The 49,694-nt window shown below is 48.9% G+C and carries 42 protein-coding genes, 2 pseudogenes and 1 riboswitch; of the genes and pseudogenes, 11 read left to right on the top strand and 33 right to left on the bottom strand.

The genetic code is table 11. From position 1 onward, the window contains the following. The first annotated feature begins 133 nt into the window (after window positions 1-133). Window positions 134-1,063: a VOC family protein gene (locus LQ229_RS20890; protein WP_230192805.1), complete on the top strand. Its 930-nt coding sequence runs from the start codon at window positions 134-136 to the stop codon at window positions 1,061-1,063. 249 nt (window positions 1,064-1,312) lie between these two features. Here the strand turns inward: LQ229_RS20890 and LQ229_RS20885 are convergent, their stop codons facing one another. Further along, window positions 1,313-1,747, bottom strand: coding sequence for an SRPBCC family protein (locus tag LQ229_RS20885; RefSeq protein WP_230192804.1), 435 nt, complete (start codon window positions 1,745-1,747; stop codon window positions 1,313-1,315). 359 nt (window positions 1,748-2,106) lie between these two features. Here LQ229_RS20885 and LQ229_RS20880 point away from each other — a divergent pair, with 359 nt between their 5' ends. Continuing rightward, window positions 2,107-2,682, top strand: coding sequence for a methyltransferase domain-containing protein (locus LQ229_RS20880; RefSeq protein WP_230192803.1), 576 nt, complete (start codon window positions 2,107-2,109; stop codon window positions 2,680-2,682). 89 nt (window positions 2,683-2,771) lie between these two features. On the opposite strand, the gene cydC is transcribed toward LQ229_RS20880, so the two are convergent. The 4 genes from cydC to LQ229_RS20860 form a co-directional block, all read right to left on the bottom strand. Continuing rightward, the gene (cydC, locus tag LQ229_RS20875; protein WP_230192802.1) at window positions 2,772-4,499 is read right to left on the bottom strand and encodes a thiol reductant ABC exporter subunit CydC; all 1,728 of its coding nucleotides are present in this window, start codon (window positions 4,497-4,499) and stop codon (window positions 2,772-2,774) included. After that, window positions 4,496-6,229 (bottom strand): thiol reductant ABC exporter subunit CydD, encoded by a 1,734-nt coding sequence (gene cydD / locus LQ229_RS20870; RefSeq protein ID WP_230192801.1) that lies wholly within the window; start codon window positions 6,227-6,229, stop codon window positions 4,496-4,498. Before cydD ends, cydC begins: the two co-directional genes overlap by 4 nt. A gap of 72 nt (window positions 6,230-6,301) precedes the next feature. Then, on the bottom strand, window positions 6,302-7,318 hold the full coding sequence (locus tag LQ229_RS20865; RefSeq protein ID WP_230192800.1) for a cytochrome d ubiquinol oxidase subunit II: 1,017 nt from the start codon (window positions 7,316-7,318) through the stop codon (window positions 6,302-6,304). Next, entirely contained in the window at window positions 7,315-8,679 is a 1,365-nt protein-coding gene (locus LQ229_RS20860; protein ID WP_230192799.1) for a cytochrome ubiquinol oxidase subunit I, read from the bottom strand. The genes LQ229_RS20865 and LQ229_RS20860 overlap by 4 nt, the downstream gene beginning before the upstream one ends. 240 nt (window positions 8,680-8,919) lie before the next feature. On the opposite strand from LQ229_RS20860, the pseudogene LQ229_RS20855 reads away from it, so the two are divergent. Next, a pseudogene (locus LQ229_RS20855) lies at window positions 8,920-9,081 on the top strand (kanamycin nucleotidyltransferase C-terminal domain-containing protein); the annotation flags it as partial. 20 nt (window positions 9,082-9,101) lie between these two features. Here the strand turns inward: LQ229_RS20855 and LQ229_RS20850 are convergent. From LQ229_RS20850 to LQ229_RS20825, 6 genes are all read right to left on the bottom strand, one after another. Then, a complete protein-coding gene (locus LQ229_RS20850; protein ID WP_230192798.1) occupies window positions 9,102-10,061 on the bottom strand; it encodes a nitric oxide reductase activation protein NorD in 960 nt (319 codons plus the stop codon). A gap of 146 nt (window positions 10,062-10,207) precedes the next feature. After that, window positions 10,208-11,317: an AAA family ATPase gene (locus LQ229_RS20845; RefSeq protein ID WP_230192797.1), complete on the bottom strand. Its 1,110-nt coding sequence runs from the start codon at window positions 11,315-11,317 to the stop codon at window positions 10,208-10,210. Window positions 11,318-11,494: 177 nt separating this feature from the next. Continuing rightward, complete coding sequence (locus LQ229_RS20840; protein ID WP_230192796.1) at window positions 11,495-12,007, bottom strand: class I SAM-dependent methyltransferase; 513 nt, start codon at window positions 12,005-12,007, stop codon at window positions 11,495-11,497. A gap of 12 nt (window positions 12,008-12,019) precedes the next feature. After that, window positions 12,020-12,499 carry a DUF6530 family protein gene (locus tag LQ229_RS20835; RefSeq protein ID WP_216540771.1) on the bottom strand — a complete coding sequence of 160 codons (480 nt, stop codon included), beginning with the start codon at window positions 12,497-12,499 and terminating at the stop codon, window positions 12,020-12,022. Window positions 12,500-13,064: 565 nt separating this feature from the next. Further along, a complete protein-coding gene (locus LQ229_RS20830) occupies window positions 13,065-13,556 on the bottom strand; it encodes a MarR family transcriptional regulator (RefSeq protein ID WP_216540784.1) in 492 nt (163 codons plus the stop codon). Window positions 13,557-13,664: 108 nt separating this feature from the next. Further along, window positions 13,665-15,155: an MDR family MFS transporter gene (locus LQ229_RS20825; protein ID WP_216540772.1), complete on the bottom strand. Its 1,491-nt coding sequence runs from the start codon at window positions 15,153-15,155 to the stop codon at window positions 13,665-13,667. A 401-nt stretch (window positions 15,156-15,556) separates the two neighbouring features. Beyond that, window positions 15,557-15,723, top strand: a riboswitch (M-box (ykoK) riboswitch). A gap of 274 nt (window positions 15,724-15,997) precedes the next feature. Here LQ229_RS20825 and LQ229_RS20820 point away from each other — a divergent pair. Beyond that, complete coding sequence (locus tag LQ229_RS20820) at window positions 15,998-16,885, top strand: fructose bisphosphate aldolase (RefSeq protein ID WP_230192795.1); 888 nt, start codon at window positions 15,998-16,000, stop codon at window positions 16,883-16,885. 80 nt (window positions 16,886-16,965) lie between these two features. On the opposite strand, the gene gpmA is transcribed toward LQ229_RS20820, so the two are convergent. Genes gpmA through sufC form a run of 4 tightly spaced genes read right to left on the bottom strand, consistent with a single transcriptional unit; the run spans window position 16,966 to window position 21,345 of the window. Next, a complete protein-coding gene (gene gpmA / locus LQ229_RS20815) occupies window positions 16,966-17,715 on the bottom strand; it encodes a 2,3-diphosphoglycerate-dependent phosphoglycerate mutase (RefSeq protein ID WP_216540774.1) in 750 nt (249 codons plus the stop codon). A gap of 55 nt (window positions 17,716-17,770) precedes the next feature. Next, window positions 17,771-19,168, bottom strand: a complete 1,398-nt coding sequence (gene sufB, locus LQ229_RS20810; RefSeq protein ID WP_230192794.1) for a Fe-S cluster assembly protein SufB — start codon at window positions 19,166-19,168, stop codon at window positions 17,771-17,773. 15 nt (window positions 19,169-19,183) lie between these two features. Further along, on the bottom strand, window positions 19,184-20,500 hold the full coding sequence (gene sufD / locus LQ229_RS20805; protein WP_230192793.1) for a Fe-S cluster assembly protein SufD: 1,317 nt from the start codon (window positions 20,498-20,500) through the stop codon (window positions 19,184-19,186). 17 nt (window positions 20,501-20,517) lie between these two features. Beyond that, window positions 20,518-21,345 carry a Fe-S cluster assembly ATPase SufC gene (sufC, locus tag LQ229_RS20800; protein ID WP_230192792.1) on the bottom strand — a complete coding sequence of 276 codons (828 nt, stop codon included), beginning with the start codon at window positions 21,343-21,345 and terminating at the stop codon, window positions 20,518-20,520. A gap of 234 nt (window positions 21,346-21,579) precedes the next feature. On the opposite strand from sufC, the gene LQ229_RS20795 reads away from it, so the two are divergent. Further along, window positions 21,580-21,972: a metalloregulator ArsR/SmtB family transcription factor gene (locus LQ229_RS20795; protein WP_216540778.1), complete on the top strand. Its 393-nt coding sequence runs from the start codon at window positions 21,580-21,582 to the stop codon at window positions 21,970-21,972. A gap of 162 nt (window positions 21,973-22,134) precedes the next feature. On the opposite strand, the gene LQ229_RS20790 is transcribed toward LQ229_RS20795, so the two are convergent. The 4 genes and pseudogenes from LQ229_RS20790 to LQ229_RS20775 all read right to left on the bottom strand — a co-directional run bounded on the left by LQ229_RS20790 (window position 22,135) and on the right by LQ229_RS20775 (window position 27,941). Continuing rightward, on the bottom strand, window positions 22,135-23,613 hold the full coding sequence (locus LQ229_RS20790; RefSeq protein ID WP_216540779.1) for a pyridoxal-dependent decarboxylase: 1,479 nt from the start codon (window positions 23,611-23,613) through the stop codon (window positions 22,135-22,137). A 332-nt stretch (window positions 23,614-23,945) separates the two neighbouring features. Continuing rightward, complete coding sequence (locus LQ229_RS20785; protein WP_216540780.1) at window positions 23,946-25,529, bottom strand: hypothetical protein; 1,584 nt, start codon at window positions 25,527-25,529, stop codon at window positions 23,946-23,948. Between the two features lie 216 nt (window positions 25,530-25,745). Continuing rightward, window positions 25,746-27,587 (bottom strand): annotated as a pseudogene (locus LQ229_RS20780) (heavy metal translocating P-type ATPase); the annotation flags it as partial. 135 nt (window positions 27,588-27,722) lie between these two features. Beyond that, window positions 27,723-27,941, bottom strand: coding sequence for a cation transporter (locus tag LQ229_RS20775; RefSeq protein WP_216537900.1), 219 nt, complete (start codon window positions 27,939-27,941; stop codon window positions 27,723-27,725). Window positions 27,942-28,187: 246 nt separating this feature from the next. Here LQ229_RS20775 and LQ229_RS20770 point away from each other — a divergent pair, with 246 nt between their 5' ends. The 4 genes from LQ229_RS20770 to rplD all read left to right on the top strand — a co-directional run bounded on the left by LQ229_RS20770 (window position 28,188) and on the right by rplD (window position 32,233). Continuing rightward, the gene (locus tag LQ229_RS20770; RefSeq protein ID WP_230192791.1) at window positions 28,188-29,141 is read left to right on the top strand and encodes an AraC family transcriptional regulator; all 954 of its coding nucleotides are present in this window, start codon (window positions 28,188-28,190) and stop codon (window positions 29,139-29,141) included. Between the two features lie 736 nt (window positions 29,142-29,877). Continuing rightward, the gene (locus LQ229_RS20765) at window positions 29,878-30,918 is read left to right on the top strand and encodes a Cfr family 23S rRNA (adenine(2503)-C(8))-methyltransferase (protein WP_230192790.1); all 1,041 of its coding nucleotides are present in this window, start codon (window positions 29,878-29,880) and stop codon (window positions 30,916-30,918) included. A 181-nt stretch (window positions 30,919-31,099) separates the two neighbouring features. After that, the gene (locus tag LQ229_RS20760) at window positions 31,100-31,363 is read left to right on the top strand and encodes a CD3324 family protein (protein ID WP_230192789.1); all 264 of its coding nucleotides are present in this window, start codon (window positions 31,100-31,102) and stop codon (window positions 31,361-31,363) included. A gap of 246 nt (window positions 31,364-31,609) precedes the next feature. After that, window positions 31,610-32,233 carry a 50S ribosomal protein L4 gene (gene rplD, locus LQ229_RS20755; protein ID WP_230192788.1) on the top strand — a complete coding sequence of 208 codons (624 nt, stop codon included), beginning with the start codon at window positions 31,610-31,612 and terminating at the stop codon, window positions 32,231-32,233. 603 nt (window positions 32,234-32,836) lie between these two features. On the opposite strand, the gene LQ229_RS20750 is transcribed toward rplD, so the two are convergent. The 9 genes from LQ229_RS20750 to LQ229_RS20710 form a co-directional block, all read right to left on the bottom strand. Further along, window positions 32,837-33,781 carry an alpha/beta hydrolase gene (locus LQ229_RS20750; protein WP_230192787.1) on the bottom strand — a complete coding sequence of 315 codons (945 nt, stop codon included), beginning with the start codon at window positions 33,779-33,781 and terminating at the stop codon, window positions 32,837-32,839. A 57-nt stretch (window positions 33,782-33,838) separates the two neighbouring features. Further along, entirely contained in the window at window positions 33,839-34,981 is a 1,143-nt protein-coding gene (locus LQ229_RS20745) for a hypothetical protein (protein ID WP_230192786.1), read from the bottom strand. Window positions 34,982-34,998: 17 nt separating this feature from the next. Then, window positions 34,999-35,877 carry a carbohydrate ABC transporter permease gene (locus LQ229_RS20740; RefSeq protein ID WP_230192785.1) on the bottom strand — a complete coding sequence of 293 codons (879 nt, stop codon included), beginning with the start codon at window positions 35,875-35,877 and terminating at the stop codon, window positions 34,999-35,001. Between the two features lie 15 nt (window positions 35,878-35,892). Then, window positions 35,893-36,762, bottom strand: coding sequence for a sugar ABC transporter permease (locus LQ229_RS20735; protein WP_230192784.1), 870 nt, complete (start codon window positions 36,760-36,762; stop codon window positions 35,893-35,895). Next, complete coding sequence (locus LQ229_RS20730; protein WP_230192783.1) at window positions 36,755-38,164, bottom strand: extracellular solute-binding protein; 1,410 nt, start codon at window positions 38,162-38,164, stop codon at window positions 36,755-36,757. Before LQ229_RS20730 ends, LQ229_RS20735 begins: the two co-directional genes overlap by 8 nt. Window positions 38,165-38,403: 239 nt before the next feature. Beyond that, a complete protein-coding gene (locus tag LQ229_RS20725) occupies window positions 38,404-39,558 on the bottom strand; it encodes a hypothetical protein (RefSeq protein WP_230192782.1) in 1,155 nt (384 codons plus the stop codon). Next, window positions 39,555-41,012, bottom strand: coding sequence for a HAMP domain-containing sensor histidine kinase (locus tag LQ229_RS20720; RefSeq protein ID WP_230192781.1), 1,458 nt, complete (start codon window positions 41,010-41,012; stop codon window positions 39,555-39,557). The genes LQ229_RS20725 and LQ229_RS20720 overlap by 4 nt, the downstream gene beginning before the upstream one ends. 2 nt (window positions 41,013-41,014) lie before the next feature. Beyond that, window positions 41,015-41,710, bottom strand: a complete 696-nt coding sequence (locus LQ229_RS20715) for a response regulator transcription factor (RefSeq protein ID WP_230192780.1) — start codon at window positions 41,708-41,710, stop codon at window positions 41,015-41,017. 372 nt (window positions 41,711-42,082) lie between these two features. Beyond that, window positions 42,083-42,421: a hypothetical protein gene (locus LQ229_RS20710; RefSeq protein ID WP_230192779.1), complete on the bottom strand. Its 339-nt coding sequence runs from the start codon at window positions 42,419-42,421 to the stop codon at window positions 42,083-42,085. Window positions 42,422-42,710: 289 nt separating this feature from the next. Between LQ229_RS20710 and LQ229_RS20705 the strand changes: the two genes are divergently transcribed. Further along, a complete protein-coding gene (locus LQ229_RS20705; protein ID WP_230192778.1) occupies window positions 42,711-42,905 on the top strand; it encodes a DUF6133 family protein in 195 nt (64 codons plus the stop codon). 229 nt (window positions 42,906-43,134) lie between these two features. Here LQ229_RS20705 and LQ229_RS20700 read toward each other — a convergent pair whose 3' ends face one another. The 3 genes from LQ229_RS20700 to LQ229_RS20690 all read right to left on the bottom strand — a co-directional run bounded on the left by LQ229_RS20700 (window position 43,135) and on the right by LQ229_RS20690 (window position 45,438). Continuing rightward, on the bottom strand, window positions 43,135-44,400 hold the full coding sequence (locus LQ229_RS20700) for a HipA domain-containing protein (RefSeq protein WP_230192777.1): 1,266 nt from the start codon (window positions 44,398-44,400) through the stop codon (window positions 43,135-43,137). A 13-nt stretch (window positions 44,401-44,413) separates the two neighbouring features. Further along, window positions 44,414-44,614: a hypothetical protein gene (locus LQ229_RS20695; protein WP_230192776.1), complete on the bottom strand. Its 201-nt coding sequence runs from the start codon at window positions 44,612-44,614 to the stop codon at window positions 44,414-44,416. A 194-nt stretch (window positions 44,615-44,808) separates the two neighbouring features. Beyond that, the gene (locus LQ229_RS20690; protein WP_230192775.1) at window positions 44,809-45,438 is read right to left on the bottom strand and encodes a TetR/AcrR family transcriptional regulator; all 630 of its coding nucleotides are present in this window, start codon (window positions 45,436-45,438) and stop codon (window positions 44,809-44,811) included. 163 nt (window positions 45,439-45,601) lie between these two features. Here LQ229_RS20690 and LQ229_RS20685 point away from each other — a divergent pair, with 163 nt between their 5' ends. After that, window positions 45,602-45,964, top strand: a complete 363-nt coding sequence (locus tag LQ229_RS20685) for a helix-turn-helix domain-containing protein (RefSeq protein WP_230192774.1) — start codon at window positions 45,602-45,604, stop codon at window positions 45,962-45,964. A gap of 70 nt (window positions 45,965-46,034) precedes the next feature. Here LQ229_RS20685 and LQ229_RS20680 read toward each other — a convergent pair whose 3' ends face one another. After that, window positions 46,035-47,255: an MFS transporter gene (locus LQ229_RS20680; RefSeq protein ID WP_230192773.1), complete on the bottom strand. Its 1,221-nt coding sequence runs from the start codon at window positions 47,253-47,255 to the stop codon at window positions 46,035-46,037. A gap of 58 nt (window positions 47,256-47,313) precedes the next feature. Next, the gene (locus tag LQ229_RS20675; protein WP_230192772.1) at window positions 47,314-48,717 is read right to left on the bottom strand and encodes a hypothetical protein; all 1,404 of its coding nucleotides are present in this window, start codon (window positions 48,715-48,717) and stop codon (window positions 47,314-47,316) included. Window positions 48,718-49,694: the final 977 nt, after the last annotated feature.

The raw sequence follows: 49,694 nt of genomic DNA, 5'->3' as shown, positions 1-49,694 counted from the left end.
TCCGGAAAGTCCAGTCCCAAATTTATTTTTCAAAGATCAACTGGAAATTTTGAAGGCGGCCGCCAGTCCCCTAGGGGACTGGAAGTAAACTCAAAACTGCCTTCAAGAAATACTATATGAGGAGGATCATGTTATGAGTCATGCCAAGAGCGGTTCGTTTACCGGCTCCATCATCCCGCACCTGTGGTTCGACAAAGAGGCGAAGGAAGCTGCGGAGTTCTATTGCTCCGTCTTCCCGGATTCCAAAATCACGAGCGCGACGACGTTGCGCGATACGCCCTCCGGCGATTCCGATCTCGTTACGTTCACCGTCTGGGGCCATTCCTTTATGGCCATCTCTGCGGGGCCTTACTTTAAGATCAATCCTTCCATTTCGTTTTTTGTGAATATCGACCCTTCCCGAGAGAAGAACGCAAGAGCCATGATCGACGAGATGTGGAGCAAGTTGTCCGAAGGCGGAAATACTCTTATGCCGCTCGGTACGTACCCGTTCAGCGAACGGTATGGCTGGATCCAGGACAAGTACGGCGTCACATGGCAGCTCATGTTGACGCAGGCGGCTGGGGAGCCGCATCCGACGATTGTCCCCTCCATGCTGTTCGCGGGCGAAAACTGCGGCAAGGCGGAAGAAGCGCGCGAGTTCTATCTTTCGGTCTTCCGCCATGCTGAGCCGGGCGCCCTCTTTCGGTATGGCCCCGGCCATGAGCCGAACCGGGAAGGAACGGTGATGTTCTCCGATTTTATGCTGGAGAACACCTGGTTAGCGGCCATGGACAGCGCTTTGGAACATCGGTTCAACTTCAACGAGGCGATTTCCCTTATGGTCTGTTGCGAAACGCAGGAGGAAATTGACTACTACTGGGAGAAACTTTCCGCCGTCCCCGAGGCCGAACAGTGCGGCTGGCTCAAAGACAAGTATGGCGTCTCGTGGCAAATCTCTCCCAACGCACTGGACGAAATGATGACCAAAGGCACGCCGGAACAACGCGACCGCGTCACACAGGCATTCTTAAAGATGAAAAAGTTTGACCTTGCGGAATTGCAAAAAGCATTTCAAGGGTAATGAACGATGGAAATTCGTTGCGCTTGAACTCACTCGCCAGAATGTGAGGAATGCCGGCCAATGCCCGGCATTCCTCACGTTCTCTTAAGTATGGATCAAATTTTAATCGTTGTATTGTTCATTTGAGTTTCAAGAACACTTATTAAAGCGACATTCCGGAGTAAGACTCGAATATAAAAACAGCGGCAACAAGAGAATTAAGTCCCAGATTGCCGCTGTTTTTATTGAACTAACGCCTATGAACGTTTCTTACTCTTCCTTCGCCGTTTCCGCATATTTTTTGAAGTTGTCCAAAATTGCTTGCCATCCGGCTTGCTGCATCTCGATAGAATGGGTTTCTTCCGCTTCAAAAGACTCAATAATTTTCGTATCGTTGTCTTGGGGAATAAAATCGATCTTTACTTTTCTGCCGTCGGCGATCGTGTAAGAGATGCTCTTATTCAGACTCACTTCATCGTAAACTCCGCCAAAATCAAATCCAAAGCTGCCATCTTTGGCTTCCATTCTCGAGACGAATTTGCCGCCGACCCTCAGATCATTCTCGGCGTATGGCGTATGCCAGTCGTCGGAAGCCTGATTCCATTGCGTGATATGCTTCGGTTCCGTCCAATATTTCCACACGTTTTCAACAGTAGAATGTACGAGTGTTTCTACTGTTATCGTTACCGGGCCGTTTGTTCCCATAACAAAACCTCCTTGAAATGAAATTAGAGGGAGCGGGAAGCTTGAACACTTCCGCTCGTACAATGGCGTCCTTGGATAGAGAAATTACCGCGGCATCATTGTAATGACTAATTGCATTATAGCAAAAGATCATCTTATAAATTTCTTTTCGATTGCTATTGTTCATCGAGGGCGGTGCGACCACATGCCTGTTTTCCCGAATCCGGCTGCTAACGGCTATGCGACGCCCCATTTAAGAGGGTCTTTTTTTCCTTTCCGCCTTTCTTCAGATTTTCTTGAGAAATATCATACGAAATTCTTCAACATTTTCCGGTATGATTCAAATAATTAAGAAAATAAGGGAAACGGGGGAGAATCATTTGTCTACGAATGAATATGCACTATTTTTACATCGATTTCTTCAAAATCCAAAGCAAGTCGGAAGTATGATGCCCAGTTCGCGATTTCTTGCGGGTACAATGGTTCAATCTGTGCCTTGGAATGAGGTAACCGCAATCGCCGAACTCGGTTCCGGCACAGGCGCTATCACACGTTTTATCAAACCGCGAGTAACCGGATCTGCGAAAGTGTTATTGTTTGAAATGGACGACATGATGAAAACCGATTTGCAAACAAACTATCCCGCCTTCACATGCCATTCAAACGCCTGCCATTTAACGAAAATAATGCAGCAGCAAGGCATCAGCCAGTTGGACTGCATTATAAGCGGATTGCCTTTTTTCAATTTTAAGAGCGCCCTGCGGGAAACGATACTCAATGAAATTACAGAAGCATTAAAACCGGGAGGATATTTTGTCGCCTTTCAATACTCCCTCCAGATGAAAAAACATTTGTCCGAGAAGTTTGTTATAGAAAAGATCGATTTCGTCCCCCTCAATTTCCCTCCGGCTTTTGTTTATACCTGTCGCAAAAGGGAGTTGCCAAACCGCTATTGAACAACCGCTGCCCACAGGAAATGGGTTCTCACCGTGGAGCAGCGGCTCTCTATATCCCCGCACGTTCCGTATCGTACACCATTTCCCCGTCATGATCCGGCTTCGCCGATCATTTGCAACTCGATTTGCTTCATTTCGTAAAAATATCCCTTTTGCTCCATCAGCTCCGAATACGAGCCCGCTTCAACGATTCTGCCTTGGTCCATCACCAAAATCCGGTCCATCTCTTCCAAGCCGGTCAGCCGATGGCAAATCAGAAGAAGCGTATCGCCCTCCGCCTGTGCCAACAGATGCCGGAAAACGCGCTGCTCCGTAACGTAATCCAGGGAAGACGTCGGTTCGTCCAGAAGCCATAACCGCCCTTTCCGGAGCATCGCCCGGGCCAAGGCCAGACGCTGCTTCTCTCCGTCCGACAAGTTCTCCCCTTTCTCATACACCGTATCGTGCAGCGTCTTATTCGGCAGTTGCACTTTATCCAGCACAGCCGACAACTCGTCGTCGGAATGATGTTCCTCATTCAAGAGCAGGTTGTCCCGAATGGTCCCCCGAAAGAAATGGCTGTGCTGCAGCACCACATTCGACGCTTGCCAAATGCTCGCTTCATTCAGTTCCATCATCGAGACATCGTTGAAACGAATCTGGCCTTCTGTCGGTGTACGCAGCTTGAGCAGCAATTCGACAACGGTTGTTTTGCCTGATCCGCTCGGCCCGACAATGGCGGTTTTCGACCCAGCCGGAAGTTTGAGAGAAATGTCCCTGAGCGCCGGCCGCCATTCATCTTCATATTGAAACGAAAGCCCGCATAGCTCAATCGAAACGCCCTGCTTGACGGATAGGTCGCCGCTTGGCTGCGGCGGCTGACGATCTGCGGCATGAACCGTTTCCGCAAGCCGCTTGGCCGCATGTTCGCTCTCCTGCTTATAGGCGGGCAGCACGGCCATTGCCGCGGCTTCTTCAAACACCGTAAGCGAAGCCATGACCAGCATCGCGAGAAACACGCCGGCAAGCGAGCCTTCCATCAGCAAATAAGCGCCGAGAACAAGCACGCCCCAGGAAATGAGAAACGTCACAAAAGCATGCAGCGATTGCCCGCGCAGCAAATGCCGCGCTGCCGCTTGCTGTTCGGCCGCCAATGCGGCGGAGGCATGCTGCAACTGCTGCTCGCGCTTGTTCAACTGCCCATATACTTTCAAATCGCGGAAACCGTAAAGCATTTCGGTTACCTCCGTGGAAAGCGCCGCCCGCTGCCTGCGAACGCGGCCCTGTATCCTTCTCTGCCCAAGCAGAACAAGCCCCGGAACGACAAAAGCCGTCGCCAGCATCCCCAGCACAAACAAACAGGCCATCCAGAACGAAAAGGCGGAAGTAAACAAAACCGTAGCCAAAAAGACCATGACGACAATGACAGGGGGATAGGCGACGCGTAAAAAATAATGCTGCAAGCTCTCTACATCCCCGACGATCCGTGCGAGCAGCTCTCCGCTCCGCTTTTTGCCAAATATCCCTGGAGTCAAAGGAACGAGCTTGGCAAAAAAGGAGGTGCGCAAACGGCTGAGCAGCGAGAACGTCGCCCGATGGGAATACAATCGTTCCGCGTAGCGGCTTGCCGCCCGCAGCAGGCCAAGTATTTTCACCAGGGACGTCAGCACAATCAAGGTATAAAGCGGCGGGGCAAATACCGTCTGCGAGATCATATACCCGCTTGCGGCAAAGAGGATTACACCTGCTATGCCGGCAATGAATCCGCCGATGATGGCCAGAGCGATATCCTTCCGTTCCTGAATCATCGCCTTTGTGAAAATAGCCAGCTCATTCATGCGAGTCCCCCTTTTCGCCCTGCATCCACCATCTCGGCATATTGAGGCAGACGAGCAAGCAGTTCATCATGGCGCCCGCTGTCCAGCAGCGCTCCGTTGTCCATAAACAAGATGCGGTCGGCTTGCCGGATCGTGTATAAGCGGTGAGCCACCGTAATCATGGTCGCCTTGCTCGCCAGTTCGGCAATGGAACGCTGCAGGACGCGTTCGGTATGCAAATCCAATCCCACCGTAGGCTCATCAAATAAAATGACGGCAGGCCGCTTCAAAAAAGCGCGCGCCAGCGCAAGCCTTTGCTTCTCGCCGCCCGACAATCCCCTGCCCCCTTCGCCGACGAAGGTGTCATAGCCTTGCTCGAGTTCGGCGGCAACCCCAGCAAGCCCGGCGGCCTCCGCCGCCTGCGCGATCTCGGCCCTGGAGACGTCCCGGCCCGCGCCAATCGCAATATTGTCGGCAAACGTGCCGGCAAAAATATACGGATGCTGGGTAATATAGCTGACGCGATCAAACCACGAAGCCTCATCGTACCCCGCAAGCGGACGTCCGTTCACCAGCACTTCGCCCGACGCCGGTTTCAGCAACCCGGCAATGAGATGCAGCAAGGTGGTTTTGCCGGAGCCGCTTTTTCCGACGATGGCGATTTGCTCCCCCGGTCCAAACGACATGGAACCGGCGACAAGTTCGAACGAATCCGGCGCATACCGAAACCGGACATCCCTGAGCTCAATGGATGGCGGCATCCGGATCGGCTGCAAAGCGGCTGTCTCCGGCTTGTCCGCTTTACCCATCCCATCGTCCTCCGCAAGCAATTCTTCCACTTTACGGACTGCCCCCATGCCGGTGCGTCCGCTATGAAAAGCGGTTCCCGTGTTTTTTAACAGGCTGTAAAACTCGGGCACCAGCAGCAGGATCAAAAAGGCGGTGTGGAAGGACAGCGATTTGAAAACGAGCAGTTGAAGCGCGAGCTCAAGCGCAACAATGCCAATGCCGAGCATCACGATGGATTCCAGCATGAATGTATTGGTAAACGCAATTCGCAAAATACCCATCGTTGCATCCCGATAAGCGAGGCTGCTGCGTTCAATTTCCTGCTGTTGGCGATAAGCACGACCGAATATTTTGAGCGAAACGAGCCCTTGAAGAGAGTCGAGAAACGTCCCGGAAAATTCGGCCAACTGCGCAAATTTCTCCTCGGATTTTTTCTTCGTTCTGAGCCCTACAAGCACCATAAATATCGGGATAAAAGGGGCGGTAACCAGCATAATCAATCCGGAATTCATATGCTCGGCAAAAACGACGATCAATATCAGGATCGGAATGACGGCGGCTTCCGCCATACGCGGCATATACTGGCTAAAATAACTATCCGCCTCATCCACAGCGTCCAGCGCCACACTCACCTTCCCGCCCGTTTGTCCGCTAAGCGCCGCCGGTACGGAAGCATTGGACAGCTTGCGCAGCACCGCCGCACGCATCTCCGTCTTGGCCCGGGCAGCCATGCGCAAGCCGATTCGCCCGTTGCCGTACGACAGCAGCGTACGCGCAGCCATAACGCCCAGCAATGCGCCCAGGATGGCAACAACCGACGAAAAGGAAGCGCTCTGCACAAAAATCCGCTCGACCGCTTCGGCAAGCAGCGCCGCCTGGCCTGCAATGGCTGCGCCGAGCGCAAGCGACATGCCCCCCAAGAGAACCAAATGTTTCCTTTGTGCGGACACGAGTTCAGACATAAGACTTTTTTTCCCCTTCACCCAAACTTCCCTCCCTTATACGACTGCGAGGTACCGAATGCATACGCCCGTTTATTGTTTGCCTTTTACATAATCCGCGTCAAAGAGGAATAGCCTGAAGACCAGAATAAGGGACGGAATCAGCAGGCACAGGCCGCCGATAAAGGCGACTACAAGCGCAACGCCCATCGACTCATGGGTGGCGCCGCTTTGAATAGTAATGTACGGATCGAGAATATAAGGATATTGGCCAATACCGTACGCAAAAAAGGCACAGAAAAATTGCAGCATGACACAAATGAAGGCCAGTCCATAGCGGCGCCCTTTGTACAGCAGCCACATGGCGATCATGAAAAAAGCAACGGATAGCGCCAGCAGCCACCATAAATCCATCATGTTTTGAAAATGCCGCTCATTATGTTGGCTAAGATAAATAAATGCCGTTAAAGCGGCAATAATCGTTGGCGTACCCCAGAACAGGGCATAGGTCCGCATCAGCTTGAGCACCGGCTGATCGTCCGCCCGCGAAGCGTAGAAGGCCAGGAACGACCCGCTAATAAACAGCACCGATACGATAGCCAATGCGACGATGCACCACGACAACGGGCTTGTCATGAGTGTCAAATAGTCCAGGGTAACACCCCCGCCTTCCTTCACAATAAAACCGCCTTCGGACAGCGTCAGCGCCACCGACAAAGAAGCCGGAATCAGCAAACCCGTTGCTCCATACAAAAACAGATACACGATATTTTCTTTGGAGCCGTAATTTTCAAACGCGTAGAAGGAGCCGCGAATGGCCAGCAGAATCACGGCGATGCTTCCGGGTACAAGCAGCGCAGAGCCGTAATAATAGGCCGTATCCGGGAAAAAGCCGACGATGCCGACGAAGAAAAAGACGAAAAACACATTGGTAATCTCCCATACCGGCGATAAATAACGGGATATTAAACGATTGATCAGGTGATCCTGTTTCGTCAGACGGGCATAGAAGGCAAAAAAGCCGGCGCCGTAATCAATGGAGGCCACAATTAAATAGCCGTACAAAAAGAGCCAAAGCACCGTGATGCCTGTCAACTCGTAACTGATCATACCCGCTCACCCTTTTCCATGGATTGAACATGCTTCTCTTTCTCAAACGTTTCCAGCTCGGCTTCTGCCGGATTGTTGCGGAACAAGCGCCTCAGGACATAGATACACATGACCCCCAGTACAATGTACAACAGCAGGAAGAGGAAAAAAAGAATCCTCACATTCGGCGATGTAGTGGCCGCTTCCTCTACGCGCATATATCCGCGGATTATCCACGGCTGCCGCCCGACTTCCGCATAAAACCAGCCCAGTTCAACGCCCAAAAACGCCAGCGGCGTACTCAATACGATCGCCCGAAGCAGCCATTTGTTGAGCTCGTTGCGTTTCTTCCGGAACAAGAACAGGAAATATAAGAGCGCAACGGCCAAAATAACAAAACCGATCCCGGCCATCAAATCAAACAAATAGTGTACGAGAAGCGGCGGGCGTTCATCGAGGGGAAACTCCTCCAGCCCCTTTACCTCGGCATTAAAGTCTCCAAAAGCCAGAAAGCTGAGCGCTTTCGGAATGTGAAGGGCTCCCATGACCTTCTGCTCCGCAGTAAGCCAGCCCAATAAAATCAAATCCGCGCCGCTTTCCGTTTGAAAATGCCATTCTGCCGCCGCCAGCTTCTCCGGTTGATGCTCCGCCAAGAACTTGGCCGACATATCCCCGGCTACCGTTGTCAGCAAGCTGAACGCCAGAACGGCCGCCATCATGAGCTCCAAAGCTTTCTTGTAATAAGCCGAGGCCCCTTTTCTTAGAATCGCGAAGGCGGCGATTCCCGCCAGCAGAGCCGCTCCCGTCAAATAGGCCGAGGTTAAGACATGGAATACTTTGGAGGCGGTCGCCGTATTAAACATCGCTTGCAGCGGATTAACCGCCGTAAAGTGGCCTGCTTCCATGACAAATCCCCCGGGCTGATTCATAAATCCGTTCACCGACGTAATAAAAAAAGCGGACATGCTTGCCCCGGCGACAATCGGAATCGTCAGCAGCCAGTGGATATACGGGTTGCGGAACCGATCCCATGTGTACAAATAAATCCCCAGGAATATGGCTTCAAAAAAGAACGCAAAAACCTCCATAAATAACGGGAGTGCGACCACATTTCCCGCCAATTGCATAAAGTTCGGCCAAACAAGCGCAAGCTGCAAGGCAATCGCCGTTCCCGTCACGACGCCAACGGCCACAGAAATGACAAATCCTCGCGTCCATCTTTTGGCCATGAGAATGTAATGAGAATCCTTCTTGCGTATACCGACGAATTCGGCAATGGCAATCATGAGCGGAACGCCGACGCCAATCGTCGCAAAAATGGCGTGAAACGCCAAGGTCAGCCCTGTCAGCCATTTGCTCCATAGTACCGTATCTATCACCACGTCAGACTGTCTCCTTTCAATCGCTGTTACGTTTGTTAACGGGATGGTTGCTAGCAACCACATGCCCGATATGTAAAAGCTATTATAACGAAGCATTGTCTCAAATGAATCACGAAAGCTTCTCCGTTCAAAAAAGAATCAAATCTTTCCGACAACTCGGTGAAAAACAAAAAAACCACTCCATCGAGCCATTGATCCGTTAGTCGATGTGTGGTAATTGCAGTCTAGTTTTGGTTATAATGGTCTCTGACGCATGGCCCATTCTTTTCCCCGCTGGGCTTGTTTGATTCCAAGGGCTTTTTTGCAACGTTAAAAAAAGCGGCCGAATCCCCAACCAGGGAAGATTTCACGCAGGCAATCAACGGGATTCTTGTAGGTGAAATGTACGAATTTATTGGGAAGCCGTTCAAACAGTTTAAAGCTCACAAATACCGCGCGATCATTCGAACCAGCTTGGCCGGGAACTCCCTCAGATTCGTAATATCCAAAAATCTCTCGTTCCCATAAATTTGCTGAATGACATCTTTGTCCTGACCGATCGCGGCAGCCAAAAACGTAATTCCTTTCCGTTCATATTCCGCTATCGTTTGCTGCATGTCTTGGGCAGCGTAACTTCCGGTATAATCGTCCATCGCCTTCGGTTGCCCGTCGCTTAAGCTGATCAGCAGTTTGGTCTCTTGTGGAGCGGCCGCCAACTTCTCGGCAATGATTCGCAGTGCCAAGCCATCCCGGTTATTGCTTCTTGCTCGAATGCCCATTAGCCTGAACCGGTCATAGGAATCCGTCTTATGAAAATCCGCATACGCAAATAGCGACATGTGCTCCATCTTGGACACATCGGCTGTATCGCCGTATATCAAAATAGGAATATGACATATTTGACAAAATTCATATACCGCGATCGCCGCGCGCTTTGCTGCCTCCAATCTCCCGAATGCCGCCATTGATGCGGATTCATCGATTCTCAGGCCGACCGCCAGGGAGGGAGATTCCGTCGGAGGGCGTTTCTTGGCAAAATGCCTGTAATTCCGGTAAGCGACGCTTTCCGCTTGAAACTTGGCGCCATAATAATGATTTCTCGCGAATTCAGCGGAAACCTCATGCTCCAGCAGGGGAAGCGTTTTTCTGGCAATTTCCCGTACGACAGGCATAAGCTCGTTGCTTAAGGCGATATATTCCTGTTTATGGTCGGGAGCATAGTCCGGACGATGGACAATAAGCTTTACACCCTTATGAATCGATGCGGATACGATCTCCCGCGCATCTCGATTCAGTTTTTTCCGGAAATCGCGTTCTTTTCGCTTCGCATCCTCCGACATCGGTTCAGGATCCGCCTGATGAACTCTCGGCGAACCATTCTCCCCCAAATCCGAGCTTTCCATTAAGCTGGAATCATCGAAAGCACGGTCAGATGAGCTTTCATCGCTATCCGCGGACTTTTTAAATGCGATCCCTGTTTCATCTTCATTCTGATCGGGTTCGTAACTCAAATCATCAATATTTCCCCAAGTTCGCATTTCCGCCGTATCTAAAATTCGTTTTTTTTTACCTCGATCTCGATTTCATCGATCTTTTCGAACAAACCATGAACTTTAAGCGCATCTTCCAGTATTTTAATTTCCTCTGAATCGGTCGTAATTTTGTAAATGACCTTATGATATATAGATTCAATTCCGGAAGAAGCCCCTTCGGCAAACGCGTCTACCCAATAGAAGTAAGAACGCATGCCTGCCACGCCTTTCATTGCATTGGCCCGGGCTGTTTTGTCCAGGATCATGATCGTTTCTGCAAATACGTCCAGTACCTGCTCATTTGCATAGCCGGTTTTCGCCCGTGCGCGTTCGATCATCACTTCTTTGGTCGGCAGATCCATCTTTTCCGAATGCTGGACCCTGTCGCGCAACGCCTCGTTGAGCGGCCTGGCACCTGCATAACTGCGGTTTGTTGTAATGACCGCGATAAAATCCGGATGTCTGCGTACGACTTCCGTAGGGAGGTTGATACTGCCGTCCGGCTCCAAAGCCGAATTTAGCGCCATTAACACCGCGGCGTCGCGAATCACGTTCGGCTCCTGGATTTCCAGAAGATAGCCGTTCTGAAATGCTCTGACGATTTCAGACGGGTAGAAGCGATATTCCACGGCTTCACCCTCGGTATGTTCCGCGGCCTTCTTCAGCAATTGCTTCATCTTTTGCGCAGCGGCCTCCTGAGTCACTCCCAGCACATCCATCATAACTTCAACTGCGCTTTGAAAACCGTCGCTATCATACAAGGCTTGCAAAACGCTTTGGTCGTCGGCGTCCATCTTCTCTAATCTTTCGGAGGAAACAACCGGCAAAATCGCGCCAATAATATCCGATTTATCCATATCGGCAAAACAGGTCACCTTCGTATACGGAAGCCCGAAATTGGCGGACAATGCCTTGGCAAGCTGCGTTTTCCCGGAACCGGCGTCACCCTCCAGCAAAATATTGGCGATTTTCATTTCCCCGCGATTCCAGTTTCGCTTTATTTCTTTACAAATACGCCGTTCTTCTTCGCTAACCTTGTGAGAAGAAGGCTTTTTCCAAATCAATTCTTTTTCCGCATCGCTCAGTTGCCTGTCTGGCGATAAAAGATATTCATCGTATTCCGTCATCATTTCTCCTCCTCTCGGCCTTAATTCATCTATTTAGTAAATTACTAAGTTACTAAATTACTGGTTCATGATACCTTATATTTTTTCATTCGTCAAATGAAAAAACCAGTCAACACACAACAGTTCGTGTTTGACTGGTTTTCCGCGTTTGATCCATACCTCATCTAGGGATCGGGGCTATCCTTCCTTATGAGTCTGCACGATCAAGAAATGGGGGTTCAGCTTTAAGCGCTCATAAAATAATCGTTTCGCCTCCGGCAATCGCTCCATAAATTCGGGAATCGGTTGCGGTTCGATGATTTGATCCAGGGCAAAATAAGCCGTAGTCACATTCATGATTTCCTGAAGCGGCCTGCGGTAAAAGACGACTTCCACCCTGCCGGCTTCTTTTTTGTTCCACTCGTCAATCAAGAGTTCGCGGGCGAAATAGTCTTTCAGTTGGGACAAGGCAAAATCCATAAACGGATGATGCACTGAGTAAAGCAGCTTCCCGCCGGGCTTCAGCACACGCCGGAACTGTTCAAAAACGGGCTCCCAATTTTCGATATAATGCAGGGTCAGCGAACTAACAATCCAATCAAAAGATTCATCGTCAGGGAAAGTGCTGTTAGCACTATCTTTGCTGAAATAAAGAAAAAAGCCGCGATGTAAGCGGCTTACAATCAAGTTCCAGTCCTTCTGCCCCGGCATGCATAAGCGCCGTTAATATCCCATTTCTTTTAAAATACTTGATAACGTACGCAGCCGTTCGCCGATCATCTCTCCGTCATCGCTTAGCGCCTGATTGAATAGTTTGATATCATCGTTGATTCTGTCATTGTCCGTACATATCGCCACGGTCATTGCATCCCCTTGCAGCCCAATTCGGTCGATGACCGGATGCTGCGGATCGTATAAATGCTCATATCGGTATGCTTCTCGAAAATGTTCCAAGGTCCTGCAGATCAGGATGGATAAATCTAGAACGCGATGAAGAGGCAGTTCCTCCGACTGTCTGGACCATTTTTCCCCTGTATATCTCCATACTTTGGCGGAGATGTCAACCTTTCCTCTATCGTTCCACTGTGCCAATCCTAGAGAAAGACCTTTCGCATCCGTATTGTTAGAAAACCTGCCGTCTACTTGCTCATAGTTTTCCGATACAACGACAGGTTTATGTTTCAATGTAGTAGGTATTTTCAATTTTCATTCCCTCTTCTCTTTTACTAAATTACTGATTTACTAAATTAATTGATCATTTTACCTTATATCTTTTCATTAGTCAAACGAATTGACTTGGATCCAACTTACGAATTGAGCAAAAAGCTTCTCGACTGTGATCCGAACCCGATACGAATGCGGTGCTGTGGATACTACGCTTACCGAAGTAAACGCAGGACAGAAGATTCTGACGCTAACGAAACTAACAATCCTTATTGGGCTCAAAATGAAGACGTTCCGATTATAACGAAAGTAGGTATCGTTATTCATTGGAAATCGGCCGTTTTATCGCCTTTTTCCTCTCATTAGCGTGTTTGAGTTTCGTTAGACATTGCAACATGGCGATTTACAGGCAATTAGCGTGTATACGTTTCGTTAGCGCACCCGACGGGGTCAGCCGCCAGCGGTATGATGAAATTGACTTCAATCGGAGGTTTTTGAGTGAAAGCTCCTTCATTACCGGGCTTTTCTCTCCCGCTAGGGCGAATGCAAAAAGCTCCCGAATCTCCGCAAGGGAAATTCAAGAGCTCAATGCCGGACCGCTCGCCTACTCCGGCTCTTTCTCAGCCCAATGCGCGGATACGTTCTGCAGAAATCGCAGAATAGCGTGTAACTCCGCTTCCGTAAACGACTCGAGCGACTCCATAAACCGCTCCTCCTCCAGTTTGTGAAGCTGTTGATGCAGTTCAAAAACCTGTTCGCCCTTCGCCGTCAAACTGAAGTAGACTTCCTTCTTATTGTCATTCAGTTGCCTTCGCTTTATATATCCTTCCTCCAACAGCTTCGCGCTGATTTTCGTAATGCTTGCCTTGGACAAGTCCATCTTTTCTGCAAGTGCCGTGTTATTGATCGGCTCGTTGTTGCCGATGCAGTCGATTACGTGTACGCTGGTCAAATGACGCGGGACCGACTCCAATTGCTGCTCCTGCGCATAACGAACAATCTTGTCTTGCTCCGATTCTATCAGTTGCTCGCTCAGATGCGCAAAGTGAACGACCTGCGCATAGACCAGCCGTTTGATCGTCTCCGATGTATTCATCATCTCGCACCTCAGTCACATTAATTATGGTTAATCGCGAAACAATCGTACCACATCCTGACGCCGGGGAGCAACGTTCCTCTGCCGAAGATACGCGGTGGTTGATGGTTAACGCACGGGATCGCTTTTTAAGGCGCCGTCCGTTTCCCATTCCTTCTTCCGCTTTGAGCGAATTGCAAAAACAAATGGTAGAGCTAACACCACAATTATCGTTGATAAAATGTTTAAATCGTTGATGCCCATCGTTGTGGGCAACTGAGCCAGATGCGGTCCGACGTCGCCATCCGCCAGCCTAGCGGCGTGATCGGCAGTACGTGTTGCCAACAGCGTGGTGAAAAGAGCCACACCAAACGATACGAACACATTCCGCAGCCAGTTCTGAATGGAGGAGGCGTGGCCGGTGTACTCGCGGGAAATCTCCTCCATCCCGGCCGTCGTCGCCGGCATCAGCACCATGGCAAGTCCTATACTGCGGACCGTCATCCATAGGAGCGTATAAGCGGATGGGCTGTCGATCTGCAACCACACAAAAGGCAGATTTCCTCCGGCCATCAACAGTACGCCAACAAGCAGCAGCGGCATGGGGCCAACCACTTTGTACAGCCGACCGGCAACCAAGGACATAATCGCCATAGCAAGTGTAGACGGTAGTAGAATCATCCCCGTCTCAAGCGGCGAATGTCCCTGAACATTTTGCAAAAAGACAGGAACGAGGAACATGCCCGAAAAAAAGTTGATCATCACGATGCATAGCAATATTGCCGTCGACGCGAAGCGCCGGTTCAGCAACACTTTGAGCTGTAGAAGCGGAGACTCGATTGACAGCTCGCGCCAAAGGAACAGCGCCAGCGCCAGTAGCCCGCCTCCCAAACAAAGCAGCGTACCGGCCGACCCCCATCCCCAGCCGGACCCTTGCGACAACGTGATCAACAGCAGCGAGCTTGCGGCAATGACCGTCAGAAGCCCCCATAAATCGAATCCCTTCGGCACTTTCAGACGATAGTAAGGAATGAAGAAAAAGGCAACGACGATCGCAAGCAGTCCGAGCGGCACATTGGTCCAGAAGAGCCACTTCCAGGAGCCGTTCTGGATAAGCCAGCCCGCGTAAGTCGGTCCAATGGCCGGCGCCACGATCGAAGCGGCGATCCAGATGCTCATGGCGACAGACTGCTGGTGTCGCGGTATGATCTGGAATATCATGGTCATCGACGCCGGCACGATAATACCGCAGAACGCGCCCTGAATAATGCGAAAGGCGATCAACATCGGCGCGTTCCAAGACAATGCGCATAGCACGGAAGCAACCGTCATGCCGAGCAAGGCGAAAATATACAATCGCTTGTAACTGAAGCGTTCGCCGAAATAGCCGGCTGTAGGCGCGAAGGTTCCGAGCGCCAGCATGAAGCCGGTCAGTGTCCATTGCACGACGCTCAAGTCGGAAGCAAATTCTTTCTGCAAGACCGGCAAAGCGATATTAATCGTATTGCTGTTCAGCAGCGACAGGAAGTTTCCCATGAAAATCGCTACAATGATTGGCACCAACTTCATGGGCTTTTGTGTTTTTTGCTCTTCCGTACCGGTTAAAATCGTATGTTTCATAGCAGGTTACACCTCACTTGCTCCTTTTGTTTCTCTGTTAACAAAGTATCGATTAAGACGTATCTGATAAAAGCGAAATTAATTTTAAATTCGGCCCCACACCATTCACTTCTATATGAAAATAAGTATAAGCCGTCTAACAATGATCGCCTTCAACAAATTAATGTTCACCGGTAAACATTAATCATTATATCTTTTGCGATAATGAAAATCAATATCAATTATAATTTTGATAATTGCGTAAAGTTAATCATTATGCTTCGTTATATAGAGCCACATCTCCAATGAAATTCCGTTTATACAAGGGTAAAATCAGCTTGATAATGATTCAACTATATTGTTTATCGCTTAACAATTTTCTTGACAAATATGTCTAATCTCATTATACTAACTCATGAATAGATACGAATCGTTAGGTGAGGCTCCTGTGGTGGAGATATGCTACTGCCCAGAAATGTCCAAAGACGCCAATGGGTTAACAAAAATCATCGAATTAAGGTGTTTTTTAATGTAGCTGGAACGAATTCCTATGCCCCACAGTGCTAAAGCTCTACGAATGAGGGATGTTTTTGATTTTTATTATACTTTTAAGTATTACACCTTCATTCCATGAGGGTGTTTTTTTCTTCCAAGGAGATGGTGGAAATGGATGATGATTCTCATAAGTTTTATTCAATCCGGTTGAAATTGGCAGACCATTTCAACCGCCTTATTTCGATGAGAGTTAATGGGTAGAAACGATTAATGATATTTTATCATTGCTCATTTACTTCGGAATTGCTACAGCATAATTCTCTAAAATAACATAGGCTGTAATCAAACAGTCAGGAGGAGGAACAACGATGAACACGAGACAACTGGAACAAATTCATATGGGCAAGGGCTTTATCGCCGCTCTCGACCAAAGCGGAGGGAGTACCCCGAAGGCTCTAGCGCAATACGGCATTGAAGAGTCCCGCTATTCGAGCGAAGACGAGATGTTCGCCTTGATACATGAGATGAGAACTCGCATTATGAAAAGCCCCGCTTTTCATTCCGATTCCATTTTAGGCGCGATACTGTTCGAGAATACGATGGATCGTACCATTGACGGACTCTTTACCGCCGACTATTTGTGGGAAAAGAAAGGCATCGTTTCGTTCCTTAAGGTGGACCAAGGACTCGCTCCCGAAGCCGATGGGGTTCAGCTCTTGAAGTCCATTCCCGGATTAGACGATCTTCTTAAGCGGGCGGTGGACAAACATATCTTCGGAACCAAGATGCGTTCGCTCATCAAAGAAGCGAACCCGGAAGGTATCCGAAAAGTTGTAGAGCAGCAGTTTGAACTCGGCAAGCAGATTTTTGCAGCGGGTCTTGTGCCGATCATCGAGCCGGAAGTCGATATCCACTCGAGCGAAAAAGCCCGGGCCGAAGAGCTCTTGAAACAAGAGATCAAGAAACAACTCGTCACTCTCGATTCCGATATAAAGGTGATGCTCAAACTATCGATCCCGACCGAGAACAACTTCTATTCCGAGATAATGGAAGATGCCCACATTGTGCGGATCGTGGCTCTATCCGGCGGATACAGCCAGGAAGAGGCCAACAAGAAGCTGGCCTTGAACCGCGGGCTGATCGCAAGCTTCTCGCGTGCTCTCGTGGAAGGTTTGAGCGATGGACAAAGCGACGAGGAGTTTAACCGCACGCTCGGAAAATCAGTGAAAGCGATCTACGAAGCGTCTGTTACGTAACGGTATTGATTCAAAGGACCTGCCATCGGCTATGAGATGATTCAGGTCCTTTTTCGTTATGGAGTGCCGTTAAGCACAACTTATTCCATCATCTTGTCCGGCTCGGCAACCTGCCGGATCTTACTCTCTATATGCTGCTCGCTTCCAAGGTAATATCGCCCTACGGGATGCAATCGGTCATCAAGCGTATAGACGAGCGGAGTACCCGTTGGCACGTTCAAATCAAGAATCTCTTCCGAACTAAGATTGTCCAGAAACTTGATTAATGCCCGCAAACTATTGCCATGCGCAGCAATAATTACATTTTTACCCGCTTTGATCTGCGGTGCAATTTCCTTATCCCAATAATCCTTAACCCGAACAACCGTTTCCTTGAGGCTTTCCGTTAACGGGATGAGCTCGTCATCCATGTCGCGATATTTAAGATCGTATTTCGGATAACGGTCATCGTCCTTTGTCAAAGCGGGAGGCAACACGTCATAGCTTCTACGCCATAATTGAACCTGCTCTTCTCCATATTTCTCAGCGGTGGTTGTTTTACTTAAACCTTGCAGCGCACCGTAATGACGCTCATTAAGCTGCCAAGTCTTGTATACGGGGATCCACAGCAAATCCATTTCTTCAAGCACATAATCTAGTGTTTTAATCGCTCGCTTCAAATATGAGGTGTAAGCTACATCAAATACGAACTGTTCTTCCTTGAGTAATCTGCCGGCATGCAAAGCCTCTTGAATGCCTTTATCCGACAAGTCCACATCCATCCAGCCTGTAAATAAATTCGCTTTGTTCCACTCGCTCTCTCCATGTCTAATCAAAACCAACTTATACATCGCTCTCCCGTCCCTTCCTGATGATTTTCTTCCATTTATCTACAAACTGCGGCAACTACCCTATACTGCCTTCCATCTCGAGCTTGATGAGTCTGTTCATCTCAACCGCATATTCCATGGGCAGTTCTTTCGTGAACGGCTCGATGAAGCCCATCACGATCATCTGGGTCGCTTCGTCTTCGGACAGGCCGCGGCTCATCAAGTAGAAGAGCTGGTCCTCGGATACCTTGGAGACAGTCGCTTCGTGCTCGAGCGTGACATTGTCGTTCATGATCTCGTTATAAGGGATCGTATCCGACGTGGACTCATTATCGAGAATGAGCGTGTCGCATTTGATGTTCGACTTGGCTTCGGAAGCTTTGCGTCCGAAGGAAGCCAGACCGCGGTACGTGACTTTGCCGCCGTGCTTGCTGATCGATTTCGATATGATGGTCGAAGTCGTATCCGGAGCCAGGTGAATCATTTTGGCCCCGGCATCCTGATGCTGCCCTTTGCCGGCGACCGCAATCGAGAGCACCGAACCTTTGGCTCCACGGCCTTTTAACAAAACGGAAGGGTATTTCATCGTCAGTTTGGAGCCAATATTGCCGTCCACCCATTCCATCGTTGCGTTTTCTTCGGCTACCGCCCGCTTTGTCACCATGTTGTAAATATTGGGAGCCCAGTTTTGAATGGTTGTATATCGCGCACGGGAATTTCTCTTACAAATGATTTCCACAACGGCGCTATGAAGCGAGTTCGTGCTGTATATCGGTGCCGTGCAGCCTTCTACATAATGCACAAAGCTGTCTTCTTCCGTAATGATGAGCGTCCTTTCGAATTGCCCCATGTTCTCCGAATTGATGCGGAAGTAAGCTTGCAACGGCACTTCGCATTTTATCCCTTTCGGAACATAGACAAAGCTTCCTCCGGACCATACCGCGCTGTTAAGTGCGGCAAATTTGTTATCGCTCGGCGGAACAATGGTACCAAAATATTGGCGCAGCAAATCCGGATGCTCTCGCAGCGCCGTATCCGTGTCCGTGAATATGACCCCTTGTTCCTCTAGCTCTTTCTGGATGCTGTGATAGACGACTTCGGATTCATACTGGGCCGACACACCGGCAAGAAACTTCTGTTCCGCTTCCGGTATGCCAAGCTTGTCAAAGGTTTGCTTAATCTCAATCGGCACTTCCTCCCAGGTTTTCCCCTGCTTCTCGGAAGGCTTGACATAATATTGGATATCATTGAAATCCAGTGCTCGCAGATCGCCGCCCCATGCAGGCATCGGCATGCTTTGGAACAGTTCCAGCGACTTCAGGCGAAAGTCGAGCATCCAGCCGGGTTCGCCCTTCATCTCCGATATGGTGGCAACAATCTCACGAGTCAGTCCCTTGCCGGATTGAAACACCGCTTGATGCGCATCTCTGAAGCCATACTGATACTCTCCCAGCTCCACCAATTCCTTAGCCATATGTTGTCATCCTCCTTATTCAACTATGCTTGCTTGATCTATTTCCTTGACTTGCCCTAGCTTTTGTTCCACAAGCGCTTGCATCTGAGCGGCTACACCTTCCAGCGGTACTTCGGCCACGACGGGAGCAAGGAAACCGTACACGATCAGCCGCTCGGCCTCTACGCGGCTAATGCCTCTGGACATCATATAGTACAGCTGTTCCGGATTGACTTGTCCGACGCTGGCGGCGTGTCCTGCTTTCACATCGTCTTCATCGATCAGCAGGATCGGATTCGCGTCGCCGCGCGCCTCGGGATGCAACATTAGTATTTTCTCCGTCTGCTGTCCGTTCGCCCCGCTTGCTCCCTTCTCAATTCTGGTGATCCCGTTCAATATGGCGGTTGACTGCTCTCTCATCACCGCTCTGATCACCATATCGCTTGTCGAATTCTTGCCAAAATGCATCGTCCGGGCTGTGATATTCATCGTCTGACTGCCGGATCCCACCAAGATTGTCTTAAGATCCGAACCGGCCCCTTCCCCTTTGAGAAGGGATGCCGTATCGCTCATCGTCTTGCCCCCATTCATTTCGCCAATCAACCAGTTCACCGTTCCGCCCTGTTCAACGATTGCGCGCCGATAGGTCAGGTCGATCAAGTCTCTTTCCAGTTGGTGCAATGACACAACATTGACTTGTGCACCTTTGCCTACGAATACTTCCATAACGGCTTGATTCACCCCCACACTATTCTCTAATGAGGACATGGTATTCTCCACCAGCGTTACGGAACTACGCTCCTCGGCTACCACTAAAACATGCGGCATAAAGAGCGTATCGGATTCGTCTACAAAGAATATCGTCTGCAGCGGGGTCTCCACATGAACCCCCTCAGGGATGTAAATAAAGGCTCCGCCGCTCCAGCGCGCGGCATGCTGCGCGGTAAGCAGATTCTCTTCTGTATGCAAAGCTTGCATGAAAAAAGGCTTTACAAGTTCCGGATACAGCCGTGTTGCTGTTTCCAAGTCGGTCAGAATAATCCCTTGCTTCTGCAGCGCTTCAGTCAGATGCTTGATGATTGGACCCGAATTCCGCTGTACCAGCACATCGTCAGCGTACACCCATCTCCTGATCGAATCCGGCAATTCATCGAGAGAAGACGCCGGCTCAGGCTTGCGGCAAACGCCTTGCTGCCCTAAAGGCCAGCGCTGCAGATTCGTCTTGTCCAACTTGGGCAGTTGCAGGGTGCGAGCGGCATCCAAGCCTCTCTTCCTCAATTCGGTCAGCCAATCCGGTTCCGCTTCATATCTAAGCTGCTCCGGTCCCCGGTTCTCTGCACTGTTCATTGTCATGTTACGGCTCTCCCCCTTCAGCTGCGCGGTGCCTTGGTTTGCATCGGAATTTGAAACGACTCTTCTTCGTCCGGCGCCGCAGCTTCCTCTGCAATACCCAGCTCTTCCCTGATCCACTCATATCCGTCTGCTTCTAACCGCTGCGCTAATTCCGGCCCTCCAGACTTTACGATGGTTCCTTGCATCATCACATGTACAAAGTCCGGCTTGATATAATTAAGCAGCCGCTGATAGTGCGTGATAATTAAGAATCCTCGGTCTGCACTGCGCAAAGCGTTGACCCCTTCAGCAACGATGCGCAGCGCATCAATGTCCAGACCGGAGTCGATTTCATCCAGAATGACCATTGAAGGCTCGAGCATCATCATTTGCAAAATTTCATTCCGCTTTTTCTCCCCTCCGGAAAAACCCTCGTTCAAGTAACGATGCATAAATTCCGGGTTCATCTCCAGCGTCTGCATGCTTGCTTCCATCATCCGCACCAATTTGATCAACGAGATTTCCTGGCCTTCTTCACGTCTGGCATTGATCGCACTACGCATGAAATCGGAATTCGTGACCCCCGTGATCTCACTCGGATATTGCATGGCCAGAAACAAGCCTGCCCGCGCCCTTTCATCCACTTCCATCTCCAGCAGATCTTCTCCGTTCAGCGTAACGGCCCCCTCTGTCACTTCGTACTTGGGGTGCCCCATCAAAGCGGAGGCCAACGTACTCTTCCCTGTTCCGTTCGGTCCCATGACGACATGAATTTCTCCGCCATTTACCGCAAGGCTTAGACCTTTCAAGATTTCTTTCCCTTCTACGGCCGCCCTCAATTGTTCAATTCGTAGGCTCACTGCCATCTCATCGCCACTCCTTTTCCTATGTATTGTTCATTTTTTGTTAATCAGTAAACATTATAAGTGATAATGATTATCATTGTCAATAATATATTGAAGAAAATGCCATCAATACTCCGGTAACGGAAAGCAAATGTCCGACAATGCGCTTGACAAGATATTAGGTAAAGCATAGGCTAGAATAGAATGAATATAATGATTGTTTAATCAAATGATTACTTTCTCAAAGGAGTGGCCATGATAAAAGACAAGAAAATACTTCACGACCACGGTCAAGATTTAAGCTATGCTTTGAAGCAAATGCCTGATGTGGAATATTTTCTGGACGGAGCTACCGTCTTCCAACAGCTATGCGACGGTTCGCGTCTGCGAATCCTATGGTTGCTCTGTCATTGCGAGGAGTGCGGGAACAATATTTCGGCCGCTCTTGGCATGAGTGCCGCGTCTGTTTCTCATCACTTGAAATTGCTAAAGCTTCACGGTCTAATCAAAAGCAGGCGTGCAGGGAAAGAAGTTTATTATACACTCGCAGACAATGAAAGGGCTCGACTGGTTCATCAAATGATAGATGATTTTTTTCAAATGAGTTGTCCGAAAAAAGGACTTGCAGACCACAACCCCAATCGATAAAACTATAGATACTTTCTTAAGTTGTGCATTGTAATTTTGAACAATACTTGATTTTTCCCTCAGCCGAATAAAGTCCGGTTCGTAGTCAGAAACTTTAGCCTTATTTCGTGCTGACCTATCCACACATAGCCAGTCAGCTTCGCCTTTAGGGATGAAAAAAGTTTATGGGCGCTCTTTTTCAAATGACCTTTCGGATGTCTCCTCCAAATATTTCGCTCTTGCTCTATTCAGCAGTTCCATCAATACCATAATATCTTCCTCTGTTGTATCGTAGTTCGTAATGCAAGCCCGCAGCACGGGAGTCTTGTTTATTTCGTATACTGAAATCCATGCCTGCCCCGAACGCAATATCTCTTGACATATAAATGATGCGAAATTCGATTGGCTCTTTGATTGAATATTGGTATCTGTAAAGCAAACGACAGGCAATACAGTTTCATTGATAACCTTCCAGTTAGAGCAAGCAAGCTCCCGGCGCAACCGATTGCCCATCTCAGTCTGGTGCCGCACCATGCTTCGATAGCCTTCCCAACCAGCCGTCACAAGCGATAAATACACTTTCAAACCGATAAACCTTCGCGACCATTGAATCGAATGGGTGAACGGATCAACGGTATCCAGATCAGCCCCTTCTTTAGGCATATAATCTGCCGTTATGCTGAATGTTCTATGCAAGATGTCCTTATGGCGTGTAATATAAATTCCCGCCCCCATCGGGACAGACATCCACTTGTGCGCATCGAAGGTAATGGAGTCAGCTCGGTCAATACCGCGAAGCAGATCCAACAGTTCCGGTGCAAACACGGAGGCTCCACCATACGCAGCATCGACATGCAACCATAATTGCTCGCGTTCAGCCAAGTTTGCCATTTCGTTAATGGGATCAATCGCTCCGGCGCCGGTCGTTCCACCCGTCGCAATGATGAGAAATGGAGCGTATCCAGCAGCGCGATCCACTTGAATTTGATGATGAAGCGCATCAACATCTATTTGCATTTCAGAGCCCGTCATAATCATACGAAGGGAATCCGTACCCAGTCCGCAGGAACGCGCTGCCTTTACCAGGGAATGGTGGCTCTCAGCAGAGGCGTACATGACGGGATGCTTGGGGAGCGACCTCAGCCCCTCTTTGGCATAGGATGGAAAATGATGTACTAATGCGGTCAGTACGGCCGTCAGATTTGCTTCCGCTCCCCCCGTTGTAAATGTCCCATCCGCTGCATCTGCCGAATAACCGAATTTGGAAGCTATCTCTTTCAATACATAGTTCTCTATTTCGACCGCTACAGGCGCATGGCTCCATGCTGCAAGCTGCGGATTGAAAGCTGCAGTAATCGTGTCCGCCATAATTCCCATGAAGTTGGGCCGCGGATTATACAGGCCGAAATATCGCGGGTGTGGCGTATGCACCTGGTATTGTGTTAATCCCTCCAGGAGATGATAAATCGCCTCGCGCGCGCTGACGGGATGCTCAAAGGATAATCTGCGTGCGTGTTCTACAACTGCGTCCACGTTGAGTTCAGGTGAGACACGGACCCCGCGTATGTGCGTCAGGTAATCATTGATTTGTTCCAACAGATAGGTTCCAATGTCCATTCGTTCATCCGTATCAAGATTAAGAACTGGATTTTGCTTCATCATATGAAAATACATCCTCCCTTATCTTCTAAAATTCCATTGCTGATTCACAGTATAAGCTCGCAGAACTCGGTTTTGCATCATCTTCGAATGAAACCGCAAGATTTCGAAACAATTTCTTCCTCTCGGCGGCAGCCGACTCTGGTAAGAAGTAGCTCTTGCGTTGCCAGACGATTCGAAGTATTGAAGACCGTTCTTATATCGTTAAAACAAAAAAGCCGCATCTATGCGACTTTTAAGCATATATGTTCTTGTCACCCGATACTAATGAGTCGATTCGTAATGGCAAGACGGATTCTCTTTGATTCCGTGAAGGTTAACATCTACGGGAAAGGCTAGGTGGTGCTGTTGATATATGACACGTCAAAATTGTTATAGCCTTGTGCAAAGGGCAAAGTCCACAGGGTACCAAAGATATGTGTAAAATAGAGCTCGTCGTCGATAGGGTTGCGGCTAAAGGCTCTGGAAGCGCTGTTGTTCGAGAAAATCGCAGCGGGCCCTACAACAAGATTAGCCAGATCTTCATGAACGATCCAAACTCCCCCGCCGTCGATGATGGCCGTATTGCCAGAAATAGTTCCGCTTTCGATAGTGACAAAGGAATCGGAGCCTGTACTGTTTATACCGCCACCTAAGCTGGCCGTTGTATGGCCGGTGATTGTGCCGCCGCGCATGGTAAAGGTGGCGGGACCAAAGTTGAATACGCCGCCGCCCCTGCCCTCGGGGGCTGTAGTTATATTGGCGGAGATTATGCCGCCCTCCATAATAAAGCTGCCGTTACTCCAGTTCAATACGCCGCCGCCGCTGGAGGCTGTATTGCCGGAAATCTCACCGCCTGTCATCACAAAGGTAGATGCCTGGTTGTTAACACCGCCGCCACTAAATGATCCTGTTATATTTCCTGAAATTTTACCATCATATAGGTTGAAAGTCGCGCCGTTAATATTTGTCACACCACCGCTGGTGTCGCCGACGGATGTGTTACCGGAGATTTCACCTCCGCGCATATCGAAGACAGCATTCGCTCCGTTGTTGCGAAAACCGCCGCCGATTCTAGCGGTCGAATTGCCGCTAATCGCTCCGTCGTTCATGGTAAAATGGCCGCCACTGTTGAATACACCACCGCCGTTGCCTGCATTGCCGGCGCTGTTTGCGGCCGTATTATCAATGATTGCGGCATTGCCCGACATAGTAAAGGTTCCGCTTAAGTTGAACACTCCTCCGCCGTTTGTAGCCGTATTGTTAGAAATTGTGCCATTGTTCATAGTGAAAGAATTGGTAGCGCCGAACACATACACGCCACCGCCATTTGAGTTGTCTGCGCTGGCTGTATTGCCGGAGATTTCACCATTGTTCATTATACAAACAGCGTTGCCGTTCATGTATATGCCGCCGCCGTTATTAGCCATACAGTGCGCAATCAGAAAATCCCGCATGCTTAGCGTACATATGGCTGTATCGCCGCCAACCGAAAGGGCTCCGCCGTTGCCCGCGGCGCCAGATCCGCTTCTCACGCAATTAATAATTGAGCAGCCATCCAGAATCAATTGTCCGCCCGAGCTTAAAAAGCCGATACCACCCGAGGTATTATTTCCGTTAAGGACAACGCCTTTGTTTATAGTCATGCTTATATTAGGAACGTCCGCAAGAGTGGTCCCACCGCTTGGGTTGGTCGAAAAATGACGGAAATTATCGCCCGTTGTCGAAAGTATGACCTCATTTCCGCCGCTGCCATTTGTAATATTGATGGTCAGGCTTCTTCTGATCACCACAGAGCTGGTGAACACAAGGTCGTTTTTTATATTAAGGTTTAAAACGTCGCCTTCATTTGCGTTCTCTATGGCGTTCATTAATTCCGCAAAGGTAGTAATATCAATATCTTCTGACCTGGGTACGGGCGTATCGTTTAAAGAAATCATAAAAATAACCTCCTTATATGTGGTAAATCTAAACATATATTAATGTCCGTGTGACATTATATACGTTTGTTTCCGCGTGGGTGCCTTTGACAAGATATCAGGTGAATCGATAAAAAGGAGGCGTGTTACCATACACGCCCCCTCGACTTATGCCATGGCTCTTTGCCGACTTCCTTCCCCTTGTTTTCGGGCCGGTTGTATCGGCGTATTGAATTTCTTAACGTTGAGTGCCCGGATTGCGTTGATAATGGCAATGACGGATACTCCAACATCAGCGAATACAGCTCCCCACATCGTTGTGAAGCCAAGCGCTCCCAGAACCAGTACAATTCCTTTGACACCCAGAGCAAAAATAATGTTTTGTTTGACGATACGGAGCGTCTTTTTGCTTATCTTCATCACTGCGGCGATTTTGGACGGTTCATCGGTCATGATCACAACATCCGCTGCTTCAATCGCCGCATCGGATCCCAAGCCGCCCATAGCAATGCCGATATCTGCGCGGGCAAGAACGGGCGCGTCATTAATGCCGTCACCGACAAAAGCCAGTTTCCCGTTGGCGCTTTTCTGCTTCATTAATTCTTCCATGCGTTCAACTTTATCCGCAGGCAATAGCTCAGTATAGGCTTTGTCTAGCTTGAGCGCAGCGGCAACCTTTTTGCCCACCGCATCGGCATCGCCGGTCAGCATGACGGTCTGCTTGATTCCTGCCGATCTCAAGGCCGCGATAGCGTGTGGGGCGTCCTCCTTCATTTCATCCTCAATGAGGATATATCCCATGTACTCATTGTTTACGGCCAGATGAACCACCGTCCCTACAAGCTTCCTATCTTTGTAGGATATGCGTTCACGTTTCATGAGTTTGGCGTTGCCGGCCAACACGACTTTGCCGTCGATCACAGATTTGACGCCATAGCCGGCGATTTCTTCGATCTCTTTGATACGGGAGGAATCAATCGTTCTTCCAAACGCCTTCTTGATACTCTGCGCGATGGGATGGTTGGAGTAATCCTCCGCATATGCTGCCAATTCCAATAACTCTTGATCGGTTAATTTGTCGGAATATATCTCACTGACCGCGAAGCTGCCTTTTGTCAGCGTACCTGTTTTATCAAACACGACCATCTCCGTTCTGGCCAAAGCCTCAAGATAGTTGCTTCCCTTCACCAAAACGCCGGATTTGGATGCCCCGCCGATTCCGCCGAAAAAGCTGAGCGGTACCGAGATAACCAAAGCGCAAGGACAGGAAATGACGAGGAAGGTCAGGGCCCGTTCAACCCACATACCGAATGACTGGCCTGTGATCAGCGGTGGAATGATGGCCAAAATGACCGCCGCGAAAACAACGATCGGGGTATAGTATCGGGCAAATTTTGTGATAAAGTTTTCACTCTTGCTCTTTTTATCGGAAGAATTTTCAACCAACTCCAGTATTTTCGCTACCGTAGATTGGCCGTATTCTTTGTTCACTTGAATGGTCAGTTTACCGGTTTGATTGATGCAACCGCTAATCACATTTTCTCCAGCCTGCACTTCCCGCGGAACAGACTCTCCCGTAAGAGCCGAAGTATCGATTGCGGAGAAGCCTTCTGTCACCACTCCATCCAAAGGGATACGCTCGCCGGGCTTCACCACAACGATTTCATTGATTTGTACTTCTTCCGGGTCGACCTGTATCAATTCCCCATTTCTTAGCACATTGGCATAGTCGGGACGAATATCCATCAGTTCGGATATGGATCTGCGGGATTTGGAAACGGCATAGGATTGAAACAGCTCGCCCACCTGATAAAACAGCATAACGGCAATACCTTCCGAATACTCGCCAAGGAAGAATGCTCCGATCGTGGCCACTGACATCAGGAAGTTTTCGTCGAAGACCTGTCCTCGAGAAATGTTTCTTACCGCTTTCCAAATGATGTCTCCTCCAACGATGAGATATGTAGCGAGATATAGCAGGAATTCAGCTAAGCCCTCTAACTTTAACAGTAGTGCCGCTACGAAACCGACAGCTGCAATAAGGATACGCACCAACTGTTTTACTTCCTTTTTTGACATGTCTTTATCCTCCTCCTATTTGAAAAAGCAGCGGCTGTTTCATCACAACCACTGCAGACTCAAATAATGCGATTTGAATGTGGCTACCTTTGTTCATTCGTTATGAACCGAATCGAGGAACGTGTATCTGCCGGCCTAAGCCTCAATGGATACATCCGGTTCAAGTTTTCGAATCACCTTCTTGGATTCTTCAAGAACAGCGTTGAATTTATCATCCGGAGCCTCCAGAATCATTCTCTGACCCATAAAGTTAACTTTAACCTCGGTAACATCGGCCAGCTTGCGAATGCCATTTTCGATCTTCGCCGCACAATTCGCGCAATCCAGATTTTTCAGTTTATAAGTTTTTTTCATGAAAATTACTCCTTTCAAATATCGAGATTTTTTATAACAATCAAACCTTATATCAATCAAATGATTGTTTGATTGATTAAAGTATATCCACTCCGTATTTTGATTTCAATAAAATTGGGAAAGTAAGACCGATTGGGCTAAAAGTTCGACGGTTTGGAATAACCCAGAAGTCTATAAATTTGTCTATAAAAAAGTGTATAGTAAGATGGAGAAATAGAACCAAAAATAGCGGGGAGAAACAAATCGATGGATGCATCTGCTTTTTCACATTTCAGTACAGGCACGATTATAGCACGAGACAATGACCATGTTGTTTATCGGTTGGATCCTAAGGATGGGCAAGGAAATGCCTCGGTTTATTCCGTACTGCCCGGTGTTGAAGTGATCAGCTTTCACTTTCAGACAAGCCGTTACATACCAACGCTTCACTCGAAGCGCAATATTCTGGAATTAAATCACTGTCAAGAAGGACGAGCCGAGTGCAGAATGAAAGACGGGTGCCTGCAATATATAGGCGAAGGCGATTTGTTCATGAACACGATGAGCAACCACAGTCATTGCATTGAACTTCCATTGGGCCACTATAAAGGCATCAACATTACGATTGATTTGGAAAAGTTGACAGGACAGTTAGCGGAATATTTGCCCGATTTCCCTATTGATGTTTCGGAGCTCGCTAATCGTTTTTTTGTAAACGATGAGTGCTATTTCATACAAGCAAAGGAAGAGATTCAGCATATCTTCTGTGGCATGTATTCGGTTCCTATCGAGGCCAGAACCGCTTATTACCGGCTCAAAGTATTAGAAGTTTTATTTTATCTTTATTATTTTGATGTAGCCGGTGAGAATCAAAAGAAATTTTACGCCCGACAGCAAGTTGATACGATCAAACAAATTAAAAAGAAAATGACAGAAGAAATAGATCGAAGATTTACGATTGAGGAACTAGCACAGCAATACTGTATCAGTCCTACTGTACTAAAGGCCACTTTCAAAGGAGTATACGGCGTTTCCATCGCGGCATATATGAAAGAGCATCGTGTCAGGCAGGCTGCTTCTATGCTGCTGCAAACTCGACAAAGCATCGGGGATATCGCTTCGGCAGTCGGGTATAAAAGCCAAAGTAAATTCGGGGCCGCTTTTAAGGAGATTTATAACATGAGTCCTCTCGAATACCGAAGTAAATATGAGAGTAAATAGTTTGATGCTGCCGAGAGGAAGGTTTTTGCAGAATCACCCCCGCATTTCGATTGAAGGCATCCTGACGACAATGTGCGATCCCCCTTTTGGACCCCTTAATGAAATACAAAGTTGAAATGTGAAATGGGTTGTGTTACAACGCAAGCAATTAATCTAAGGGAGATGTTGAGAATAATGTAATATTTCTTGCTTATTTTACGAATGATAAAACAAAAACTGTTTTATTCTTTGTTGAGCAAGAAAGTTACTATTCTCTTCACTCAAATAAAATAACAATATCTAATCCTTTCATTGGGTTAGATTTTAGTATTTGTTTATTTGAGCTACAAGAAAGGTAACTTTCTTGTGGCTCATTATTGTTTATGGAGAGATATTATCAACAAAAGAACTACTGCTGTAACATTCTCCGGCAATACTTTTTGTAGAGCACGATAGCGAATTTTGTAAAAATATCGCCACCAAAATCGTGGAACTGTAATGTAACTTTATGCTTTTTTAGATTAGGAGGTTGAAATAGATGTTTGAAGTTGTAAATGTTCATGTGAACCGTTCATTGTCCGTTGGTACGGTTCACGATCAAACTAAACGGATGCCGGAGCATTATCCATCTATCGATAGATGCACGTAGCGATTCTGGCTGCAAGCTTCGTGGTTTTACTATGGTTGGTTAATGTACATGTTAAACACCGACAAAGGGTGCTAAAGGCATTTTCTCCGGCTCAAGAGGAGAAAAAACATGAAATCAACTTCGAAATACGAAATGATTCAACACATATTGACAGAATTGAAACAACCCGCATATCGGTTCCAACAAATTGCGGACGCGATCTTCAAGCAAAGAATTGGTGAATATGACCGAATGACCATACTGCCCAAGGGGATAAGAAACGAATTAATGACGAGGCTTGGCGAACACGTTTTGAACTTAACCCCTGTCAAACAAATGACATCCAGACAAGTGAATAAAGTGCTTTTTGCCATTGAGGGCGGTGAACATGTAGAAGCAGTTCAACTAAGCTATGAGCGAGGCTGGAAATCATACTGCATTTCCAGCCAGTGCGGATGCGGATATGGTTGCCGCTTTTGCGCTACAGGTACAATCGGACTGAAACGAAATCTAACTGCTGATGAAATTACCGATCAATTGTTATACTTTCATTTAAACGGCGAAGCCTTGGATAGTGTTTCGTTTATGGGCATGGGAGAGGCGCTAGCCAATCCTAATATCTTCGACACGCTTAAGATTCTAACAGATTCACGAACTTTTGGCTTGGGCCATCGAAGAATTACAGTTTCCACCATTGGAATTTTGCCGGGTATCGATCGTCTGACAAAGGAATTTCCACAGGTTAACCTGACCTTTTCACTGCACTCTCCGTTCGACGAACAGCGGAGCGAGCTAATGCCCATTAACAAGCGATTTCCGCTTCATGATGTGTTGAACAAGTTGGATCAGCATATTCGCGATACAGGTAGAAAAGTATATATTGCGTATATATTGCTTCGAGGAGAAAACGATTCGAATGAACATGCTCAAGCCATTGCTGCATTGTTAAAGGACAGAGGTCCGTGGGAACATTTATATCATGTCAATTTGATCCCCTACAATTCAACCGACGTGACGCCTGAAAGCTTCCATCAATCGGACAAAGACCGAGTTCAAAGGTTTGTCCGTATTTTAAAGTCAAAGGGAATCAAAGTCACTGTGCGAACGCAATTCGGAACGGACATTCATGCAGCATGCGGTCAACTGTACGGACACAACAAGCAGGATTAAAGTAAAAATGAAAATATATCTATAAAGGAGAATGAATTTTGTCTCATAAGAATATGACAATCACCCATGTTCAATTCCATGCAAAGACAGGTATTTGGTGATATTTGCATGGAATAACATCATCACCAATCATGCTGGCTTTGCTACTTGAGATAAATATTGATTCAAGGAGTGAGTCTACATGAGATATATCAACGCTAATGAAATTCTCCCTAAAGAATTGGTTGAAAAATTGCAAGATTTTGTACAAGGCGAATACATCTACATTCCCGCAATAAAAGATCAACATAAAAGTTGGGGAGAATTATCCGGTTTTCGTGAAGAGATTGATAAGCGAAATAATGAAATAATACAAGCATATACTTCCGGTAATTCGATTCAAGAACTTGCAGAATCTTACTGCCTTTCTGTTTATGCTATCAGAAAAATAATTTATAACAAATAATTTGGACGATTAAAACACTGCATGTCAAAAGATGATCCCTGGACTCACACACGGGATCATCTTTTTTTAATGTCCACTGATGTTATACCAAACATTACAGAACCATTTTGTATATAGTTTATGGGATTTCGATCTGTTACCTTTATAACTGTGGGTTCTTCTAAAATGCGGCTGTACAAACGGAGGTTAAAATCATGTGGATATGGAACCGATATCGCGAAAGTTCAGGAATTGGAGGAAAGAAGAATGTTGAATGTTACTATTTTTAATATGGAAGGTATTCATGTTGGTGAAATGGAACTTGAAGAATCCATTTTCGGTATGATTCCCAATGAATCGGTTATGCATGATGCAGTTATAAATTATCTGGCAAATAAGCGCAGCGGAACACAATCTGCATTAACACGCGGTGAAGTTAGAGGCGGTGGCAGAAAACCGTATAAGCAGAATAAAATTGATAAATCTAGAGCGGGTTCGATTCGTATGCCCCATTGGCGTGGCGGAGGAGTTGTGTTTGCTCCTAAACCTCGCGACTATAGCTACAAACTCAATAAAAAGGTTAAGCGGCTTGCTATAAAATCTGCATTATCCAGCAAAGTACAGAACAAAGAATTCATTGTCGTCGACGAGATCAAGTTAGAAAATTACAGGACAAAGTCTATAGTAGCTATGCTTCATGCTCTTGGGGCAGAGAATAAGGTGCTAATTGTTACGCCTTTAATAAATAACTTTGTTTTTAAAAGCGCCAATAACATCCCTGGTGTAGAAACCGCCGTAGCTGATTCACTTAATGTATACAATATTCTGAATTGTGATAAATTAATCATCGCTAAAGAAGCTGTCACTATGATTACGGAAATGTACTCTTAACGAAAGGCACCAAATGGTGTAAACATCATATCGAAATCGAGGTTGATGCCAACAAAGAATTGAAAAAGTCAAAGCCGGCTGCGGTGAATTACAAGGCAACCGGCTTTGTCAATATGAGGAGAGCCATCAGAATATGAGGGATTGTAATCGATAGTACCCGTTATACGTTGACCGTCGGATAGAATATTAAACTGATGAAAATCACCATGAATTCATCTATTTCCACGCCTTTATCCATAACCCTCGGCTATGATGGATATCGCCTCCCGCAGATGATCGTCGGGGAATGGCTGCGCAATTCCTTCCAACAGAGTACCAGCAACACGGGGACGGCGGAGGTATATTTATTGATATCTTCGACAATCTAACGGTATCTCCCTCCGTTACAGTGTCATTATCGCGTATTCGAATGGTACCGCCACACCAAATCGGGTACCCGCCCTTCCATAACGTTCGGTCTGGTTCTATCAGGCCACGCTTACTATGCGGTATGCCAAAACAATCGACTGATCATACCCTCGTAGTTGCCAATGCATATCCACAACATGATCGGCTTTTGCGCCCCGGCAACCAGAGGCCCATCCGCGATGAACTGGTTCCGTTTCAATGAAACGCCGCGGTTATAAAATCCATAATTCGGGTTCGAAGCTTGTCGCCGTTCTCCCCTCTTTTATACATATCCGTTCCGTGAAAGCCGCTTTCGTCAATAATCAGCTCCTTCTGATCCGCTCCGGATGCTTCGTACAACTGGCGAACCTGCTTTTCAACCGACCCCAGCATGTCTCCCGGAGACACAACAAACAGGGATGGCGCTTTTATTTCCTTTACGCTTGGAATAGCATCCAACTCGGGGCCGCATTGCGCAGGCGAAGACAGAATCAGCAATCCCTGAATGGGCAACGGTTGGCGGACGCCTGAGAAGATGGCGGTCGTTCCTCCGCAGGAAGCGCCTGCCAGAAACACACGCTCCGCGCCCTGGCGCTCAAGCTCCTTGAGCGCAGCTTCGGCGTCAAGCTCAATGGATTCCGTATTATCGGACTGCTGCGAGGCTCCATGAGCCCGATATTCAGGAAGCACGACCAGATAACCCTGTTCAGCTAACTCCTTGCCGATATCAAGGAAGGAGCATATGCTATAACCTTGCTCATGCGCCAGCAATACACCGTCGGAGCCGCTCCCCAGCACAAGCGCGGACAGGTACTTCCCGTCGCTCGTCTTCAGCGTCGCGGCATGCGTGCGCAGTTCTTCGGGAACACAGTTGTTCACCGGGTAGCCCTGGTCAGAGAGAACCGTTTGTTCCGGCCAGGCAGATTCATATTCAACCGGAGGAAACGCCGGGGATTTGGACACCTCCGCAGGCGGTGTCTCTTGCAGAAGCGCATCCGTAGGCTGAGCACTAGATAGCGGCGCTGTTGGCATTCCTTGCTTACCCGGCTCGCTCCCGGACGGGCTCGCACACCCGATGACGGAAGCAAGCGCGGCCACGAGCACGGGAATGGCCAAGGCCCGTAAAGACAGACTTCGGCTGAATGATCTCATTCTTTTCATGAAAATAGCTCCTTTCCCGTTATTTCTAAAGTTGTTTTTTAATCAAATTCCTCTTTCTTACCGTCTTACCCGCATACCGTCCATCAGGAAGTCCTTCGAGCTATGCAAGATGACTTCCTGTTGATTGAACAAGCCTTCGGAAATCCCCGTTACGAACGAATTGCGGTCTGCTATTTTAACAGGGGTTTCCTCCACGCGATATGCGTTACCCAGCGGCCCGCTGTCGGTTTGCAGCGTGAAGACGTATGCGCCTCGCTCATCATAGCGGACCGCTTCGTTTGGCACAGTAAGGATCCGATTGACGCTCTGTTTGGAAATGGCAATCCGGACACGCTCTCCGCCTTGCAGCGTCGTATCCGCTATGGCAATCCGGACGACGCTGGAGGGAAGCGCTGGCAGAAGCTTCTCTGAAGCTTCCTCTGAAGGGGGAGGAGCCAGTTCCGGCACGTTCTCCTGGATATCCACAATCTTGCCGGTAAGCGTTCTGCCGTCCTTGCCCAATAACATGAGTTGATCCAGCGTTTCTCCAATTTCCAGCAAGCTTGCAACATCTCCCGGTACTTGGCACGCAATCTCAAATCCTTTTGCCGTATCCGCCAGTACGAGCTCCGGCGAGCCTGCCGACGCAAACCCGACCACGGCATTGAGCCTGACGACCACGCCATCGAACGGGGCAACGGACTGCCGATTTTCCGCAAGGGACTGCTCCAGTCGCTGGATACGGCGCTGCTGCGCAGCTTGATCAAGCTTGGCCGTTTCAATCGCAACTCTGGCGCTCTCCATCTGCTGCGCGTCCCCGCTGGTCGCGGCTTCCACATAGCTGCGCTGCAGCACACTCATGGACAAGTCTAGTTTCTTTGCCTCCGTTTGCAGATCCAGCAGTTGTTCCCTGGCCGCGCGGTCGTCATACGCGATCAGAGACTGGCCGCGCGAAACACGGTCGCCTGCCTGGACATCTATGCGTGTCACCTTCCAGCCTGCCGGGTTCACAATCTCTTTAGCGCCGACAGGCACTACCGTCGCCGTACCCTCGTATTGATGAACCATTGTTCCCGAGCCGGCAGCCACGAGATACACCTTCGGCAAAGCCAGGTTTCTCAGCGTGTTTCCGGCAAGCGTACATCCGACCAGCAGAACCACGAACAGACTTGTCAGCAATCGGAGCTGTTTTCTCCTAGATGAAGTCACCCGCTCTTCCATGACCCTCACTCCCGAATTTATCCTTTGATGCCCGATTGCTGAATGCCTTCCACGAAATAGGATTCCGCATAAAGAAATAACAGTACCATCGGGGCCATATACAACGCGGATGCTGCAAAGCCAACACCTCGCGCCGATTGATTGATTTGCGCCAAAAACAGGGACAGTGGCTGCTTCGCCGCATCCTGCAAAAAGATCAGCGGTTGTTCGACCATGTTCCAGTAGTCGACAAACAGCAGCACTGTCAGCGCCGCTAGGCCGGGCTTGGCAAGCGGAAGCATGATCCGTCCAAAAATGGTCCAATGACCGGCTCCATCGATCTTCGCAGCTTCCAGAAGCGCATAGGGGATATGAGCCATAAACTGCCGCATCATAAAAACCCCGAAGGCTCCGAAAACACCCGGCAAGATGATGGCCAGCTCGTTATTCATCAGTCCGAGCCGGTCCATCACAATATAATTGGGAACGAGCGTCACCTGAAACGGCATTAGCATCGTCATCAGGTACACCAGGAATAACGGGTCTCGCCCCCGAAACCGAAGTTTGGAGAAAGCAAAGGCCGCCAGGGAGCCGATCAGCGCCTGTCCAGCCACAATTGGCAGCACGAGCAACATGGAATTCCAGAACATCCTTAAAAATTTCGGGCTTAGAATCAGGACTTGCGCGTATTGCTCCATCGTCAGCATATCCGGCAGCAGCTTCAGATTGACGAATGCAGCCTGCCCATCGCCGGAAGCTTCGACCATCTTCCCAAGCAAAGCGTAATTCCGGCCAATTTCATCCTCCGTCATGAAGGAATTGAGTAGCGTGAATACAATCGGGAACAGCATCGCTGCGGCGCATATAGCGAGTGCAAGGGACAGCAGCAGTCGCGACACTCGTGTTTGTTTGGCCATTCTCGCACCTCCCCGCTACTCGGTAAACGTGCGAAACTGCCGTTCGGCGCGAAGCAGCCCCGCTACCAGCACGAGGATGCCACCGACCATAAGCGTTGCCGCGGCGGTCAATTTTTGCACATTCAAGGTAAAGAACATGTTATTCATGTAATGCTGAAGCATATACAGGCGGTCGTATGGGTAGTCTCCGGCCAGCAAATAGGCTTCACGGAAGACCTTGAACGAATTGATGATCGAGATCAGGAAGACAAAAAACATCGCTGGTGTCAGATAGACCAGTGTAATGTGACGAAATTGATAAAGTCTTCCTGCGCCTTCAAGAGAAGCCGTCTCGTAATAATCCTTTGGGATCGCCTGCAAGCCGGCCAGAAATAAAATCATGTTGTAGCCAATATTTTTCCAGATATACATCACGACAAGGATGCCCATCGACCAATCGGATTGCATCCAGTCCACTCTTGCCAAGCCGATCTGATGGGCCCACGCGTTCAGACTTCCGTTCCAATCGAACAGAATCTGCCAGACCGTCACGACCGAAACGACAGGCACGACAAGCGGCAGCATAATCGAGGTGCGAATCCACCCGCGAAAGTAAAGTGCTTTGTTCAGTAAAACCGCAAGCGTCAACGACAGGGCGATTAAAAGTGGAACGCCAATGCCCGTGAATAAGAACGTGTTCTGCGCAGCCTTTCGAAACGAGCCGCTGTGCAGCAGTTCGGCGTAATTCTCGAATCCGACAAGGGGTCCGCCAAGGGTGCCGTCCGTAAACGATTCGTACACGCCGAGCAGAAAGGGAAGCAGATAGAACATCGAAAAACCGATCAAGCTGGGAGCCAGGAAGATCGCAGCCGCCATCCCGTCTCCGCGCAAATGCCCCTTATTCATTCAAAAAGGTCGTCGCCTTGTTTTGAAGGAGCCGGGCGACATCTTCGGCAGATTTTTGTCCGGCGAAAAAGGCGGCTGACTCCTCAACGACCATATCCAATACCTTCCCGGATCCGTTGCGCTCCTGTGCCGCTTGATCGACAAAGTTTTCGAGCAAATCAAGCTGGGCTGCGTCCACATTGAACGTTTTCCCTTGCAGCGGGCCCATTTTATCCGGCGTGATGGTTCCTTTCTCCTTTAGCTTTTGAACCTCCTCCAGATAAAGCTGTTTATTAACGGGGAACCCAATCGAAGTGTGACGCAGCAAATACTTTAAGAAATCCCAGGCTTCGTCTTTCACCTTGGACTTGGCATTGACGGCAAGGTGATACCCTGTAGCGAAGGTAGCCCCTGCCGCAGCGCCCGTTGCATGCGGTTTGACATAAAAGGCAGTCTGCTCTCCAAACATCCGCAGGCTGGTCAAATAATCGGTCGGGGAACTGAGCGTGATATTGGAGAAATAAGCGGGACCCCCGGCAATAATGCCTTCGTCGAACATGCTTTTGATTTGCTTCAGCAGGTCGGAGAACGATTGGCTGTTAAAATGAGCTGTGCGCTTGGCCTCATCCACAAACATTCCATAATTATCGGTCATAATGCTGCGGACAAAGTAGTCGTGACCCGCGGCTGCGATCATCCCTTCCCCATTGCTGATGACAGCCTGATAGGGCCCTTTGGCTGCGAGCAGCTTTCGACCGGTAGCGACGAAGTCGTTCCATGTCCAATTCCGGTCATCGATCTTGACGCCGGTTTGGGCAAGGGCAGCTTGGTTGCCAATCATGCCGCTCAGACTGAACGTGAGCGGAACGCTGAACAACCCTTCATCGGACTTTCCGCTTTCCAGCACGCGGGTGAAATAATCGTCTTTACGGAAGGTTTTATCCTGATCCATTCGTTTTCCCAGATCATCGAGCAGGTGACGCGCCGCATAATCCTCCGCGGAAAGGTAGCGAAGATCCAGCAGATCGGGACCTTGCCCAGCCAGCATGGCCGCGTTGGTCGAAGTCACGTACTTTTCCATATCCGCCATCATCTGCGCTTCATCTCCCCACTCATCGCTGTAGGGGGTGGACAAACCGTATTGCAGCTTGATTTCAATACCGGGGTGGTCGGCTTCATACGCCTTGATCGCCTGCTCATATTGTTCGTTCGGCCAGAAGGTGGCGAATACGATCGTTTTGCGTCCCCCGGAAGAAGCGCCTTGCTGCTCGATGCCGGTTTCGTTAGCATTCCGGTTTTGAGTGGTCCTCTGATCCGTGCCTGTATTTGCCTGGCTGCTGTTAGTACCGGGAGCGGCACTGCATGCGGCCAGAAACAGCGTGACCAACGAAAGGGTGATCCATTTCCAACTCCATTTTTTCATCCTATCCTGCTCCTTTTTTCATTGGGCTACCTGATAACGTTCATGCGAACCTCTTCTCTGTGACATCTACACTATACAAAACAGATGTCTCCAAATCGTCGTTCAGTTGTGAACAAGTTGTCTCCAAATGACGAAATTTCAATCAACAGCTGTTGATCTTCGGAGTACAGCCCAAAAAACCGCAAGCTCTTTGTGAGCTTACGGTTCCTTACACGGTATGAAACGAATGCCGCATGCCTTCAACGAAACCGCACGATCAGCGTTTGACGCTGCGCATCGCCCGCCCCGGTCGGAACGGGGATCGGGACGTTGGGCTCGGACTGAACGTACCATTTGCTCCCATCGATCAGCAAAGCGCCGCTATCCCCGTTCCAGATTAATTGCGCAGGAATAATCCCTTGATAAACGGTTTCCTGGTAGATGATATTGTTGCCTTGCAGCTTGCCTGCAAAGACCGATTCCTTCTCCGACTGGGTATAGGCAATCGACTTGCGGTCGGGGGAAAGACTAAAGAAGCCCGTTTTCTCCAGCAAAATGGAAAGCTCCCGATTTCGATTGTCGTATTGAAACAAGGTGCCGTCCTGCGCCAGAAACAGAAACCGGTCATCATCCACCCAAACGCTATCCGTTCCGCCGCTGGCGTGGTCGTACTGCACTTCAAACTCCGTTCCGTTTCGCTTGGCCATCACAACCTTCGTCCTGTCATCGATCAACGCGCTGTAGCCATCATCGGATAACACAACCGAAGCCCATGGATTGATTTCGATATTGCCTTGAATCCGTATCGCTTGAAGCTCTTTCTGACGGACATCGCAGCGCATAATCCACGCTTGCTTGCTCTTGTTCTCCACCGCTATAAAGGAAATATATCGACTATTGGCGGACCAGCGCAAGGCTTTCGTGTCCATCTCCTGTCCAGATTCCGCAGAGACGGCAAGCCGATGGACCTCCTGATTCTGCACAGAGGTAAGCGTCAATGTCTGGCCTGCTCCGCCGGCCAGCCACTGGCCGTCCGGCGATAACCGGAGCATACCGGGCGAAGCAGAGTCGATTCTCGTCAGCAAGGCCGGTGCTTCATAGGGAGGCGCAAGCCGCTGCAAGATCTGCTGTCCGCGCGTTGGTTCGGCCTTCTGTCGGTCGTCGTCCGGCAACAGTCCTGCGAGCTCCGCGTTATCCAACCACCCGAGTAGTTGCATTCGGCTGCCCAAGGCTTCAGGAATGCGAAATATCGTTTGAACTTGAAAAGGGTTGCCGGGCTCGTTGGCCTCTTGTTCGCCCTCCATATCGGAAATCACGTAGGTTTCATAGTCGGGTCGTCCGATGCAGCCAGCCAGCGGCAACAGCAGAAGGAGGGTGATGAGGAGAACCGCGGTTTGTTTCCAACGTTTCATCATGGCATCGCCCCCCCTTCGGCTTCGGGTATTTCGACAAAAACGGTTGTCCGGCGATCGACGCTTTCCATACGGATGCTCCCACCATGCTCTTCTACAATGGATTTGACGATGCTAAGACCAAGACCGATACTCCCTTCCTCCACCGCAGTCCGTTCTCCCGCATAAAACGGCTTAAAGACATTCGCCAGCTTGTCGGGCGGTACCGTATCACCGACATTGCTGAACATGAAATGAACTGCCAATGCCTCGCGTCGTGCTGAAACCTCGATTTCCGAGTACGGGTCGCTGTATTTGATGGCATTGTCCAGCAAATTAATGAAGAGTTGACGGAGACGATCCGCTTGACCATCGACCTTCAGATCAGGCTCCAATGCAAGGCGGATGTGCTTCTTGTAGCGTTGGGCTCTCATTTCCATCGTCTCGCATACATCATGAAGCAGCGTATTCAGCTCGACAGGCTCCGCCTCGACCTTGCCAACACTTCCTCGCGACACCTCCAGCAGGTTTAGCACCATGCTGTGGAGTCTCCGGCTTTCCTCTACGATATGCCGCATCCCCTTGACGAAAAAAGCCTTATCGCTTTCCCCGTTCTCACGAATGATTTCGGCGTAGCCGAGGATCGACGTTAGCGGTGTTTTCAGCTCATGCGTAACATTGTCAAAAAAGCGTTTCTCCTGTGCGTTCAACATCTTCAAGCGGTCGCGGTCACGGGCAATTGTCGCAATTTGCTTGCTGATTTGGGCGATCATGACGTTAAAATTGTTGGTTAGTCGTCCGATTTCATCTTTTCGCCGGAACGAAAGCCGAACGTCGAGGTTGCCTTGAATGACGGCGGTAGAGGCACGCGTTAATTGCACCAGCGGTACGGCAATGTGTCTCGACAGTAAATAAGAGAACAGGAAAGCGACCGCAAATATGGCTATGGCAATATAAAAAATCAATCTCCGAATTTGGCTGCTCTGCTCGTACAAGGTCGAGAAGTCTTTGGAAAAGCGCAGAATGCCGACTTTTACGCCATCCACCACAACCGGATAGGAAAAGAGGACCGTCCCCAGGCTGTCACGATGCATGAGGGTGTAGGCCGCTTTACCTTCCGTAGCCAATCGAAAGTCCTCGTCCGGTTTGTCCATAAACCTTAGCGGATCGGAGGCGTACAGCAAACGGCCGTCGACAGTATAGGCGCTCACATCGTTTGAGGTGGCGCGGCGCAAGTCGTTCACCATTTCCTCGGCCATCTGTCCGAAGTACGAGTCATTGTTTGAATAATGATTGATCAGAAAGGCTTGCCGGACATAGACGCTGCTGTTATTTTTCAGCCCGATCAGGTCCGAGGCGATGAGCTTCTGATTGCTTCGTTGGATATATTGGTCCACGGCCAGGTTGAGCACAAGAAACGAAAGACTGAAAATCAGGAAAAAACCGACGGCAAACTTGGCCCTTATTGTCCTGAACATGCCTATTCAACCCGCTTCTCAAACTTATAGCCGACGCCGAACACAGTGATGATCCAATCGGCAGCATCCAGCTTCTTGCGGAGCCGTTGGATGTGCGTATCCACCGTTCGCATATCTCCGGGAAAATCATAGCCCCAAACGACATCGAGCAGTTCGGCGCGCGAAAAAATTTTGCCCTTTGATCGGTACAAGGCCATCAACAAATCAAATTCCTTTGGCGTCAATTCAACGGGGACCTCCGCTTTGGCGACATATCGTTCCTCGGGATGAATCACGATATCCCGAAAGCGAATAACCTCGGCAGTCGTATCCGCCTGATGCTGTTGAAGTTGCGCGATTCGTCGAAGCATCGTTCGCACGCGGGCCACCACTTCGCGCAAGTCGAACGGTTTGGTAATGTAATCGTCAGCGCCGAATTCCAAGCCGAGTATTTTATCCGTGATATCGGAGCGAGCGGTAATCATGAGGATGGGCAAATTATAGCGGGCCGTCACCTGCTTGCAGATGTCCAAACCGCTTTGATCGGGCAGCATCCAGTCCAGCAGCAAGACATCCGGACGGAATTCCTCTAATTGCTGCAGACCGCCAGCACCGTCACTCGCCGTTCTCGTTTCGAAGCCTTCGCGGCTTAACCCGTAGGCCAGCAAATCCGCAATCGCTTCTTCGTCCTCGATAATCAGAATTTTTGTTTTCTCCATCAGACTCACCGTCCTTTACATCTGTTTAAGCATACGCGGCTTCCATTTCTAATCGGCTTAACTCGCGGCTTCTTGCAGTCAATGAAGCGCGAATGGCCGTCTTCCATTTCAGCTAATCGTACATCCTTTAATAGATACAAGCAAATGGAGTAGCAGAAGCCTTGATAGACCCGCAGTACGTTTGCTTTTTGTCGAACACTCATTTCGTACCCCTATTCTTCGACAACACATGCCCTGCGAAGCTCATGCAGGAATGTCCACCATCACGAGGAGGTGGACATTCCAATTCCGATTTTAGTAGACGCAAACCTCCATTTGGACGCCTGGCTCTTAAAAGCCGAGAAGATTGGACTTTTCCTTCTGAACCTTGTGTCATTGGCCGGAAGAACGCCTGCCTCGAGCGCTTCCCCGAATGATTTTCTTTTTCTCTTCGTCTGAAAAATCCGTTCTGCGATTCACAAAAGCTGTAAATGTCCCCAACAAATCATCCATGGTCATGTAGTCGTCGATCACCAATGCCTTCGGAGAGTCCGCTGCCTCCTTGGTCGTGTTATTGGACTGTGGCTTCTCGTTTGCGCCCTTTTGATTGCCGGTGTTGGATTGCGGTATCTGCGCGCCGCTGTTCGGATCGCCGGAATCGGCACGCGGCTTCTGTCCATCGCTTTTTTGACCGCTGGAAGCAGGCTTTATCCTTGTTATCGACCTCTTCAATATAAAGCAGAGATATCATCAAAGCTTGACCAACATGTCAACAACTTATCTCCAAACTTCCTGTATAAGCAAAAAACGTCTCAAGGGGAGTTTACACAAAAGCTTTGCATACGCCCCCTCGAGCACTCTTCTCCGTTGTGATGACCGTGTTATCTGGCATGATGCCGGAGCAAAAATACGTTCGCCCGGCATCTGCTCTCTAGTACCTTTTTCTCTTCTGATGCAGAAGAATGGCATAGCACTCCTTAATATCTTAAATCCACCGTAGATGTATGGAGTTCGTTAGAATTTGAAACAATGGCTGAAAAAGAAAATGATCGATGCTGTAATCAAAACCAAGCAAACGATCAATAACCGCCGCGGCGAAGGGTTTGTCGATACGGCGGTCAAAATTCTGATGGCCGCCGTCATCGGAGGGCTGGTATTGGCTGGCCACAGCGTCAAACTGGTCGGTATGGCCCGCAAGCTCATGAAAGCCGGGTGATACCATGTCAACGCTGGAAGAACCGGCCCAGGCGATTATTATACTCATTCGCCTAGGCTGTGTCTGCCGCTTCATTTATTGCATGGTTCGCCTTTCGGGAGCCGACGAAGAAGCAAACAAATACAAGAAGGTGCCCGCAATGTCGTTCTGTTTTTTGTCCTCGCGGAGAGCTTCTGGCAAGTGAAGGAACTGGTGATTTACTACTATAAGTAACACGAAAGTCATCTCATCATCGATCAGGTTCCCAATCATCATCCGCTGGCGTTCCGCTATACGCAATATTTTCCGTCACATCCGCGCTTCGATCATCTACCCAAATTCGGAGCGAACGGGAATGTACAATCTCGGCCAGCATGTCGATCCGCTTCCGCAAGGCAAAGCAAAGCGCCTCACATCTCGCTTCATCAATAAACAGCGAACCTTGCAATATTTCCCGAAACTCATCCTCGATGCCGCGCAGCGCTGACAAGTCGAGCCAATCAAAGGACGTGACCAGTTTGATCTGTTCCTGATGGTCTTGTTTAAAAGGCTTGCAGACCAGCTTGGCTGTCGGCGAGATCAGTGCTTGCGGCTTGGAAAACCATAGTGACGAACCGCTGTCGTAAATCGGAGCGGCCCCGATCCATTCGAGTGTTTCCGCGTTGCGAATAACGCCGAAGTTGTTCTGATGCCGATCTTCGTTGGCAATCAGGTAATCCACCACAATCATGCGATCCATCGCCTCAACCATGCCAGGAATGCCAAGTGCCTCACAGCAATTCAAATAATGCTGATAGACCGAGGTATGATTCGGCTTTTGCCGCGTCTGCATCACATACCAGGCCGTCACAAGCTCGGTTTGCGGCGTGATGAAATTCTCGCAGACGCTATACGGATACTCGTCTTGCACGAGCAACGTATAGGAGACATGCGGGATGCCAAGCCGCTCCATTAATCGGCTTGCCAACACCTCATTGTAGGGTTCCTGTTGGATCGCTCCGCTTCCCCCTTTGATGAGGCAGCGTTTCCCGTCTATAACCGTCCATTTCTTTTTTAACCAGCCGTCCGAAGTGTTGTCCGGCGACATTAAGCTAATGTTTTCGCCGGTCGTCCGTAATCCGAGCAATAGGTTTCCCACATCTTCAGAAAAGTCATTTTCAAAAAAATTGAGCCGTGACCAGTCGGCTTCCGCATTCGAGGGACAAATCCAGTATTGATCGGACAGGCTGAGACCGAGGCTCTTGTCAAGCAGTTTGTGGGTTGTGGCTACGCTAAGTGCGGCCAGCGCTTCTTGAATCCCGTCCCGGCTGGCCGGAATGGCGCGGCCATGCCACCATTCATTAAGCGCGGCGCGGTCGATACGGCCTTTTTTGACCGGAATGCCAACGGGAACATGGCGTTCGTCATGCATACCGGCAATGGCGGAAATCGCGCCCGTCGCGTCATCCAGTTCAATGTCAGCAACCGCAACATCTTTATGTTTCAGCACATATTTTCGGTTCCAGGCATCCGCCATATCACCAACTCCTCTACCTATCCTCTTTTAAACGAATCTGTTTGTTCAAGTTACTTCTATCATAACTCAAATTCCTTTTTTTTGCTTCTTTTTCGTCTATCGTCATAGCAGCTCTCGCCATTGCCCTATTGATTTGGCTGATAGGCGTCAGCGTTCCGCTTACCGTCGTCGTCTTCTTAATCGGTGTTTCTGCTTCCGCGATGATGACGACCAAAGTTTTGCGAAAGCACAGAAATTTTACCCGTATTCAAAACTGCCAAACAGACCGCTTTTCCGCTTGTACCCTTTCTTGCGGATGGCGGTCTGTTTGGGTTTACTCTTCAAATGTTACGTGAATGGGCAAGTCCGCACACAACTGCTCTCGATTATAGTAACTTGTTACCGCGCCATTAAGTATAACTTTTTTGTTCAATCGATCCCCCGAATGCCCGGCTCAACAGATAATGCATCCCAAACGCTCATCAGTTGAGTTATGGCAGCATCAATGGCCTCGTGTGGAACACCGTCCCGGGCTTGCGTGGAAATTCCTCGTAGAAATGTTTCAAATAACATAACCACCATGGAGATATCCGTGGATTCGGGGAACTCACCGTTAGCTACGGCTCGTTCTATACATTCTTTTATCCAACCCCGAACCCTCTCTCGTTCCTTAGACAGCAGAGCTCGAATATGTTGTTGCTCGGGCGAACAGTTTACGGCGGACAAAACCAACAGACAACCTAAAGGATGGGAGTTCTCTGTCTGCATCCGCGCCGATTGCCGCAGTCCCAGTTCCATTGCTGCTTTCGGTGTCAAGCTTGTATCCCTGAAAGATTCCGAAACATGTCCATAAGTAGATATATATAGATCCACCGCTTCTCGGAACAGCGCTTCCTTGGATTCAAACGCCGCATAAAAACTCGCCGCCGAAATATCCCCCATCGCCGCCCGCAGCCGAGCCAGTGAAGTGGATTCAAAGCCGTACTCCCAGAACAACAGCATGGCGGCGGCCACCGCCTCGTCACGATTAAATGAGCGTGGACGTCCCGTTCGTGGCATAAGATGACCTCCTTTATTAATTTTATACTAATCGATCCGGAAGTCCTTGACAAGGGAGCGTGGTTAAACTTAATATATGGAATGATCGATCTAATATTCTATTCGGTTTAACTGGAGAACTCATGGTTTTTGCTCAATATTTCTGTAAAGGATGTGTCGCCGGATGATAATCTTTAGAGACAAAACATATCGCTGTACCTCGGAAATTGTACTGGGCTTATTCAGCGGCAAATGGAAAATATCGATATTAAACCAATTGGCCAAAGGCCCAGTACGTTTTAATCAGCTACAGCGGCTGCTTCCCGACGCAACCCAACGCATGCTTACGATGCAGCTAAGAACGTTGGAAAGCGACGGACTCATTATTCGCAAGGTTTATCCGGTTTCGCCCCCAAAAGTGGAATATGGCTTGTCCAAGCTGGGCGAACAATTGGCTCCCATGCTCACGATGTTATGCGATTTTGGCACCACCTATATCGAGAGTTATCCCGATGAAGTATCGTACACCAACCAAAAGCATGCCTAAGGAGCCGCTTCAAATATTGACACTTTAAGAGGTACCCAGGGCGGGTACCTCTTAACCTAATATTCCGTGATCACAAGCTTCCTTCGTATTGGCCGCGCAGCCCGTTCTCCTCTTTAGATGCGCTGCGAGTTCCCCGATCTAAACGATAATTGATCAAAGCCAGCACGGCTGCCAAAACAGCCACAATTCCCCCGGACCATGAAAGATCAATAAGCTCCATGTTCGTCGTGACAAAACCTCCCAAAGCGGATCCCATCGCAATCCCGACATTGACGGATACGGAGGTTAAGGACGAAGCCAAGTCTCTGGCCTCGGGAACATGCCGATCGGCCCAATCCATGAAGTACAACTGCATCGTCGAGTTCATGAGGTAGACAACGAGAGCCATAAATGAGATGCTGACGAGTCCCCCGGCAAGCGAGCCGGAAGATACATAAATTGAGGCGAGAATGACGGCCTGAATCAGGAATACATAGCGAATTTTCCCCATCCCGCCACCGGCAGCCAGCTTCCCCCCTATTAACGTGCTAAAGATGGACACGATACCATAAAGTAAAAAGACGAGACTAATATATTGCGCCGGCACAAAAAGCACGTCCTGGAGCAAAGGGGCTAAATACGTATAGACGCTATAAGTTGCTGCAATGCTTAACGCAGGAATAAAGAAAGCAAGCACGATTCTGGGATAGGCGAATAATCTGAGTTGTTTTTTGAGTGAACTCCGCGCTCCCTTCAGTCCCCTGGGAATGGTTGCAAAGCTTGCTATTAGTGAAACGATCCCCAATAGCGTGGTAAACCAATAAGACATATGCCACCCGCCCCATTGCCCGATGAAAGTGCCAAGAGGAACGCCAAGGACGCTGGCCACGGTGAAACCCGTAAAGATGATGGAGATCGCAGGCCCTCTTTTTTCCAGTGGCACCGTTTCACTGGCCACCGCCATCGCAAGCGCAATCAAGACGCCGGTAACCACGGCCGTGATCACTCTGGAAACCAGAAGCAGACCATACGATCCGGATATCGCCGTGATCATATTCCCGACAATAAATACGCCGATCAAAGCAAGGATGAGCGGGTACTTGGAGAATCGGCTGAATAACGCCGTGAAGATCGGGGTACCTATGGCAAAAGACAGGGCAAAAGCCGACACCAGGGAGCCTGCGGCCGATATGGCGATCTTCATGTCCGAGGCCACTTCGGTTAATAATCCGACCATCACAAATTCACTGGTTCCCAGGACAAAAGTCAATAAAAATAAATTCAAAGTCAGAAGCTTGTGTTGTCTAGTCAATATAAATCTCCTCCTGCTCCTATCCGGATGGACAGTGAATCTCGTTTGGTTTAAAGACTTACAGCACTAAAAATTGCGTTCCGAACCCCTTGCCGGAAACATAAGCCGCCTCCAACTCCTCCTTATCCCCTTTGTCCAATAAAACCACATTTTCGGGATACAGTTTGCCTAGCAACGCCCATAATACAAGTTCATTTCCGCCGGTTGGAATGAAATGAATGCCATCGGTATTCGTCACCAATCCGGAATGCGAGAGAATGTCTGCCGCAAGGTGCCAGCTGAGGGAGTCTCGCTTCGCGGCTGCTGCATCGGCATTGTCGTTTCCATACGGACGATATAAAAACCGATGTCCCCTAAAAAGCTGACCGAGATCTACCGTAAACTCGCGGCCTTCCATTTCCAGACTGAACCGCAGGATCGATCGGTCGGTACCGGCAATTGGCAGCAACCGGGCGATGGATGGTTCATCGTAATGCTCTCCCGAAACAGGAAGCGTTTCTTTGTTCCCTGGTTTGCCTGCTCCCGCTTCGTTACGCGGCGCTGCATAATAATCTTCATATTCGTAATCGAAGGAGACCGCAGCCCATTCTTGTGTTTCATCTGCCCCTATGGTTTGTACCGGATGCCACTTCAGCAGATAGCGTGCCGCCGTCCGGGCCGACTCTCCCAAACCCGCCGGCAGGACGGTTCCCAGACGATATTGGAAGCCGTAACCGGCGGCAATCAGGCCGGAGCCGACGACACTTTGCGCATATTGAACAATTGATCTGTGAGTCAACTTCTTCCCGAGCAATTGCGTTAAAAAGATCTCCCGGGCCGGCTCCAAAAAACGCAGTCCTTTGAATCCCGTATGTTCCTCGACTTCAAACGGAACCTCCTCCCAATTGGCGAACGGAAGCAAGGCATCCCGCAGCAGAACGAATTGGTGCAGGTATTCATTATAAATCTGCATGATCTTTGGACCGCCATAGGGGCCCCATACCTGAGCGATAGCTTCCGGGATCAGGGGATGACCATAACAGTGACTGCGAAATTCCAGCTTTCCGAGCGTTTCCGGCCCATACTTAGCGAGCGCGTTTTTCTCGGAATTAATTTCCCGGGCCCAGCTTACCAATTGCTCGCCGATGCGCACCGCCTGAGCCGTAATCTCGGCCCCGGCTTTATCCTCAAGAGCCAATGGCCCCAGCGGCAAAGACGACAAGCGTCCGGAAATCGCCAAATTGGCTTGAAGGCTGTCCAAGAGCACCGTCGGATCGCCGTTCACCGGTTCGCCAAGCTGAACCAGCATCGCCTCGAGCATCTTATCGAGCTCCATAACGACCTCTTTTGCCCGATATACACCGGCAGGCAAATTCCAATCCAAGGCGGCGTTCACACCCTGTCTGATGGAGTCGCCAGGATACTTGCCAATAAGAGATTCAATATCGATAGCCTTCCCCCATACAATTCGCTTATCTTTCAAAATAAGTTGATATTCCCGCATACCTTCGCACCTCATCTATGATTTTTTAAACGATCGTACCCTCACCGAAATATGGATCGATCGTTCTATATGTTAGGTTATCAAGTTCCCCTACGCTTGAAAAGTACGCACTTTTTTGTATGATCCGATCATTTTTGTAAGGTAGGATACTTTTTGATACTGGGATTATGGGGAGTCTTTATACAAATATACATACCTCTGAATTTGAGCGATCGGCATTCCTGTTGCTCGAAGCGCAGTAACAAAACTTTATCATTTTTCCCCAGGAAACTAACGGAACTACCTGATTTGTAATGAATTGTTTATTGTTTTGTGATCTTTTTACAACTTGGTTTGAGATACTCGTTTGTTATGATTCTTCTTGCGGACATGGACGGCAAATATCGCGAGTAAGGGCTTGTTCTACGCAAAACTTGGAACACGGCAGTTTCTCGTTTTTTCCATTCGGCGCTCTATTTTGTCTCACGCTTTTTTCTTTTGTGGCAGTTCGCATCTATGCGATTCGTCATCGCTACAGAGATTCCAATCTAAAAGACCGTGACATCGCATTGATTCTAAAAGGGCGGATGGCTAGGGGTGAAATCGACGATACGTCTAAGGCGAACGTATTTCATTCCGTTTTATGTCTTGGGCTAAACGAAAGGATAAGTATACGGATGAAAAAAATATTGGGATTACTTATGTCTTTTGTACTGGTTCTAAGTCTATGGCTTGTTCGGATTTTTTGGATCCTTAGGTAATTAAATTGACGACGGTCGCAAATTTGCAGAAAAACGGACGCCTCCCTAGGATGAGTATGTACTGGGTTGTAACCCTCAGAACTCACCTTAGTCCAGCGGTAAGATGTCAAGTCCCTGATTCTTGAGAATTGGAAATTTTCTTGGCCGTAAAGCAAGGGAGTCAGGGAAAATGACAGCACCAAACTAAACCCAGCCCGAAAATCAAGTCATTTACCA

Origin of the sequence: Paenibacillus sp. CECT 9249 (genome assembly GCF_918697855.1) — a bacterium.
In the GTDB taxonomy this organism is placed as follows: Bacteria; Bacillota; Bacilli; order Paenibacillales; family Paenibacillaceae; genus MSJ-34.
Note: the sequence above shows the minus strand (reverse complement) of the source record. Positions and strands in the feature narration are given on the sequence as shown.

Bases quoted from the DNA above. Each gene is read 5' to 3' on its own strand.
- LQ229_RS20890 (WP_230192805.1), top strand. From the start codon at position 134: ATGAGTCATGCCAAGAGCGGTTCGTTTACCGGCTCCATCATCCCGCAC.
- LQ229_RS20885 (WP_230192804.1), bottom strand. From the start codon at position 1,747: ATGGGAACAAACGGCCCGGTAACGATAACAGTAGAAACACTCGTACAT.
- cydC (WP_230192802.1), bottom strand. From the start codon at position 4,499: ATGAATGAGCTGGCTATTTTCACAAAGGCGATGATTCAGGAACGGAAG.
- cydD (WP_230192801.1), bottom strand. From the start codon at position 6,229: ATGTCTGAACTCGTGTCCGCACAAAGGAAACATTTGGTTCTCTTGGGG.
- LQ229_RS20865 (WP_230192800.1), bottom strand. From the start codon at position 7,318: ATGATCAGTTACGAGTTGACAGGCATCACGGTGCTTTGGCTCTTTTTG.
- LQ229_RS20850 (WP_230192798.1), bottom strand. From the start codon at position 10,061: ATGGAAAGCTCGGATTTGGGGGAGAATGGTTCGCCGAGAGTTCATCAG.
- LQ229_RS20845 (WP_230192797.1), bottom strand. From the start codon at position 11,317: ATGACGGAATACGATGAATATCTTTTATCGCCAGACAGGCAACTGAGC.
- LQ229_RS20840 (WP_230192796.1), bottom strand. From the start codon at position 12,007: ATGCCGGGGCAGAAGGACTGGAACTTGATTGTAAGCCGCTTACATCGC.
- LQ229_RS20830 (WP_216540784.1), bottom strand. From the start codon at position 13,556: ATGAATACATCGGAGACGATCAAACGGCTGGTCTATGCGCAGGTCGTT.
- LQ229_RS20825 (WP_216540772.1), bottom strand. From the start codon at position 15,155: ATGAAACATACGATTTTAACCGGTACGGAAGAGCAAAAAACACAAAAG.
- LQ229_RS20820 (WP_230192795.1), top strand. From the start codon at position 15,998: ATGAACACGAGACAACTGGAACAAATTCATATGGGCAAGGGCTTTATC.
- gpmA (WP_216540774.1), bottom strand. From the start codon at position 17,715: ATGTATAAGTTGGTTTTGATTAGACATGGAGAGAGCGAGTGGAACAAA.
- sufB (WP_230192794.1), bottom strand. From the start codon at position 19,168: ATGGCTAAGGAATTGGTGGAGCTGGGAGAGTATCAGTATGGCTTCAGA.
- sufD (WP_230192793.1), bottom strand. From the start codon at position 20,500: ATGACAATGAACAGTGCAGAGAACCGGGGACCGGAGCAGCTTAGATAT.
- sufC (WP_230192792.1), bottom strand. From the start codon at position 21,345: ATGGCAGTGAGCCTACGAATTGAACAATTGAGGGCGGCCGTAGAAGGG.
- LQ229_RS20795 (WP_216540778.1), top strand. From the start codon at position 21,580: ATGATAAAAGACAAGAAAATACTTCACGACCACGGTCAAGATTTAAGC.
- LQ229_RS20790 (WP_216540779.1), bottom strand. From the start codon at position 23,613: ATGATGAAGCAAAATCCAGTTCTTAATCTTGATACGGATGAACGAATG.
- LQ229_RS20785 (WP_216540780.1), bottom strand. From the start codon at position 25,529: ATGATTTCTTTAAACGATACGCCCGTACCCAGGTCAGAAGATATTGAT.
- LQ229_RS20775 (WP_216537900.1), bottom strand. From the start codon at position 27,941: ATGAAAAAAACTTATAAACTGAAAAATCTGGATTGCGCGAATTGTGCG.
- LQ229_RS20770 (WP_230192791.1), top strand. From the start codon at position 28,188: ATGGATGCATCTGCTTTTTCACATTTCAGTACAGGCACGATTATAGCA.
- LQ229_RS20765 (WP_230192790.1), top strand. From the start codon at position 29,878: ATGAAATCAACTTCGAAATACGAAATGATTCAACACATATTGACAGAA.
- LQ229_RS20760 (WP_230192789.1), top strand. From the start codon at position 31,100: ATGAGATATATCAACGCTAATGAAATTCTCCCTAAAGAATTGGTTGAA.
- rplD (WP_230192788.1), top strand. From the start codon at position 31,610: ATGTTGAATGTTACTATTTTTAATATGGAAGGTATTCATGTTGGTGAA.
- LQ229_RS20750 (WP_230192787.1), bottom strand. From the start codon at position 33,781: ATGAAAAGAATGAGATCATTCAGCCGAAGTCTGTCTTTACGGGCCTTG.
- LQ229_RS20745 (WP_230192786.1), bottom strand. From the start codon at position 34,981: ATGGAAGAGCGGGTGACTTCATCTAGGAGAAAACAGCTCCGATTGCTG.
- LQ229_RS20740 (WP_230192785.1), bottom strand. From the start codon at position 35,877: ATGGCCAAACAAACACGAGTGTCGCGACTGCTGCTGTCCCTTGCACTC.
- LQ229_RS20735 (WP_230192784.1), bottom strand. From the start codon at position 36,762: ATGAATAAGGGGCATTTGCGCGGAGACGGGATGGCGGCTGCGATCTTC.
- LQ229_RS20730 (WP_230192783.1), bottom strand. From the start codon at position 38,164: ATGAAAAAATGGAGTTGGAAATGGATCACCCTTTCGTTGGTCACGCTG.
- LQ229_RS20725 (WP_230192782.1), bottom strand. From the start codon at position 39,558: ATGATGAAACGTTGGAAACAAACCGCGGTTCTCCTCATCACCCTCCTT.
- LQ229_RS20720 (WP_230192781.1), bottom strand. From the start codon at position 41,012: ATGTTCAGGACAATAAGGGCCAAGTTTGCCGTCGGTTTTTTCCTGATT.
- LQ229_RS20715 (WP_230192780.1), bottom strand. From the start codon at position 41,710: ATGGAGAAAACAAAAATTCTGATTATCGAGGACGAAGAAGCGATTGCG.
- LQ229_RS20700 (WP_230192777.1), bottom strand. From the start codon at position 44,400: ATGGCGGATGCCTGGAACCGAAAATATGTGCTGAAACATAAAGATGTT.
- LQ229_RS20690 (WP_230192775.1), bottom strand. From the start codon at position 45,438: ATGCCACGAACGGGACGTCCACGCTCATTTAATCGTGACGAGGCGGTG.
- LQ229_RS20685 (WP_230192774.1), top strand. From the start codon at position 45,602: ATGATAATCTTTAGAGACAAAACATATCGCTGTACCTCGGAAATTGTA.